We start from the raw sequence: 55,705 nt of genomic DNA on the forward strand, positions 1-55,705 counted from the left end.
TCGGTGACGGTGGCGTCCAGTCGCATGGCCTCGCGCATGGCGGCCAGGCTGATGTCGGGGAAGAAGCCATCATTGGTCACGTCGCGGGCAGCGGCGCTGGCGGGCGGGCTGCTGACGGGGATGTCCTTGAGGATCTGCATTGTGGGCTCAGCGGTCTCTGTGGTTTCAGTGGGGGGCGGTGGCCGGGAGCGCGGCGCGGCACGTGGCCGGACTTGCTCCCGGGCCGCCCCGGCGCCGTGGGGTGCTCCTTACTGCGGCGGGGCAAGCTTGGATAGCCGTCGCTCCAGCCGTTCGATGTCCTTCTTGACGCCAGCGCCGGCGTGCAGCGCCGTGGCGCGGGTAAGGTGCTGCAGGGCCGCGCGCGCCTGCTCGGCGGTGGCCGCGCTGATGACCTCCGGCTCCACGCGGTTGACCAGCTCCAGCTGCGCCAGTCCGGCGGCCTTGTGAAGCTTGGCGCGGGCCTGGTCGGGAGTGTCCGCGTCGGCGGTCATCTCCAGCACCTGCTGCAGCAATGCGAGGGCACGTTCGGGCTGGTCGCGCAGCTTGCCGGTGAGGCAGGCGGCGGCTACTTCGTCCTGCAGCAGCGTGGGCAGCGTGCGCTGGTAGCGGTCCGGCAAGGCGAAGCGGTACCGGAGCGCATAGGCGGCAATCTGCAGGCCGCGCTCGATCTCGCCCACGTCGATGTGCCAGACCAGCAGCGTCACCAGCACTTCATCGTAGGCACCGCGCCCGCCGGTGAGCACGCCATCAATCCAGGCCTGATAGGCGGGCAGCAGCGTGGCCTTCATCTCGATCTTGCGTTCTACCGACTGGATGGCCGAGAGCGTGCGGCGGTCTTCGTGCAACTGCACCAGCATCAGCTCGTAGGCGCTGCCGGTGGTGACGCCGCCGGGCTCGCCGCTGCTGGCGGCGCGCTGGCCGAGCACGCGGGCGCGGTGGCGGGCGGCGGGGGATTGGGTGCTCATGGCTTGTCCCGGGCGGCATCGCCCTGCAGGACCACGTTTTCGATCAGGGTGGCCAGGCCTTCGTCCTCGATCACGTAGGCGTCGTTGGAAGACTCGTAGTTCTCGATGCGGTCGAACTTCGGTTCGTCGACCACGCGCCGGCGGCGACCGCCGTTCTGGTAGTAGATCGAGAGATTGTCCAGCCGCGTGATGAACATGGCATTGGCCGGGAAGGACGGCACGCGCAGCGCGGGCAGACCGCCGATGCGCTTCTGGCTGATGATGACGTCCGCCGCCAGCGTCTCGGTCGGCGCGTGGGTCTGGTTCACCAGCGGGAAATACTTGTCGTGCAGGAGCTGGCGGCCGACGATGACCACCAGGCCGGTGTCCTCCTGATACCAGGGATCGAGGTTGGTGATGGCGTCATAGACGGCGGCGTCGAGGTTGGCATAGTCGGCACCCTCGCCGCTGCCGATGATGACGCGGCCGGGCAGATCCTCGCCGACCAGGCCCATGACGCGTTCGGGTGCCTGCTCGCGCAGGTGCTGCAGCCAGCCCTTGTTGACGTCCTGCAGCAGGGGGAATTGCTCCAGGTTCGTGTCATCCGCCACCTTCAGGCCGTTGAAGCCGATCATGATGCGGTCCAGCGCCTGGCGCTTGAGGATGGCATTGGCCAGCCGCGTCTGGAAGTCGGGGAACTTGGCCCAGGCATCCAGCCGCGCATAGGTGACGTGGGTGTCGAAGTTGGTTTTCTCGCAGCGGTAGCGGCGGTCGGCCAGCGTGGCGACATCGCGGGTGCGGCGCTGCTTGTCGTGGCGCGTGTCAGTGCGGCTGGCGATGGGGCCGGAGACGCCCAGGCCGATCTTCTCGCCTTCGAGTTCGTCGACGCCGTGCAGGTTGATGCGGTTCAGGAAATCGGACGATTCCTGCATCTTGTCTTCCAGCTTCTGCTGCACGCTGGGCGCCACCGAGAAGGTGGCATGGACGCCGCCGCCGGCCACGCCGTTCAGATCGGCCAGGCGGGCGGTATAGGCGTTGTAGGCGGCGCGGGTGGTGTTCTTCATGCGGTAACTCCAGGGTCTTCGGAAGGGAGCGCGCTGGCGCTCAGAAATCAGTCTGCGCGGCGCCCTTGCCGCCGGTGGCGGGCGGGCGCTGGCTGCTGGTGCGATCGGTCAGGTCCAGCCGCTGGCGTAGCTGCGCGGCGCTGGCGGCTTCGGTGTCCACGCGCTGCTCCAGCGCGGCGAGCCGGGTAAGCGCGCTTGCCACGTCATCGCGCGCCTGGCTGGCGGTCTGGGCGAAGCTGCCGACCTGTTCAGCCACGGCCTGCATGGCGGCGGCGACATCGGCCTGCTGGTGCTCGGCCTTCTTCTCGGTACCGGCCAGCCGCGCGAAGAGCTGGCGCACGGTGTCGGCCAGGCTGGGGCCGTCTTCCTCGAATTCCAGATTGACCTCGATGGCTTCGGAGAACAGGTTCTCGGGCTTGTGCTTGCGCGGCGTGAAAGGCGAGGCCTGCGGATGGCTGGCCGAGAACTGCAGGATCTCGGTACCGAGACTGGCCGGGCTGTCGGTGACGGCCAGGCCGACCAGGTAGGCGCTGCCGGTGTCGGCGAACTTGTCGGCCAGCTCGATGCTGGTGTAGATCTTCTGGCGCGCCTTGTTCATGGCGATCAGGGCGGGCGTGGGTTCGATCTGGGCGAACAGCGCCAGGCGTTTGCCTTGCTCGGTCTGCACCTCTTCGGCCTTGAGGGCGATGACGTCGCCATAGGCCTTGAAGGGGCCATCGGGCAGCAGGCTGCGCAGATGTTCCACCCAGACGCGGGCGCCGTAGGTGCGCACGTTGTAGGTGTCGGCCATCTGGCGGATCTGCTCGCGGGTGATGCTGCGGCCGTCGGTGGTGGCGCCTTCGGTGGCCACGCGGAAGAACTTGCTTTTGGTTGCCATGGGATGTGTCGCTATCGGGTGGATCGGATAGCGCCATCTTCTGTCGCGCGGCGACGGGCTTCAATGCGGGGCGGGTTGCTATGGGCGATAGCGACGCCGGGGCGTCCCCGCTGGAGAGGCGCGCCGCCTACGCTGGCGGCATGGCAGAGCTTGTTGAGGATATCGAACTACGTATCGAGGCCGCGGCGGATCCGCGCCAGGTGGCTCGTCGTCTGTATTTTGCGGGGTGGCGGGTATCGTCCATTGCGCGGCATCTGGGCATCAAGCGCAGCACGGTCAACAGCTGGAAGCAGCGCGACGCCTGGGAGAAGGTCTCGCGCTTGGAGCGCGTGGAGATCGCCCTTGAAGCGCGCATAGTGCAACTGATCGCCAAGGAAGTAAAGGGTAATGGCGAGTACAAGGAGCTCGATGCCCTCATGCGCCAGCTGGTGCAGGCCGCGCGTGTGCGCCGCTATGAGCAGCCGGGCGGCAACGAGACCGATCTCAATCCCAACATCGCCCGGCGCAATGCGGGACCGAAGCGGCGGCCGGAGAAGAACGCCTTCAGCGAAAAGGCCCAGGCGCGCATCGTGGAGGCCTTCCAGGATTCGCTCTTCGATTACCAGAAGGTCTGGTACCGCAACGGCCACCAGCGCACGCGGGCCATCCTCAAGTCGCGCCAGATCGGCGCGACCTGGTACTTCGCCCGCGAGGCGCTGATCGATGCGATCCAGACCGGGCGCAATCAGATTTTTCTGTCGGCCTCGAAGTCGCAGGCGCATGTCTTCAAGCAGTACATCGTGCAGTTCGCGCGCGAGGCCTGCGGCGTGGAACTCACGGGCGATCCCATCGTGCTGCCCAATGGCGCGCACCTGTATTTTCTCGGTACCAATGCGCGCACGGCGCAGGGCTACCACGGCAATTTCTATTTCGATGAATTCTTCTGGACGCAGAATTTCACCGAGCTGAACAAGGTGGCCTCGGGCATGGCGCTGCACAAGCGCTGGCGCAAGACGTATTTCTCCACGCCCTCGGCGATGACGCACCAGGCCTATCCCTTCTGGACCGGCGAGGCCTTCAATCGCCGGCGGGCGGCCAGCGACCAGGTGCGCATCGATGTGAGCCATCAGCGTCTGTCGTCCGGCTTCACCGGCGAAGACAAGATCTGGCGGCAGATCGTCACCATCATGGATGCTGCTGCCGGCGGCTGCGATCTGTTCGATATCGACGAGCTGCGCGACTTCGAGTATTCGCCCGACCAGTTCGACAACCTGCTGATGTGCAATTTCATCGACGATTCTGCGTCGGTGTTTCCGCTGGCGGACATGCAGCGCGGCATGGTCGATTCGTGGGTGGACTGGGATGACTACAAGCCCTTCACGGCGCGGCCCTTCGGCCATCGGCCAGTGTGGATCGGCTATGACCCATCGCTGACCGGCGACAGTGCCGGCTGCTCGGTGATTGCGCCGCCGCTGGTGCCGGGCGGTAACTTCCGCATCCTGGAGCGGCACCAGTGGCGCGGCAAGGATTTTGCGGAGCAGGCCGAGTTGATCCGGGAGATGACCGTGCGCTTCAACGTGCAGTACATCGGCATCGATACCACCGGCATGGGCGTGGGGGTGTATCCGCTGGTGAAGCAGTTTTTCCCGGCGGTGACGGCCATCAGCTACTCGCCGGAGGTCAAGACGCGCATGGTGCTGAAGGCCCAGCACATCATCCGCGCCGGGCGGCTGCAGTTCGATGCCGGGTGGACGGATATTGCGCAGTCCTTCATGGCCATCCGCAAGATTCTCACGCCCAGCGGGCGGGCCGTGACCTATGACGCCGGCCGTTCGCAGGAGACTGGCCATGCCGACCTGGCCTGGTCGATCATGCACGCGCTGGACTATGAGCCCTTCGAGGGCAGCACGGCCAGCAATACTTCATTCATGGAGATCACCTGATGAAACATCAATCGCGCCGCCGCCGGGTGGCATCCGAGTTTTCGGAAACTTCTTCACCTGCCCTGCCGGAAGGGTCGCCCGGGGCCGCATCCGGGGTCGAAGTGTTCACGTTTGGCGATCCCACGCCGGTGCTGGAAGGGCGCGACATGCTCAGCGATATCGAGTGCTACCGCAATGGCGACTGGTACGAGCCGCCCTTGAGCATGAGCGGCCTGGCGCGCTCGCTCAATGCGAGCGTGCATCACGCCAGTGCCATCTGGTGCAAGGTCAACATCCTGGCATCGACCTTCGAGCCTTCGGCGCTGCTGTCGCGGGCGGACTTCACGCGGCTGGCGCTGGATTTTCTGTTGTTCGGGAATTGCTATGCGGAGCGGCGGGAGAGCGTCACCGGCAAGCTGCTGGCGATCAAGCCGGCGTTGGCCAAGTATGTGCGCGTGGGTGTGGTGCCGGGGCAGTATTACTTCGTGGACGGCTGGCGCGCGCCGCATGCGTTTGCGCCGGACTCGGTGTGGCACCTGCAGGCACCGGACATCAACCAGGAGATCTACGGCGTGCCGCAATACGTGAGCGCGCTGCAGTCGGCCTGGCTCAATGAGTCGGCCACGCTGTTTCGCCGGCGGTATTACCTCAATGGATCGCATGCGGGGTTCATCCTGTACATGACGGATACGGTGAGCAACGTGGCCGACGTGGACAAGCTGCGCGAGGCCATGCGCAACAGCAAGGGGCCGGGGAATTTTCGGAATCTGTTTCTCTATGCGCCCGGGGGGAAGAAGGACGGGGTGCAGATCCTGCCGGTGGCGGAGATTGCGGCCAAGGATGAATTCTTCAATATCAAGAACTGCACGCGGGATGATGTGCTGGCCGCGCATAGGGTGCCGCCGCAGTTGCTGGGGACTATGCCCAATAACACCGGAGGGTTCGGGGATGTGACGAAGGCGGCTGCTGTGTTTGGCTGCAATGAGATTGAGCCGTTGCAGGGGCAGTTTGGTTGTTTGAATGAGTGGATCGGTAGCGAAGTGGTCCGCTTCAGATCTTACCAATTGGCCGGGCGGGATTTGTCCGTTGTCTAGCCTTCAGCATCGCCTAAGTCATTAAGGGTTAAACTGGCAGGGCCATGCAGTTATCAAGGCTGCAGAGACCAATGCTGCCGCGTCACCATGACGCTTCGTTGGATTGTCTGCAAGATATTTTTGCACAATGTCTGCCAACTGCCCGGAGGTAACATTTTCTGGAACGCAAAAGAATTGATAAGGATAGGTGCCTTTCCATGTGTTTTTCGCCAACATGGAAGCGGCTGTCAGCAACCGGCTGTGATCCTGGGCATCAGAAACTGCCGACACATAACCAAGTGCTGCACTCCTTTCTGCCCCGTTACTGTTTAGCATTCTGTAGAGGTCGTTGCCCGTGTAGAAGCCTGCGCTTGCCGTGCAGAATGTCGTCATCAATAGTGCCAGCAAGATTACTTTCTTCATTTTTTCTTCTCGTTGTAACTCTGAGCAGTCATCTAATTGCCCCAAGCGCGACTAGCGGAATATAGAGAAAGGTTTCAATATTAACCGGAAGCGGACACCATCGGAAGGGGAGATGGGTGTGGTGGGCCGATAAACGGCTATGCCGCGAATTAAGTGGCTCCGCCGACAGTTGCCTGCATCTCATGCTCCGCCGCCATCGCCAGAAACGCTGACCGCGACATCCTCCGCGCCTGCGCCACGGCATCAATACGCGCCACCAATCCCTGCGGCAAGCTCACATTGAGCCGCACGGCCTTGGCATTGACGCGCGACAGATCGATCTCCACCAGCATCCAGTAGCCTCCCTGGAATTGCTCATCGCCCGCCCAGTCCTCGGGAACGCTCGGATGCGGAATCGGCTCGGTCTCGCCATGGAAGTGCGCTTCCACGGCCTCCTGCGCAGCGGCAGGCAGATCCTGCAGTTTGTCCGCGCCAGCAAAGCAGCCGGGGAAATCGGGAAAGGCCGCGCCGTAGGCGCTGTCTGGATCCTTGTGGACGTAGATGGGATAGAGCATGAGTTCTCCTGGTGGCCTCACTTCAGGCCGGCTTGCTTGAGAATGCTGTTCTGCGTGGGCAGCGGCAGATCCTTCTTGGGATGCGGCACCGTCACCTTGCCGGGCTTGCTCGGGTGCTTGAACTGGTGGTGTGAGCCGACCGTATGCACCAGCTCCCAGCCGTCGGCCTTGAGTCGTTTGATGAGGGTTGCGCTGTCCATGCAGTGCATTCTAGATTATACACACGATTACACAAATTTGGCTTTGGTGCAGGGTCAGTGCTGGGTTCCCCCGGTGTTCTTGAAAAACCTCTCCCGCGAAGTCTCCAGCAACGGCGTCCCAGCCTGCACGCACAGCCAGGCCTGCGCGAACTCCACCAGCCCGCGCTCGGTCTGGCGTCGCTCGATCCCCTTGATGACCATGCGCGAGGCCTTGATGGCATCCACCTGGACATCCACCAGCTCCATGATGACCTCGCCGCTGTCACGCTGCAGCCGGGCTCCTTTGGTCAGCCGGCGGCGATCTCCATCCTCGAAGACACCCACCCGCAGCTCCCCGATATTGCGCGCCTCATCGCCCAGCAGCTCGCGGGCAATCTCCACGCCGTTGCGGCGCATCTGATAAACGATCACTTGCATGCTCACCTCACGCGCGGCAGCGCCTTCCAGTCGGTTGTGTAATGCGGCGTCACGTGCTCGAAGCGCGCCGCCCAGCGGTGCGGGCCGGCGGCGCTGGCCAGGCGTACGGTGTCGCGTCCGAAACGCTGGTTGATGTTGTCGAAGGCGGCCATCAGCGGCGCCGACGACATTGCCGACACGCCGCTGCCAAAGAGCGTGCCCTGCCGCGCCTGGCCCTCGGCCAGGTCCATCAGCATGATGCCGGCCTTCTTGTAGAGGAACTCGGCCGGTAGATCCGGCGCAGACCCCACATCGCCGCCTTGACGATCACCCGCAGATCGTCGGTCGGCTCGGGCAGGGGCACGGTGCGGCCGTTGTTGTATTGCGGTTCGTCCAGCTTGAAGCGATCGGTCTCCACGAAGACATGCACGGCACCGCAGGTGGAGCCCTGCGCGCGCAGCTTCTCGGCGGCGCGGGCGGCGTAGGTGCTGACGGACTCCTCGATCTCGCGCAGGCCCGACACGCGCTCGCCATAGGAGCGCGACGAGACGATCTGCTGGCGCGGCGGTGCGACGTCCTCCAAGGCGAGGCAGGAGACACCGCGCAGCTCGGTGCAGGTGCGCTCCATCACCACGCCGAAGTGCTGGCGGATGGCCTTCAGGGGCGCATTGCGCAGCTCCTGCGCGGTGCGGATGCGCAGGCGAGCAAGCTGCTCGGTGATGCGTCGGCCCACGCCCCAGACATCGCCCACTTCAATCTTCGCCAGCAACTGGTCGACCTCGGCCGGCGGCAGGCTGGACAGGTCGCACACGCCGGCGAACTGCGGCTGCTTCTTCGCGATGTGGTTGGCCAGCTTGGCCAGCGTCTTGGTGGCACCGATGCCGACGCAGACGGGCACGCCGACCCAGCTCAGGACCTGGTGGCGGACGGCCTGGCCCATGTCGCTCATGCTCGGCCAGAGGCCGGCCAGACCGTCCAGGGCGAGGAAGCTCTCATCGATGGAGTAGACCTCCAGGCGCGGGCTGTACTGGCGCAGCACGTCGGTGACACGATTGCTCATGTCCGCATAGAGGGTGTAGTTGGAGGACAGGGCCACGATGCCGTGCTGGCGGGCCAGGTCCTGCATCATGAACCAGGGCGCGGCCATCTTGATGCCCAGCGCCTTGGCCTCGTTCGAGCGCGCCACGGCGCAGCCGTCGTTGTTGGACAGTACCACCACCGGCCGCGCGCGCAGCTTGGGATCGAAGACCCGCTCGCAGGAGACGTAGAAGTTATTGACGTCGACCAGGGCGAAACCGGCCGGGCCGGGCGACTGGGTGCTCACAGCATCTTCCTGGCCACGCCCACCACCACGCCGAAGACCTCCAGCAGCTCGCCATCGCCGAAGCGGATCGGGCGGAAATCCGGGTTCTCGGGGTGGAGCTCGTAGGCGCCGTTGACCAGGCGCAGGCGCTTGATGGTGAATTCGCCATTGACGATGGCCACCACGACGTGGCCAGGCTGGGGCGAAATGGAACGGTCCACCACCACCTTGTCGCCCTCGACGATGTGCGCACCGCTCATGCTCCAGCCGGCCACATCGAAGAGGAAGGTGCAGGCGACGCGATCTACGAGGTATTGATTCAGGTCCAGCGGATCGGCGGTGTAGTCGGCAGCGGGGCTGGGGAAGCCGGCGTGGAGCTTATGCGTGATGTGCAGGGCCAGCGGGCCGCCGGCGAACTGGGTCGCCGGCACGGGCTGAACGGGGCTCCCTGGCGGGATCGGCGCGGGATAGGTGAGGCGTGACATATTGACAACCAGGGATGGTGTTTTTTCAATAATACTGTATATGAATACAGTATAAATCACTTTCCCGGCCCTGCGCGCGCGGTTGCCCCCACCCCGCGCCTGGCCGCTACATAGGGCGGTTTTGATTCAAATTTGCATCAGGCGCCGCAGCTCGCCCTGCCTGGTCCAGGGACCCATCCGGTGGGCGTCAAATCTGACGCATTTCGACGCACTAAGCGCCGGTTTTAAGGCAGGCAGTTAGGTTCTCGCCAAGTCCGGTTTCCTGTATTTAAACCGACAGAGAAATGTTATCCCAGTTAATTAAAGTCGAGCCCGGAACCGGTTGAAAGTCTTCGTTGTTCCCGAAGGGTTGATGGCTAACAGGCAGCTGCGCCTTTACAGAACATAAAAGACGCATATTTAGCGGAGCGTCAGCATTGACGCGACAAACTGACACCTTTACGAGATCGCCATTCGCTGACAAAGCAACATTAAGATCGTTGACATAATATTTGGGACAGTACCCAACGAAAATTGCTGGCGCGCCGGTCCGCAACGCTAGCGCAAGAGAGTCATTTTCATTTTGACAGTCCCGCATCAAGTACAGCTGGCTGCCCTCTTCCAGCTTCTGAATTTGATCAATGGTACCTTTGTCCAGATAAGGCAGACCGCGCACGAAGAAATCGACTCGGTATTGCTTTGCCCCTGTTACGTCTGGCAAAGGGAATAATTCAATTGCATCAGTCCCGCGAATACCCCCAGTCAAAGCAAGAATTGTCATGGGATCATCAGGTAGGGATTCGAGTCCCAGCCATTTTAAATAGTCTTCGTACTCAGGACGCGAGCGGCTCAAGAGCCTGTTGGAAAAAAGTGGAAACAGCTTGTCGGACTCGTAGACAGATTCAATCTTGTCCATCTTACCGAATGGCTCGAATTCCCGCGCTCTCAATACCCCTCGGGTATACGAGAAGCGAAAAATATTGTCGATCCTATCGAGACGGGCGACGGGAATCCATTCCCTAGATTTTGGTTGCTGCCAAGCAACAAATAATGATTTCATTTATAAAGATGCTGCTAAAAGTCTTCTGCGATTTAATTGTAGCAATTTGGTTGTGAATTTCTTAGCAGTATCAGATATATAGTCATCCGGAATCAAATCTACGACGTCCTCGATATGCTGGTCGGATACATTTTCCAAGCGGCCCAGCCAGGCTTTACCTGCGACAAGACGCTGCCTATATGCAAAAAGAAACGCTTCCATCGTCGAAAGCGATTTTCGGCCATCAGATTCGGCAGGAAATAATGCAGAGCGGGCTTTCTCAACATATCGCTCTAAGCTGGCGCCGCGATCCTTGGTGGTCATCATATTAAACCGACGAGCATCACTCTCGTTTCTTGCGAGACTTGACCCGTGATCGTAAGATGGGCAAAGGAACAAATCATTCTCCTGTGTTCGAATGATTGCCCAATTCTCGGAGTGACGATCCTGATTTGCAATCCAAGCGTCAAACATTAAATATCCTGTAAAGACATCTAATGCATTGGTGATTCTATCGTCGCACTGAAATCCTTCTGGAGGGAGGATCATTCCAGCGCTGCTAGCAGCCCGCAAGAAACCGACCACGCTAGCTGCGGTGTGACTTCTCTGCTCATAGTAGCGCAAATTATCATCATCCCCCGTTCTAATCCGAGCAAGCAATTCGTTACCGTGGATCAACCGCTCATTCTTTCGCACGAGCGACGGGGACACTACACCTTCTCGATCTCGCCATCTGGCCAACTCATAGTAAGCGTGCGGCAGTCCAATTAACTGCGCAAGTTCGCACGCAAGTTTTTCAGCCCAATTTTCGCCAGTGCCTGGACGCCCCTCTTTAAATAGTGAGTGCGCTAATAACCTATCGTCATACCAGAACTTGAACTTTGTGCCCATTTGCTCCGGCATTTCTGCGGCGTCAAAAGGTACCTCAATGATAGGGAACATACGGTCCTTACATACATGCAACGATAATTTTGTTTTTATTACAACCAATCCTCAGATTATAGATAATCCGTATATTGTCCGGCCTGGGGCTACAAACTTCTACATCGGCTACGCCCTGGCATTTTCAAAATCAAACGGGGTGGAAAATTGCTCTCGCAAATCAAAAGCAGATGTTTGCTAATTGAATTGATTGGAAAACGCCCGCAATGCGGGCGCTTCTAATTTTTGGCAGCCAATTCAAATCAGTCGCTACATGGTTGAGAAATGTCTAATTTGGAAAAATCTACCGGTCTGTGCAGGTGCTTCCGTGCGAAAAAAGTAACTGGGCCTACTCAGGGTTGCGAGTCGGTCCTAAAACAACAGCCGACTTATATCGCCGGCTGCATTTAGTCCGCCTCTGTGATCACTGCCAGATTTAGGCAAGGTAAATGTATAGCGATCGTCTCCGTTATAGACCAGCTTGTAATGCTTACCTGCGTCGGAAATCGCGAAACCCATTGCTTCAAGTTCCTTTTTTGTCTTAGAGTCCATGCTTCTATAGCCGCGCAATAATTCTTTCATCCGCTCACGATTTCCTGTCCGCTCATCATTAACAGTATTAGCAGTCACGAGTGCTTGAAGAATATGCTGGCGGCGGCTATTGCTAGTGACTTGTTGAATTCCGTTTTCAAGCGTGTCATAAACTATGCCAAAGATTTCCCCTTCATAAAAATCACTTAGCTCACCCAGCTGTAGATTTACCCCATGTACAGATGATTCATTAGATTCGTACATACGAACAACCGCTTTCAACCGCAAAATTTCCTGCTCAGCATCGGCCAGCTCTTTCGCCTTAGCTTCAATTTCGCTTTCGAACGCATCAATATATTTAGCCACTTCGGCAGAACCAGCATCTTTCAACAAATTGATTTGTCGACGTGATTTCAGCTCCTTAACTGAATTCACCGTACACCTAATTAAAGGCCGCCGATTATTCAACGATTGCCGAATCTCCTCGGCGATGCGAACTAACATATCTTGCGGAGTGGACGACGAATTTGCGAAAAAAGAGCGTCTTCCGCCACCCTCGGGCCAATACACAGCAATACTGCCGCCATAGATATTTCGGCGCTGAGTTAAGTGCATAAGATCATGAGAAAATCTCCTATCGGGCTCCACAACAACATGGGCCATGCCTAGTAGCTGCTTAGCAAGATCACCCGGAACAACAGAATAGCGTCCGTCAAAATGCGTGCTTACGTAGACTATTGGCAAATAAGAATTGGTCTCGTTATTTACAATTCTCATTGCCACATCAATTTCAGAGGCAGTCAAAACGACCGGCAAAGGGGCGATTTGAAACTCTCCATCAACACCTCGTCCTAGTTTATCGATCAGTACTTTAATAACGGCCGGCTTCTTGGCATCGGGAACTCTCGCCGTTGGTAAAACTGTCGTCGACTCGACCCTAACACTGACCCAGTTTGATCCTGGCTGTCCCGAATACACAATGGTACTCGTCCATATCAAGCCCGCATCGGTTTTCCGATATACCACTGCTACTGAGTCACTGTCGTCGGTAATTTCCACAAGCGCTTCAACTACCTCGTTTTCAACCATCACCTCCCAATTTTCGGTCACTCCAAGCGGCTTAAACATTTCTGGCTTGAACAGCGTGAAGCGTGATCCACATATCCAGGCCGTCACCGCATCATAAAAACTGCTCGGAGTAACGTCATCTGGAACTGGAAATTCCGCAGTAAAGGAAAGCATTTAACCCCTCTAATTAGTGAAACCGCGTACCGCGGATTGCATATCGGGGAGGCAAAGCATGAGATCGATAGCTCGAATGTAAAAGATCAAGCGGCTGCGCGATTAAGTGTTTTCTCATAACGCAAAAACAGATGGCGCCCCCCCCAGTGGCAGCCTCTAAAGTCAACTTTATCAGGAATGAGAAAGACATTCGCATTCAGCAACAAAAATTCCGCTCCGCAATTCCAAAACGAGCCGCCTCCTATTTGGCCTTGCCGGCCGCCATTTTTCCGAATTGCGGAGCAAAATATCAACTAACTCATTGATTTTTATGAATTTCCCCGCAGATTCGTAATCAGTAGGTCGACGGTTCGATTCCGCCCATCAGCACCAGAACAGAAGCGGCTTGCAGCGATGCAGGCCGCTTTTTTTTGCTCCGCAATTCTGGCTTTGCTCCGCAATTTTTTCACCTATGGAATGCGAGCCTGTCGAGACCACGCGCTGGCGGCCCAGCGGGCCGGTGTTGTTGATGGCGGTACCGTTGTCGCTATCGCCGGCCAGCGTGCCGCCCGCGATACTCCCTGTAGGACAGTTAAATCACTGGCACTAACATCCCTTACAAAAAGGGTATTCCTGGCTGAAAGATTGCACTAGTTTTTTATAATCTTTCTCGATAGTTTGTGCTCAATTTTTCACGCCCGTTGGGCTATTTTTTTTACGGGATGCGACGATTTTGTCATCGAACCCGGTAACGCATCGCTCGTGCTTGGGAATCAGCAAAGGCTCGAAACTGCCGCTACGGCCGCGTGGCACGTCAGGCTTTTGTCAGACAGCATCTTGTGCGCCGCGTCATAATATCCCCATGGAAAAAATCATTGTCTACATCATTCCCGTCTTCCTGCTGTTGATCGCCGTGGAATTCGCCCATGGCTACGTTCGCGGCCGCAACACCTATCGTCTGTCCGACGTCATGGCCAGCCTGTCGCAGGGGATGATCAGCCAGTTGGTGGCGCTGCTCAGTCAGTTGTTCCAGGTCGGGCTGTATTCGCTGGCTTACCGTGCACTGGCCATCTTCCCGGCGGCACGCTTCTGGCAAGGTGCGCTGGGCTGGGTCGCGGCCATCTTGCTATTCGATTTCTTCGACTACTGGTTGCACCGGTTCGGCCACGAGAACGCATTGGGCTGGGCGGCTCACTCGGTGCATCACCAGAGCCAGGACTTCAATTTCTCCACGGCCTTGCGTCAAGAAAGTACCGTGGCACTGCTCGGCTGGGTGTTCTACCTGCCCATGGCGATCCTGGGCGTGGAGCCCGAACAGTTCGCTATCGCCGGACTGGTGGTGCTGGCCTATCAATTCTGGATCCACACCGAACACATCGGCAAGCTGGGTTGGTTTGATCGCGTGTTTTCCTCACCCTCCAATCACCGGGTTCATCATGCAGTCAACGAGCAGTACCTCGACAAGAACTACGGTGGCATGCTGGTGATCTGGGACCGCATATTCGGTACCTTCGCCGAAGAAAAAGAGCAGGCGGTCTACGGCACGCGTACGCCCCTCAATAGCTGGGATCCGATCTGGGCAATCGTGTCCGGCTACTGGCAGATACTCCACAGTGCGGCAAAGATGCCACGCTGGCAGGACAAGCTGAAAATATGGTTCAAAGCCCCTGGCTGGCAGCCGCCAGGGATGGAAGCACATCGCCCATTCGACCTTGAACTCGCGCGCCGTCGCTATGATGTGCAGCTGCCGCGCGTGAGGCAGTGGTTGTCAGTACTACAGTTCCTGGCACTACTGGCAGCTGCCTCGACTCTGCTGTGGAGGGCAGAGGAACAGTCCTACCTGCACCTGCTGGTGATCAGCACCGCCTTGCTCGCCTGTTTCTGGACGCTCGGTGCGTACATGCAGCGTCGCCTGGGCCTGGCCTTGGTGCTTGCCATTGATGTGACGGCGGCAGTGACAGCCTACGCCTTGCTCTGACGCGACGCCTCAGGCCGTCCTTCTCTGCCTTCCTGTTCTCGCCAGGCGCCTTGTCAACGCCGTCTGCTCACAAGTTCGGCCAGTGCGCATGACTGACCGAACGACATCAATTGATGGTGTCCAGAAGACTTCAATTGCGCTCCTCTCGCAAACAAAGCCTCAACTTTCGCCAAGGCCTTGTGTCAATCGAGATATCTCATTGGCTGACATCTTTACGTCACGGCTTTTTCCATATGTACATGTAAGCGTAATTTGCCTTGACCAACCTACCCTTTTTATCTCCGAGGGTAAGGCTCAACAACTGCCACACGGGAATCGTCCGCTCAGGAATATCCTCAACGACCATATATCCCCCAGATCTCAGTGCTTTGCTGGCAAAGTGAAAGGTATTGATATTGGCCTCGGTAGAATGAAGCCCATCGTCAATCACCAGATCAAGCTCGGGGCGTCCAAAAGCTTCCCACATCTTCTCAAAGCTGCTGGGATCCGTCTGATCCACCCGGAATGTTTTGATTCGATCTTCCGAGAAGAGGATCTTGTCGTCGAGGTCTGCGCCATACACGGAAGCATTGGGCAGATAATCCCTGAAAGCACGAACAGAGGCTCCCGGCTTTCCGGCAGCCGTCATCGAAGAAATGAAGTCTGGATCATTGGTACCGAGACCAATCTCAAGGATCGATAAAGCCGAGTCTTCGCCCATTTCATGCAGCAGGTAGGCATAGACCTTCGTATAGTCGTGCTTGTATTTATCAGATCCGTATTGATCCAGCAGGACACCAAGCTCTTCATCGTCCACTCCCTGACCAAACTCTGGAGCACCAATCGGCTCCTGAACAGCTTCTGCCAAAATGGTTGACGACAGCGCCAACATCTGCGACGGAAGTCCGTTTGCGGCGCTATAGGTCAAATCAGGGTAAGACCAATAATTCCAGGAAGATGGATAAAAAACAGAAAAAGCCTTGTCAAGAAACTCTCTCTGTTTCCCACCAGGCGTCTCCACTACGCGCCTGCTGTCTATAAAGTAACCAACTCGCGCTTTAATCGATGCTATTGGATTCATACTCACCCTTTCTTGTAAATTTTTGTGAGTATATGGCAATTTTTCGGGTCAGCGAGATTTTCTGATATTGGCGATTTCCTGATTTATTTACGCCAGCCAGTCGCTGTCGATACCTCAGGCAGCCTCTCGCAATCCCCGGTCAGTGATACTTGCCTCCAGCGCGAGGATTTCTCTCAGCGTCGCCTGCTCGTCAGACGGTGCAATCAAGATTGGCTGCTGACCTGGAACCCCGGGAAAAATCATGATGACCGTCGAGGTGGCGCTCAATCTTGTGAACCTCATTACGATTCTCTTCGAGATCGTTGTATCGCCATACGATATGGAGAGATGAGGAGACTACCGGTCAGCCTCATCCGCGATTTTCTGCGCAAGCTTGGACAAGCATCCATTGACGGCCGACTTGAAGCTCGGATCGTTGGCAACCATTACGCCGACAGGAGAGAGTTTGTAAGTCTCGCCTTCGGCAGTCTCAATCAAATGCGTGCCAAGCTTCCCGGAGAAAATGCACTGAATGCTGTCATCGTTCGTCGGAACCCGAACCGACAAGGCGATCCCTATTCCGAAAAATGCGCCCGCCATTGCCTGGCCCTTTCTGATGGGGAAAATGTCAATGACACGGAATTGATCAACTTGGAGAGTAAACGACCCCGGCTTCAGTCTCACCTCCAGAAGTGCGGCCAACTGCTTCAACGGCGGCGTAGAGAAACTGTCATCACCAAGATACCTGACCGCCTTTGCCCAGTCGGATGACTTGTAGACCTTGGTGTCAGCCGGACGATTATCGATCACATCGACCTTGGCAACTCTTGCAGAATCAATGGGGGCCAATTCGATATTGGTAGCGCATCCAACCAATAGACTGCCGAACAGGCACACAACGAACAGGCGAAACGCGAGGGATCTCATTTTTGATTTAGATTTCGAAGAGCAATTCAAGAAAAGGCTGGGCACTTACGCTGCCAGACCATATGCAATACATCGCAGTCACGAGAAACGCTGACGTCTCAAGCACTGGGGAGTGATTCCTCACCTCATTACTTCGTCCCCACGACTGCAGGCAGAGGCGCCTGGTAATGCGTTTTGGCGATCTCTTCTTGCCCGATACTGTTCGCGATTTCAGAAATCTGCCAGCTGTATTGCGTTCGCATCGTTGGCGTTGGCGAAAAATCCGTCAGGCGACTGTTGGCCTGCGAACGAAGGATCACGTATTTCGTCTGGCCGGCCTTGACATCGACGGTCACCGTTACGGGCTTGCCTGTGACGACGTCAGTGGTATAGAACTTCTTGCCCCAGGTATGCACAAACACATGAGCCCCCGGGGTAAGATCAAGCACGGAATAGCCGTTGTTATCCAGTTCGAAAGTCGGCGTACCATCCACACTGATCAGCGCCCGTACCACTCCCATGGCCCATAGATCCGGACGGTAGACATACACTCTGCCTTTGTCCACCGGGACGGGACCCGCGTCGCTGAACAAAGGGCCGGTAGCGGAACAAGAAGCCAGACATTGCAAACAGAAAAACCCGATCACCAGACGGCGCAATGTGGCAAACAAGGTATTGAAACTGGCGACATTTCTTATCATTTTCTTCCCCCTATCTCCTTTGCGGAGATGTATTGATTTCTTATTTGTCCGCATCTTGCCGATCGCGGACGTCGCAAACTATATCAGCAAAGACTGCGGCGGTCATAACAACCGCAACCCCGTCCGCCGCACAAAGGCCGCATAATCCATCGGCGCTCCCACCTCGGTATCAGCGCGGTTGGCCTGCACATACGCCCAGGACCTGCCGTTGCTGGCGTCATACACCAGCTTGAAGAGCCGCGCGGGCACGGCAACGTGACCTCGCCCTATCGTGCTTGGCGCGGCATCGAACAGCGGTCCTGTGAAGACGAACACATCCCCGCGCGCGCGCATGGCGTACTTGCGCGTATCCCTTTCGATCTTCGACCAGGGGCCGGAATTGTGCTTCTGATTCTGCGGGACCATATTGGCCAATGAAAAACTCTGCGCCATCGACTCCGGCGTCGCCATGTCCCCGGCAGGCGCCATATGTCCGCGCGCGTAGCCCGATCCCCGGTAATCCTCCAGCTCCGCCCGCTCTGCGCGCGGCAGCCGTGACTCCGGATAGAACCGGTCCGTACGATGTTGCTCCCGGGCATGCACCAGGACTGAGCGATTCAGGCGCTCCACTACGACCAAGGGCGTCTTGGTCTGCGTGTCGTAGAGCACGGCAAAGGCGCTGAAACACAATTCCCGCAAGTGCGCGCCCGCAGGCAATTGCACGGGATGCGCGCCAGGGAAGAACTGCGGACATTGCGCAAAGCGAGTGACCGTGCGCCCCGATTCGGCCTGACGCGCAGGCGCAGGCGCGTCCTCGCGCGGCAGGTCGAGATGAGGCAGGCTCAATCGCTCCCGCCAGCCCTCGGTCAGCTGCGTATTGATGACGCAACTGGCAATGCCGAAGACAACGAGCGTCGTACTGGTGAAGGAAATCAGAAAACGGCGGATGGATCCTGTGCGTTTCTGCTTGCTGTTTCTGGAGGTGGCGCGCTTGCGCGGGGCTGCCTTTTTCTGTCGTGTTGCCATAGCGGCCGAATGGTAACGCGCATCCACCATCCCTGCCAGCCCATCAGGAAATCTCCGATGGTTGTCTTTCTCCCGCCCCATACACTACGGCCTGAAGAGGTCATCTCCATTCAACCAGAAAAATGACCCTCCCGCTTGCGCCGAGATGGCGCTAGCCAAAGATCAACCCTTATTCAGCTTCCTGCTATGGCTCTTCTTGATTCGCTCTCGTTCTTCTCTCGTTACAGAAGAAAAAAAGCAGACATGCTGGGACAACTCGCCGCAATTGACAAAGCGGTGGCCGTCATCGAGTTCACGCTCGACGGCAAGATCATCAAGGCCAACAAGAACTTCCTCGATCTCATGGGCTATTCGCTGGCCGAAATCAAAGGCCAGCATCATCGCATCTTCGTCGACGAGCAAGAGCGCAATGCACCGGCCTATGCACAGTTCTGGCAGAAGCTCGGACGCGGCCAATTCGATCAGCGCCTCTATCGCCGCATCACGAAATCAGGTGCCGAGGTGTGGATTCAGGCAACCTACAACCCGATCATGGATGCCTGGGGACGTCCCTTCAAGATCGTCAAATATGCCCGCGATGTTACGCAGCAGCAAATGCAGCTAGCGGATTTCTCGGGGCAGATCACGGCAATCAACAAGGTACGCGCCGTCATCCAATTTGATGTGGAGGGCAATATCCTCCATGCCAACGACAACTTCCTGCGCGCCGTAGGCTATTCACTTGCAGAGATCCAGGGCAAGCATCACGCCATCTTCGTCGAACCTTCCGAGCGCGCCTCGCCGCAGTACAAGCAATTCTGGCAGCGGCTGGGCATGGGCGAATATGACGCGGGACTGTATCGGCGGGTCAAGAAAAATGGCGATGCCTTGTGGTTGCAGGCAAACTACAACCCCATCTTCGACATGAACGGACGGGTCTTCAAGGTCGTCAAATATGCCACCGACGTGACCGTCCAGACTCAAGCCACGCAGACCCTGCAGGCAGCGGTGAAGGGCCTGTCCGAAGCATTGAGCGCAGGATCGGCCAGCGCGCAGCAGGCCAATCAGCTGGTCAAGTCCACCTCGACCGTCGTCGTGCAGGGCGGAGAAGTCATGAATGAGGTGGTACACAAGATGGCCGCGATCAATACCAGTGCGGTCAAGATTACCGAGATCATCGCCGTGATCGACGAAATCACCTTCCGCACCAACCTGCTGGCCCTCAATGCGGCCGTGGAAGCAGCCCGCGCGGGCGAGCACGGACGCGGATTTGCGGTGGTCGCCGGTGAAGTACGCAGCCTGGCGCAACGCACGGCGACCTCGGCCAGCGAAATCAAGACCCTCATCGGCGGCTCGGTCAATGAGGCCCGACAGGGCGCGGATCTGGTCAAGAACGCCGGCAAGACCATGAGCACCATGGTCGAGTCCATCAACAACATCAGCGAGATCATCGAGACCATCAGCACTTCCGCGCACAATCAGACCAACGAGATCGAGCACGTCAATGAAGCGGTGGGCCAGCTCCAGCTCTTGATGAAATGAACCTAAACCGGGACCAAAAAACAATCCGTGCGCTTGTATGGATCTTGTCTGCTGGACCCTGACGCACTGCCTTGGTTAGAATGCACACGTCACCGTTACGGAAACGGTGACTCACCTCTGCTACTTTCGGATTCGCAAAGCTGGCACCGGATTTTTCTTCCAGCGAATCGAATGGTCGACATCATGGATTGGGTTCCAATCGTCTTCATCATCTTCAAGCTTGCCGTGCTCGGCATTGGCATGTTCTACGCCATCAAATGGCACTACGATCAGGGCAAGAAGGGCAAGCAAGCCGAGCGCAACGCGGTCCTGCGCGCCAGCGGCAAGGTGGCGGCGCTGTTCGTGGTCTCGCTGGTGGTCCTGGGCGTGGCCACGTTTGTCGTCTCCAGGATGCTTGGCCTGGAACTGAGCTTCTCCTAGGGTCGCCTGGCCAGCGCCAGCAAGGTGCCGAAGAAGACCATCATCGCGCCGCTGATGCGGTTCATCCAGCGCAGGCCACGCGCATTCTGCAGCAGCCCCTTGAGCCGCGTTCCCGCGTAGGCATAGGCCGCAATGGCTACCAGTTCCAGCACCAGGAAGATCGCGCCCAGAGTGAGAAAACTGGATAAATAATTTTCAGGGACCACGAACTGCGGGAAGAACGCCGTAAACACCAGGATGGCCTTGGGGTTGCCGATGGCCACCAGGAATTCCTTGCGGGCATGGCCGGCGATACTGCGCTGCAGCGCCTGAGTTCCCTGCCCGCCTACCTCGACCCGGGCGAAAATGAGCTTGCAACCCAGCCAGATCAGATAAGCCGCCCCCAGCAGCTTGACTACCGTAAAGGCCATCTGCGAGGCCATCAGCAGAGCGCCCATCCCCACGGCGGCCACGCCGATCATCAGTGCAAATGCCACCAGGCGACCCGCTGCCGCCAGCAGTGCATGTCGCAGGCCATGGTGCGCGCCAATGGTGATGGACAGCAGATTGTTGGGGCCAAAGGCCATGTTCAGCGCGAAGCAGGAAGGAAGGAACAGCAACAGGCTTTCCGGAGACATCATGGGTCCTTGGCAGATGAGGGTGACACCGGGAGAACGCATCCCTATGGGTGAAACGCGTTCCAGCCACCGAGACGTTCATTCTAGCGGGCCGCACAACGACGCGCAGGTGAAGCGCATATTCTTACACCGCTGTCAGCGAATCTTTCCCATGAAACAGGAATTGACTGATGCAGGTATTTCCATTTCGGTCACATAATCGCGATGCCGTTCGTTCTGATCTCAGGACGTAGCCAATCCACCCGGAGATCGCTTCATGAATCCGAGCAGTCGCGCTCGTACCCTGCTGATCGTTGAGGACAACAAGGATGTCAGAACCATTTTTGCGGAGGTCTTCCAGGGCGCAGGCTATCAGGTGCTGGAAGCCGGTAACGGCGAGGATGCGCTGGCGCTCATGGCCAGTACGGGAGCCCCGGTCGATGTGGTGCTGACCGACTTGCGCATGCCGGTGATGGATGGTTTCGAACTGGCGAGCCGGATCAAGGCCGATGTACGGTTCTCGACCATTCCGGTGGTATTGCTCAGCGCCACTCCCATGAGCAACTCCTGGCAGGCGTTGGGGGTGTTTGCTGCCCTGCTCACCAAACCCTGCTCATTCGAGCAACTACTCACGACCATCGAGGCGGTGCAATGACAGCGGCACTTGCGCACCGCGCCCATGAACCTCACGAGATATCACACTGCGCCTGGTCCGTTCTGGCAGGCGTAGGCCGCATGGCCGGCTTGCGCTTGAGTACTCGCCACAGGAACAGGCCCGACAAGGCCATGCCGACCACGACGTATGCCGCGTAGAACGCAGCGAGATAGCTGCCGTAGTGGAGAAGAAAATCAATCATGGCCATGTCCGCCTGCATTGGAAAGGTTGATGCGATGGCGTGATCTTATGTTTTATATAAATTCGGGAATATCAGGAAATTTCCTATCTGTATCGCACACAGGTCATTGCTGAGCTATTGGATAGTCAACGATTTATTTTGGCCGGGAGATCACTGAGGCAACAGGGGGCGCCGACACATGTCTGAAGAGCACCGATGAGGCCGTGGCCCGACCAGCCTGGCGTGATTATCCTGACCATTGCCGAGGTGAGAGACGACGACCGGGAGCGATTGTGCGGCCAGGCAAGCGCGCTGGTTCAGCGGATCTTGATTTCCACGAAGCGGTTGCGCGGCTCGGCCACGCCGCGTTTTTGCGGGACCCGGGGATCGCGGGCTCCCTTGCCGATGACCTCGATGCTCAGGGCCTTGACCTCTGCCCGCTGCAGCTCGCGCTCGATGAGGCGCGCGCGGCGCAGCGACAAGGCATCGTTGGTGGCATCACTGCCGATATTGTCGGCGTGACCGGTGAGAACAAATTCACCGGCCGGGAATTCCTTGATCTCGGCGATGGCCTTCTTGAGCAATTCCTGGGAGGGTGGCGTGAGGCGGTCCGTTCCCAGTTCGAACAACAAGTCGTAGCTGCGCGGGCGTGCCGGCAGGCTGCGCATGACCTCGGCGTAACGGCGCTCCACTTCAGCCGCCGACAGTGTCTGCACAGGCTCGGGCTTGCCTGCGCGCGTCTGGACAGCAGCGTAGGGAGAGGTCAGCGCGGTCTCACCGCTGGCAGTCTTGACCACGATGCTGCTGGCCGAACCATCGGGCTGCGGCAGCAGAACAAAACGCTCGCCGGGTCCGGCACAGGCTGCGAGCAGGACGACCAGCGCCATCAGGGCGCAGTTCGTCGACAAGGGGAGCAGTAGCTTATTCACCGGGCACCTCCACGATGAAATCGGTTCCACGAATGCCGATGGTAGCCGTCGGCGTGCTCAGCAACTGATTCTCCGGAGTACGCTTGCCGATCAGTCCGGAGACGTAGCGCAGTGTACCCTTGGTGAGCCGCACGGCGATGTTTCCTTCGTCGGTCTTGTCGCTGTAGGCGAATCGTTCCAGCAGGAACTGGCTGTTGGGGCCGAGCGAGATGAGCGTGTCGTCACGCAGGGTGAAGCCGACCGAGCTGGCCGCAGCAGTCACGACGCGGTCTCCCGCATAGAGACGCTCACCAATGGCCAGTGGCCGGCTCTTGCCACTACGCTCGGCGTGTACATCCCCTTGCAGTACCTTGACGATGCCGGCCTGGCTGGCTGTGCTCTCCTGTGCCGACGCATCGGCCTGACCCAGCAGCCAGATGCCGGCAAGCAGCACCCCACGCCATCTGCACAGCAGGCCCGCCTTCCCTGTGTTCGCCATCCCCATGCCATGTTCCCCCGAAATCGTGATGATGATCCGTCGGCCAGCACGACCAAACGAAGCGAGCTGGCGACGATGCCACTGCGCAATTTCACAGAAAATCATCCCTCCGGTCAACTTTTCTTTAGAACCGATTTCATCAACAGGCGTGAGTGCGAGCGGGTCCCGTTTGGGATGAAGTGCAAGGCGCGAGTGGGTCAAGACCGGGCGTCTTGACCCAAATTCGTCACGCGGCAATTCGCCCAAACGGGGCGCTCCCTCCGGGTTCTGGACCGAACGCATCTCACGCCTGTTGATGAAATGGGGTCTGGTTGACGTACATGCTGGAGTCTCAAGGAAGCAGCCTGCGATGCACTACCCCGGTGCCATCGCCATGGCACCGGGGTAGCGCATCGCAGGACGAAAAAAAACCGGTCAGGCAAATGACCGGTCTTTCAAGGGTGAGCACAACACCCGCCAAAGCGATGCAACTGCTCAGGCCGCCTTCTTGGCTTCCAGCATCGATTCTTCCAGAGCGATCAGGGATTCGATGGCGGCGATGAGCATGCCGATGCGATGACGGCGGTAGATCAGGCGTTTTCTTGCACGATTGTTCATGTTTTCTCCAGCAGCCGGCGCGGTGCCGGCAGGTTGACGGGTTGGACCGCCCTCCCCGCACCACGAACTTCACATGGCTTGCCAGTGAGCATCCAGCGGGGCGGGCCAGCGGCCAAGGCCCGACATTATAGCCGAGTGCCCGCCATCGCCCGCTGCCGTACGGCCAGGGCCAGCACGACGCGCAACACCGGCAGGCCGCAGAGCCATTGTCTTGGCGGTTTTTATATCCGATAATCGCGCCCATGAACGATACCGCACAACGCCCCGCCCTCCCCGATCGACTCAGCATCGATCCCCGCAGCCCGCATTACGATGCCGCCCTCTTCGAGCACGACATCGGCATCAAGCTCAACGACAAGGAATTGAACAACGTCAGCGAGTACTGCATCAGCGAAGGCTGGATCAAGATCCCCGCCGGTCGCGCCCTCGATCGCAAGGGCAATCCCATGCTGACCAAGCTCAAGGGCCGGGTCGAAGCTTTCTACCGCTGATCCTTCCCTGATCTGCCGGCAGCGCTCACGCGCGGCCATTTCCTCCCCGCATGCAGAAAGGCCCGCAGCATCACGCTGCGGGCCTTTGCTGTTGCCGCCCCGGCAAAGTCGCTTCAGGCCCTCAGCGCCATGCGTCCCACCCGGAAAACGGCCACCGCCTGCACCAGCTCGCGGGCCTGGTCCGACAGGCTGATGGCTGCTGCGGCACTTTCTTCCACCAGTGCCGCATTCTGCTGCGTGGTGTTGTCCATCTGGGTGACGGCCTGGCCCACCTGGGCAATGCCGGTATTCTGCTCGGCCGTGGCGGCGTTGATGCCGACCATGATGTCGCTGACGCGGCGAATCGAGGTCACGATCTCCTCCATGGTCTTGCCGGCCTGGTCGGCCAGTTGCGTGCCCTGTCCCACCTGGTCGACGCTGGCAGTAATCAACTCCTTGATCTCGCGCGCCGCCGTGGCCGAACGCTGGGCCAGGCTGCGGACCTCGGTGGCGACCACCGCGAAGCCGCGTCCCTGCTCGCCGGCACGGGCCGCCTCCACCGCGGCGTTGAGCGCCAGGATGTTGGTCTGGAAGGCGATGCCATCAATTACACCGATGATGTCGCTGATGCGATCCGAGCTGGCATGGATGCCCTGCATGGTCTGCACCACCTGCTGCACCACCGCGCCACCCTGGCTGGCGACCTCGGCGGCATCGCGCGCCAGCTGGCCGGCCTGGCGCGCGCCCTCGGCATTCTGCTGCACCGTCGAGCCCAGTTCTTCCATCGAGGCGGCCGTCTGCTGCAAGGCGCTGGCCTGTTCCTCGGTACGCTTGCTCAGGTCCGCATTGCCTTGGGCAATCTGGGCGCTGGCCGTGGCCACGCTTTCGGAATTGCTGCGCACGCTGCCCACCACCTTGCTCAGCTGCGCGATCATGGTCTGCATGGCCAAGAGCAGACGGGCCACCTCGTCACTGCCCGTGACCTCGACGTGCTGGGTCAGATCGCCGGACGAGACGGCTTCGGTCAGGCGTACCGCTTCAGAGAGCGCACCGGTAGTGGCGCGCGTGATGGCCACCATCACCCACAGTGCCGCCAGCGCCAGTGCCGCCAGCGACGCGCACAGCACAATGAGCTCATTGCGCAGGCGCGGGATCTTGGCCTGCAGCCCGTCGCGCATCATGTCAAAGGAAGCGTTGACCAGCGCGAATTGCGTATCGATGATGCGCGTCATGGTGGAAACCCATTGCGGTGCCGGCATGGTCAGCGGGTCGGCCTGGACGATGGCGCTGTCGGCCAGCTTGATGGCTTCGTCGGCGGCGGTCACGGCAGCCGCACGGGTACTTTCCACATCGGCGGGCAAGGCGTGGCTCCCGGCTGCGAGCGTCAGTGATCCACGTGCGCTGTCGTAGCTGCGGCGGGCACGGTCGACAAGATTCTCCAACCGGGCGCGCTCTTCAGCATTCGCCTGCCCGCGTCCCAGGATCACGGCGCCAAGTGCACGTGCCTGGCCCAGTGCCTCAGTCAGTTGCGGCAGTTCGGACATCACCGCGCGCTGCACATAGAACAGGGCGGGCTCCGCTTCCAGCGCCAGGCCGGAGCTGTTGGCCAGGTCATTCAAAAGATCAAGCTCGCGCTTGATCAGTTGCCCATGCTGCTGGTTGCTCTGTGCACCGCTGATGGACTTGGCCGCGATATTTTGCGTCAGCGTACGCCAGTCGGCATTCAGGCTGTCCAGTGCTGCGCTCAGGGTCTTGTCCTGCAAGGGCAGCAGACCGCTGCGCACACGTTCGAAGCTTGCATCGACCTCCTTCTGGCGCTCCGCGCGACCGGCCGCTGCACCATCGCCATCGGCCAGAGACAGGGCCGACAGTCCGCGATGCTGCTGCATTTGCTTGAGCAGCAACAGCAGGTCTCGTCCGGGCGCAATGGCCAGACCTTCGCGCTGGGCGGTGGCCAGGTCATTGAGGTTGGCGCGCACCAGGATGGTGGTGGGCACGATGAACAGCAAGAAAGCGAGTGCGCCGATCAGGACGAACTTGCGTGAGTAATTGAGATGATTGATCCAGGCGCGCATGATGTTGTTGATGTTGGAGTGGAGGAAGGGCCATCATTGGCCACCTGCGCTGTCGCGCGAGACGCTCCGTTGCGCCGTCAAGTCGCTGCATTGCGACTTTTTTCAGTCGAGGGATGTTACTGAGGTCGGCTGGTTTTCTCCATGGATTCCAAGCTTGGCGACCCGCTCTGTTGTGCATTTCCGACTGTCTCGTTTCGTCCCGCTGTTCCCGAAACAAATACGAGCCACTCCTAGACCAAGGCAGAGCCGGGAGAGTTCCTGAAAGAAAGATAAATCTGCCGGCCAGGCCTCATGTGTCACCGGAAGTCACAGCTACTCACCATAAGTCACGCGTGAGGCGCACGCCGGATGGAGAAAGGAAGATGAAAAGCGAGAACGACGCACCGCACCTCACCTGGCGCGGTCACCATCGGCGGGATTGGCGGTGTCGATGCGCAAATCGGTTTCGAAGCTCTGCAGTACGGCGCGCAGTTCACCGCGCTTCTGCATGGCTTCCAGCTGGGCGTTGATGCGGGGCAGCAGCTTCACGCAGGGGCTGGCGCGGCTCATGGCGATGTAATTGTCGCTCTCGCTGACGAAGGGGCGCAGGGGCATGAAGCGATCGGTCTGGCCGGTCTGGTTCAGGTAGATCATGCCGTTGTAGTAACCGGTAATGAGATAGTCGATCCGCCCTGAATCGAGCTTGGTGAAATTCATGTAAAACTTTTGCGCCGTCTCGATGGTGAGATGGTCGCGCAGGAATTCATCGAAGCCGCCACCAAACTGGTTGCCCAGCGTGATGGCGCCACGTTTGCCGACCAGGTCCTTCCAGCCCGCATAGGCGAAGTGCTTGTCGCGCGCCACGAATACCGCAATCGGATTGACAAACAGCGGCACCGAGGCAAAGGCCAGATATTGCTGGCGCTCCGGCGTGTTCTTGAGCGAGGACACCATGGCCACTTCGCCGCTCTCGGCTTCCTTGAGTACCCGATGGAAGGGGCCGACGTAGCGCACCTCGTAGGGGATGTTGAGCGCACTCAAGGCACGGGTGGCGATCTCGATGCTGGCCCCGGTCAGCCGCTTGCCGTCATACCAGTGCAAGGGCGCGTAATCGGAATCAGCCGAGATGACGACCTTGCTGCAATCGGCCGCCTGCACCGTCAGCGGCGCGGTCAGCGCCGTGAGCGCAGTGAGCACCGTAAAGACGGCCAGTGCCGTGGCGCAGGATGGTGTGTGCATGGTCCCCCCCTTTTCTTCTGCTTCATCACGCGGCCCTGAACAGGCGGTGCGAGCAAATCATGTCCGCTTCAGCATAACCCCGGTTGCGCCCCACGCCAAAACGCATTTCGCGCGTGGCGAGAGAGCAGCGCATTTTTGCCACAGCGATCTGGCCGTCACCTGTCGCAGATCAAGCGGCATGGTTGCCCACAGAACAAAGCCCCGATCCGATCATCTCGGCGGCAGCACACCTTCAGCGCGCCTTCAGCACATCCTCACACAAGCTCGCGCAGCAGCGCCGCCGTGCTGCCCCGGAGATGCGCGGCAATGACGCAACGATACGTCTTGTAACGAAACCGGGGGCGCGTGTCAGCTGGCCCGCTGACAGGCACTGCGAAGGCAAGGACCTGGTCTGCTCGCATCCGAATGGAGCCTGAATTATTCAATGATGCGGCGCATTCACTGATGAGGTGAACTACATTCACTTTTGCATCCATCCGGAAACCGGCATGTTTTGCCTGTGCCGCTCCAGCCCCGCTGTCAGAGGCGCGCGAATCGTCCGACAAGAACATGCTGGCCTTTCCGACTGCCGCGCTGCATCGGGATTCCTATGATGAAGCCAAGTTTTCACGCAATGCAGGCGACCCGCCAAGCTGCCGCGCCTGCTTCCAGGAAACGAAGGCCCCCCTGCGGATGCAAGCAAGCCCCGATCCGCCACTGAAGTCCCGACTGCATTCGGCAGCATCGAATGCGCAACCAAGGATAAAGGAGAACAGCCATGACCAAGACCTTCCTCACCGCCGCCGTGCTGGCCGCTGCCACCTTCGCCACGGGTGCCTATGCCCAGTCCTATGATCAGGACGGCAGTTCCATGCAGGCCAGCCCGCAGCAGCAATATGACTCGACGTCGTCGCAGTCGCAGTACTACAACTACCAGGGCGACCAGACCAGCTCGCCGGCCGCCATGCAGGAAAGCGGCCAGAACGGCCAGTACATCGACCGCAAGAGCTATGAAGTGCCCAATGGTCGTCCCAACAACTATGCGCGTGAACTGAAGGATGGCCCGATGGGCACCTCTCCGGGGGCATGATCCTCGCTTCTCGCCTCGCCCCCGAAGCCCCGGCCCCGACCGGGGCTTTCTGCATGGACGCCACCGACCGGCCCGGCATGCCGTAGAATCGCGCTTTTGCCGGCGCCTCTTCCTTGCGCCGGACACACCCGGTCCCGTGATGAATCCTCAACTTGTCGGCCGCGGCATCGGCTTGTCCGTGCTGGCCTCTTCCCTGTTCGCCTTTCTCTCCGGCTATACCCGTCTGCTGGCGCCACTGGATGGCACGGACATCTTTGCCTGGCGCATCCTCATTACCCTGCTGTGCGTGCTCGGCCTGCTGGCCTGGCGCGGAGAACTGCCGCGCCTGCGCGCGGCCATGGCCGAACTGTTGGCCAGTCCCTCGCGCGTGCTCCTGCTGCTGCTCATGGCGGCCTTGCTGGGCTTGCAGCAATGGCTCTTCCTGTGGGGCTCGGTCAATGGCCGGGCGCTGGAAGTCTCGCTGGGCTATTTCATGCTGCCCCTGTCGATGGTGCTGGTGGGCCGCTTCCACTATGGCGAGAAGATGGACCTGCTGCAGCGCCTGGCGGTGCTGTGCGCCTGCATCGGCGTGGCGCATGAACTATGGATGACGCGCGCCTTCTCCTGGCCGACGCTGGCGGTGGCGCTGGGCTATCCGCCCTACTTCATCCTGCGTCGGCGCATCCGTCTGGATTCGATGCTCATCTTCGCGGTGGAACTGATGGTGCTGGCGCTGCCGTCGCTGGTCGCCCTCATCATGAGCCCGGCCTCGCTGCCCACCCTGCACACGCCGGCCATGTGGCTGCTGCTGCCCGGTCTGGGGATCCTGAGCATGATCGCCCTGACCAGCTACCTGCGTGCCGGCAAGCTGTTGCCCATGGGCCTGTTCGGCATCCTGGGCTACGTGGAACCGGTACTGCTGGTGCTGGTGGCCATGGCGGTGCTGGGCGAAAGCCTGCGACTGACGCAGCTGGGTACCTATGTGCCGATCTGGCTGTCGGTGGTACTGACGGCCCTGCACAGCGTCAGGCTGATGCGCCGACCTGCGGTGCAGAGCATGAATTGAGGGCTTTTTCGTGGACTGATCGGGGCCAGTACGGCTGAGCCAGACCTTATACTGGCAGCCACGGTCGTCCTTGGGGAGGGCGCAGACCGGCAGGAGGGGGAGACATTACATGCGGCCAATGCTGGCAAAGGCAGGGCGGGTAGCGCGCCATTCGGTAGCGCGGCGGGCGCGGCTGTTCGTCGTGCTGATCTGCCTGGCCATCGCTGCCGGTCACATCTGGCAAAGCCTGGCCGCACGCATGGTACAGCTGGACAACACCCGCATCTATTCGGGCAACATCGCCCGCACCCTGGCGCGCCATGCCTATGACGTGTTCCAGGCCACCCATGGCGCCCTGATCAACATCAGCGACCGCATCGACGAGACCGGTACCAACCACGCGCAGCTGCATGCCATGAGCCCCATCCTGCGCCGGCTGGCCAGCGAAATGCCGCAGCTCGACGGGCTCTACATCTTCGATGAGCACGGCAACCGGGTCGCCAGTTCCTCGCCGCCACGCGCGGCCGATGCCAACAATGCCGACCGCGAGTACTTCATCTATCAGCGCGATCACGACGATCCCGAACCGCACATCCATCCGACCTTGCTCAGCCGCAGTACCGACCAGTGGATCATCCCCATGTCGCGCCGCCTGAATCATCCCGATGGCCGCTTTGCCGGACTGCTGCTGGCGACCTTGCGGCTGGATCACTTCAATGCGCTCTACCAGACGGTGGAGATCGGGCGCGACAGCGCCATCCTGCTGCTGCTGCGTCCCGGCAAGGTACTCACGCGCCAGCCCTTCAATCCGGCCTTCGTCGACGTTGACCTGAGCCGCGATCCGGCCATCGGCCCGGTGCTGGCCAGTACCGGCAGCGGCCACGCACTGGTGCATTCACCGCTGGATGATATCGATCGCTACGTGTCCTGGCAGCCGGTGCAGGGTTTCCCGCTACTGGTGACGGTGACCTCCACCCGTGATGAAGTCCTGGCCCCGTGGCGCCAGCAGACCATCGTCTATGGCGTGGCGGTATTGCTGCTGCTGATCATCATCGCCGTGTTCGGCTGGCGCCTGATCGGCCAGATCGAACTGCGCCTGGTCGCCGAAGACCGCGCGCTGCAAGTCATGGGCGAACTGCACCAGGCCAACCAGCGCCTGGAGCAGCTGGCGCACCAGGATGGCCTGACCGGCCTGGCCAACCGACGCCATCTCGATACCACGCTGGCAGCGGAGTTCCGGCGCGCGGCGCGCAGCGGATCGGCGCTGTCGCTGATCATGATCGATGTGGATTTCTTCAAGCAGTACAACGACCTCTATGGCCACCAGGCTGGTGATGAATGCCTGCGCCGCATCGCGGAGGTTCTCAAGCAGCGCCAGCGCCGTCCGGGCGACCTGGCCGCGCGCTACGGCGGCGAGGAAATGGTCATGCTGCTGCCCGAGACCGATGCCGCCGGCGCCATGCAGGTGGCCGAGAAGATCCGCGCCGAGATCCAGGCGCTGGACCTGCCCCATCGCGGCAATCCAACCGGCGTGGTGACGGCCAGCGCCGGGGTCTGCGCCATGGAATTGCTGCGGCCTGATGAACGTACGGCGCAAGACCTGCTGGGCCGCGCCGATGCCGCGCTCTATGACGCCAAGCATGGCGGACGCAACCAGGTCAGGCTGGCCAGAACATAGACGGAGCCGCCGGCAGAAAAAATGCCGCCCGGCATATACCGGGCGGCATGGTTTGCACATGATTTGCGCATGGTCTGCAACGCGCGCACCACGCGCCGCAGACTTACTCCTTGTGATACGAGGTCACGCGCTCGACTTCATTCTTCGACCCCAGGAACACGGCCACACGCTGGTGCAGCTTTTCCGGCTGGATGTCCATGATGCGCTGCTGGCCGTCGGTGGCGGCGCCACCGGCCTGCTCGACGATGAAGGCCATCGGGTTGGCTTCGTACATCAGGCGCAGCTTGCCCGGCTTGCCCGGCTCACGCGCATCGGCCGGGTACATGAAGATGCCGCCGCGGTTCAGGATGCGATGCACGTCGGCCACCATGGAGGCGATCCAGCGCATGTTGAAATCCTTGCCGCGCACACCGGTGGAACCGGCCAGCATTTCATCCACGTAGCGGGTGACCGGCGGGAACCAGTGACGCTGGTTGGAGGCGTTGATGGCGAATTCCTTGGTGTCTTCGGGAATCTTGATGTCCTTCTGGGTCAGCACCCAGGCGCCCATTTCACGGTCCAGCGTGAAGCAGTGCACGCCGTCGCCGGTGGTCAGCACCAGCACGGTCTGCGGGCCATAGACGGCATAGCCGGCGGCGACCTGCTTGGTGCCGGGCTGCATGAAGTCCTGCTCGGTCGGCTCGGTCATGCCTTCCGGGGCCTTCAGCACCGAGAAGATGGTACCGATGGAGACGTTGACGTCGATGTTGGAGGAGCCGTCCAGCGGATCGAACATCAGCAGGTATTCGCCCTTGGGGTAGCGGTTGGGGATGCGGTGGATGGTCTCCATTTCTTCCGAGGCCATGGCCGCCAGGTGACCGCCCCATTCATTGGCTTCCAGCAGGATCTCGTTGGAGATCACGTCCAGCTTCTTCTGCACTTCACCCTGTACGTTTTCGCTGCCGGCGCTGCCCAGCACTTCGCCCAGCGCGCCCTTGCCAACCGCATGCGAGATCGACTTGCAGGCACGGCCGACGACTTCGATCAAGAGGCGCAGCTCGGACGGGATCTTGTTGTGCAGGCGCTGCTGCTCGATCAGGTGTTGCGTGAGGCTGATGCGTTTCATGGTGGTCTTCCTTGCAGTGGTTTTTATTTAATGAATCGGATGAATGAGTGAGGGATCATTTATCTGTCTGACAGATCAATCGGCCAGGGCCTTGGTGATGACTTCGGCCACGTCGCGCGAGAGTTTGGGCGTGGCTGCAACCTGTTGCAGGGCCAGGCGCATCTTTTCCTGCAGCGCCGGAGTGTACTTGCGCCAGCGGTCCAGGCTGCGCGCCAGGCGAGCGGCCACTTGCGGGTTGCTGGCGTTCAAGGCGATCACCTGCTCGGCCCAGAAGGCATAGCCATTGCCGTCCAGCGCATGGAAGGCCGAGGGGTTGCCGTTGCAGAAGCTGAAGATCAGGCTGCGGGCGCGATTGGGGTTCTTCAACGTGAAGGCCGGATGCTCGGTCAATGTCCGCACGGTGTTCACATCGGCATTGCGGGCCGTGGCCTGCAGGGTGAACCACTTGTCGATGACCAGGGCTTCCTGTTCGAACTCGGCATAGAAGCGCTGCAGCGCTTCGCTCTTGCCGGGCGCGGCGCTGTTCAAGACCGCCGACAGCGCGGCCAGGCGGTCGGTCATGTTGTTGGCGTCCTGGTCCTGCTGCTGGGCCAGGGCCATGGCTTCTTCATCATCGAGCTCGGCCAGGTAGGACAGGGCCACGTTCTTCAAGGCACGGTGGCCGGCCGATGCGGCGTCGGGGCTGTAGGCGCCCGGGGTCTGGTGGGCGCGATACACCGCCAGCAGATCCTCACGCAGTTCGCGCGCCAGCGAGCGGCGCAGGAACTGGCGCGCCACGTGGATGGCGTGCGGGTCGATGACTTCCATCTGTTCGGCGATCATGGTTTCCGACGGCAGGGTCAGCACCAGTTCGCGGAAGGCCGGGTCCAGCGACTCGTCCTTGAGGGTGGCACGCAGGGCTTCAGCCAGGGCACCATCGTGCTCGATGTTGTTGAGCACGGTGTCGACCGCCACCACGTGGCCGGACTGGCGCGCGGCCTGCACGGCCACCGTCAGATTCAACAGGCGACGCGTGGCCAGGCGCTGGCCGGCTTCCCAACGATTGAAGGCATCGCTGTCATGCGCCATCAGGAAGGCCAGTTCGGCATCGCTGTAATCGTATTGCAGGACCACCGGGGCGGAGAAACCACGCAGCAGCGAGGGCACCGGTTTTGCCTCGACGTTGATGAAGGTGAAGCTCTGTTTGGCCTTGGTCAGTTCCAGCACGCGGGTGGTGGCACCGGCCTTCTTCTCGCCTTGCAGCGTCAGCGCCAGGTCACGGCCTTGCGCATCCAGCAGGCCCACGGCCACCGGGATGTGGAAGGGCTGTTTCTTCTTCTGGCCGGGCGTGGCCGGGCAGCTTTGTTCCAGCGTCAGGGTCAGGGTCTTGCGCTTGGCATCGTAGTCGACCGCGGCTTGTACCAGGGGCGTGCCGGCCTGGCTGTACCAGCGTTCGAACTGCGACAGGTCGCGGCCATTGGCGTCGGCCATGGCGGCGCGGAAATCGTCGCAGGTCACGGCCTGGCCATCGTGGCGCTTGAAGTACAGGTCCATGCCCTTGCGGAAGCCATCGCGGCCCAGCAGGGTCTGGTACATGCGCACCACTTCAGCGCCCTTTTCATAGACGGTGACGGTGTAGAAATTGTTGATTTCGACGAATGAGTCAGGACGCACCGGGTGTGCCATCGGACCGGCATCTTCCGGGAACTGGGCCTGGCGCAGCACGCGCACATCATCGATGCGCTTGACGGCACGGCCGCTGTCGCTGCCGATCATGTCGGCCGAGAATTCCTGGTCGCGGAAAACGGTCAGGCCTTCCTTCAGTGACAGCTGGAACCAGTCGCGGCAGGTGACGCGGTTGCCGGTCCAGTTGTGGAAATACTCGTGGCCGACCACCGCTTCGATGTTGGCGAAGTCGACATCGGTGGCGATGCGCGGATTGGCCAGCACGTACTTGGTGTTGAAGATGTTCAAGCCCTTGTTTTCCATGGCGCCCATGTTGAAGTCGCCCACCGCCACGATCATGAAGCGGTCCAGGTCGAGATCCAGGCCGAAGCGCTCCACGTCCCAGGTGATGCTGTTCTTGAGCGAATCCATGGCGTGCTGGGTCTTGTCGAGGTTGCCCTCTTCCACCCACACCTGCAGCAGCGCATCACGGCCCGAATGCAGGCGCACGGTTTCTTCCTGGCAGACCAACTGGCCGGCCACCAGGGCGAACAGGTAAGAGGGCTTCTTGAACGGATCTTCCCACTTGGCATAGTGGCGGCCATCGGGCAGGTCGCCCTGCTCGATCAGGTTGCCGTTGGACAGCAGCACCGGATAGCGGGCCTTGTCGGCGCGCAGCATGACGGTGAATTTGGCCATCACGTCCGGACGGTCCGGGAAGTAGGTGATCTTGCGGAAACCTTCGGCTTCGCACTGGGTGAAGAAATTGCCGTTGGACACATACAGGCCCATCAACGAAGTATTGCGGTCCGGATGGACCAGGGTCTCGATCTCCAGCGTCACCTTGGCCGGGGCGGCGGGGATGGTCAGCACGCCACCGGCGATGCGGAAATCGCCCTTGGCCTGCGAGAGCGTCTTGCCGTTCAGGCGCAGGGCCACCAGTTCCAGCTCTTCGCCGAAGAGCACCAGGTCGCGGCCGCGGGCGGCCGGGTTGCGGGTCAGGGTAATGCGGGTGGCGACACGGGTGTCGGCGGGATCAAGGTCGAAACCCATCTCGACGGTGTCGGCCAGGTAGTTGGGAGCGGCGTAGTCTTTACGGTAGATCGTCTGGGGCGTATCGGTGCGCATGGAGGCCTGTCCGGGAAGGGAAATGGAGGTCAAAAATGATGACTAAGGTGAAGGCTAAGACAGCAGAAAGCCAATTCAGGTGCAGCAAAAACCCGATTTTACCAATCATCCCGCACTGCGCGAATGGAATCGGCCTGAATTGCTGCGCCGCCCTCCCTCAGGGACCATCGGCGGGAAACATGGTTCATATCGCCCTCTGGCCAGTACAATGACCAAACCGGCACTTGCCCCGCATCGGAATGCGCCGGGCAGGCGCCATGCGGCTTTGCGGCGAGCACTCGCCGCCCGGGATCAAAATGGCCTCGCGCAGAGTCTGACCAGGCCCGGCTTTCTGCCTTTTGCTTCATATCGCCGCGCAAGCGCCCTGCCCATGGCATCCTGGCCTTGCACTCGATGCCGGACCTTTTTCTGATGGAGTTCGTTCATGAAACGCTGGCTTTACCCCCTTCTTGCAGCGGCCAGCTTGCTGCTCTCCGGTTGCGCCTCGGTCATCGAGAGCAACGTCACCGCTTTCCACGCCTGGTCGCCCGGCGACAACCAGAAGGACTATGCCTTCGCCCCGGCCAAGGACCAGGAAAACGACCTGCAATATCAGAACTATGCCGGCCTGATCCGCCAGGAGCTGCAGTTCCTGGGATTTACCGAGGCACGTGATCTGAAGTCGGCGCAATTGCAGGTCAGCTTCAGCTACGGCATGAATACCGGGCAGGTGGTGGTGAGCCAGCCGGCCTACGATCCCTTCTTCTATGGTCCGGGTCCGGGCTGGGGGCGCTTCGGACCACGTCCGTTCGGCTTCTACGGGCCTTATGGTCCCTTCTACGATCCCTTCTGGTATGGCGCACCGATGCAGACGACCAGCTATCCGGTCTTCCTGCGGCGGCTGCAGATCGGCATCAGCCAGGCCAGCGACGGCAAGAAGCTGTTCGATGTGGTGGTGGACAGCGAAGGCCAGCGCGCTGGATTGGCGGAGGCCATGCCGGCCATGGTACGCGCCGCCTTTGATGACTTCCCCGGCCCCAGCGGGGTGACGCGGCACATCCGCATCAAGGTCGACAAGAACGGCCAGCCGGAGGACTGATCGTCCTCAGCCATGCGGCGGCCGTCCCAGCCGCTTGCCCAGTCCCCAGATGCTCAACAGCAGCAGCGCGCCGCCCAGCCACTGGCTGGGGCTCAGGGTCTGCCCCAGCAGCAGGGCCGCCAGCAGCACGGCGGTGAGCGGCTCGATGAGCGTGGCCACGGTCAGCGCCGTAGGGGTCAGGCGCGCGGCGCCCCAGCTGAACACCAGCAGCGCCAGGGCCGCCGTGACCACGCCCAAGTAGAGATACCAGGCCTGCGGCGGCAGGCCGCTGGGCCAGTGCAGCGGCCGGGCCAGGCTGGCCAGGCCCATCACCAGGGCCGCCACCACGGTCAGGCAGGTGGCCGATGGCCCTGCCCCCAGGGCCGCGGAGAGCCGTCCGCTGACCAGCGTGAAGCCGGTATAGAGCAGCGCCGAGGCCACCGAACAGAGCAGGCCGATCATCAGATCCATCTGGCCCGACCCCGCCGTATCGGCGCTCTGGTGCCGCGCCACGATCAGCACGGTGCCGCCCAGGGCAGCGATCAGCACGGTCGCCAGCGTCCAGTCCAGCCTGTCCTGTCCGCGCAGCAGCGCGATCAAGGTGGAGAACACCGGCGGCAGGCACAGAGCGATGAGGGTGGGAATAGCCGCGCCGATGCGCTCTATCCCGAGGAACCAGCACAGCACGTAACCCGCCATGGTGGTACCGGCCAGCAGCACGGGCAGCAGCAGCGTACGCAGGGTCGGCAGATGGATGCGGGTGCCGAACACCAGGCACAGGAAGACGGCACCCACCGCAAAGCGCCAGAAGGAGATGTCGCCGGGAGCAAAACCGTATTGCGCGATCAGGATGTTGACCACCAGGGCACCGGTGCCCCACAGGAAGCCGGCGCTGCAGGCGGCCATCAGCGCCACCCCCGAGTAATGGGGCGCAGCCAGGGAAGGAGAACGGGAGCCGGTCACGGTAAGTCCTTGCAATGAAGGTGGCGGGGGCGTCCGACCGGTCGCCGGGCGCAGCGCCACAGTGTAGCCCAACACCGACCCGGCCTGCTGGCCCGCCGCGCTGCCCCTCAATTGATGAAGCGCCCGCCCGTGCCGATGGCGGTCAGGTCGACGAAATCCGAACCGCTGTGATCGGTGCGGCTGAAATGCAGACTGAAACCGCCACCATCGTAGTTGGCCGGGGTGATGCTCTCCAGCGCCCGGATCAGACCGGCGCGCGTGAGATGGGGACCGGCGCGGCGCAGGCCCTCCACCAGCACGCGGGCAGCGATGTAGCCCTCCAGACCGATGAAGTTGCAGCCCGCACGCGAGGCGCTGCTGTCCATGGCTTTCTGATACTCATAGACGATGGGCAGTCTGGCCTTGTTGGGGAACGGCACCACCTGGGTAATCTCGGTGCCGACACCGGCCTGCTGCAGGCGCGCGGCCAGCGACTGGCTGCCGACGAAGGAGTAATTGGAAAAACCTCCCAGATAGCCCGCTGCGCGCATGTGCGTGATGAGCGCGGCCGCCGGTCGATACGACACCGCCTGGATCACCACATCGGGGCGCATCTGCATGAATTTTTCTGCCGCGGCCGAAACCTCATCGCTGTTGCGCTCGATGGACCGGCTGCCCACCAGGATCAGGCCGTAGACGCTCACGCGCTGGCGCAGGTTCTCCAGCAGGCTCTTGCCCAGCTCGTCGTTCTGGTAGAACACCGCCACCCTCACCCGTCCATTGCCTTGCAACTGGCGCAGGAGGAAGTCGGTTTCCTGCGCGTAGCTGGCGCGTACGTGGAAGATCAGGCGATGGAAAGGCTCGCGCAGGGCGACCGCGCCCGTGTGCGGCGCAATCAGCGGGATACCGGCCTCGCGGATGGCCGGCAATGCCGCCAGGACCGTAGGCGTGCCGGAAAAGCCGAACAGCGCGAAGACCTTGTCGCGCCAGATCAGTTGCTGGGTATTGGCCAGGGTGCGTTCAGGATCGTAGCCGTCATCCAGACTCAACAGCCGCACGCGTCGGCCATGGACGCCGCCGCGGGCATTGACCTGGGCAAAATAGCTGCGCGCCCCTTCCTGAAAATCCCGGCCGACCTCGGCGGCCGGCCCGGTAAAGGGCGAGGACTGGCCCAGGACGATCTCTTGCGCAGTGACCCCGTTCTCGGCTGCCGCCATCCCGTGCAGGCCGCATGCCCACGCCAATGCCAAGGCCAGTCGGCCACACCGGACGACGACCGTACGCCAGCTCCTTCCCATCTCCCTCTCCCGCCAAAAATGTTCTCCCTGGAGGCGCTCGGGTGAAGAAACTCACCCAAACGTCAAAGGCTGCATTTGACGATCAAGACGGAGAAAAATGCGCGATCTGCGCATAGTCGTGAGCAAAAACCGATAACTTGCGAGATCCATGCCGAATAATTTCGATATTCGGTAAAAAACTAGGAGAAATAGGCTTCGCTGGCAAAGGTGATGAAGACGATCATGAGCACCGCGCAGATCAGCACGACCAACAGCCGCCCGAACTTGGGCGAGCCGTCGTTGCCTGTGGCCTGCTCGGGGGGATGCCCCATGGGGTTGTCGAGGCCGGGCTCGCGCGGTGGCTGGTCCATGAGGCTTCCTCTTGTGGCTGGCGTCAGTCGGGATGAATCAGGCGGCCATCAGGGGATCAGGATGGTCGAACCGGTGGTCTTGCGCGCTTCCAGGTCGGCATGCGCCTGGCCTACATCCTTCAAGGCATAGCGCTGGTTGATCTCGATGCTGATCTTGCCGCTCTCGACCATGTCGAACAGGTCACCGGCGGTGGCGTCGAGTTCGGCGCGGGTGGCGATGTAGTTGCCCAGCGAAGGCCGGGTCAGGAACAAGGAGCCGCGGGAAGCCAGTTCGGACACGCCGAACGGCGCCACCGGACCGGAGGCATTGCCGAAGCTGACCATCATGCCGCGCGGGCGCAGGCAATCCAGCGAGCCGGTGAAGGTGTCCTTGCCGATGGAGTCGTAGACCACCGGGACGCCCTTGCCGCCGGTAATTTCCTTGACGCGGTCGACGAAGTTTTCGGTCTTGTAGTTGATCACGTGGGCAGCGCCATGTTCTTTGGCCAGCGCAGCCTTCTCGTCGCTGCTGACGGTGCCGATCAGGTTCACACCCAGCGCGCGTGCCCACTGGCAGGCTATCAAGCCGATACCGCCGGCCGCGGCGTGGAACAGGATGGTCTCGCCGGGCTGCACGACATAGGTCTGGCGCAGCAGGTATTGCACGGTCATGCCCTGCAGCATCATGGCGGCGGCGGTATCGAAGCTGATGGCATCGGGCAGCTTGACCAGGATGTCAGCGGGCATCACCCGCGCTTCGCAGTAGGCTCCATTGGGGCGGCCCGCGTAGGCCACGCGGTCGCCGACCTGGAAACCGGCCACGCCCGGCCCCACCGCTTCGATGGTGCCGGCGCCTTCCTGCCCCAGTCCGGCGGGCAGCGGCTGGGGATAGAGACCGGAGCGGAAGTAGCAATCGATGAAGTTCAGGCCGACGGCAGCGTGGCGGATGCGGACTTCACCGGGGCCTGGCTCGCCCACTTCCACGTCCACGTATTCCATCACTTCGGGGCCGCCGGTCTTGCTCATGCGGATTGCTTTTGCCATCTGGGTCTCCTGGTTGGTGGTTGGTGCTCGGTTTCGCGCCTGAAAATTCACTTTTGTGAGGCAGTATAAAACGCCTCAGCGCTTCTTGCGCGACAGCAGCCACATGCCGGCCAGCACCAGGGCGGTGCCGGCCAGCTGGATGCCGGTGATGGGCTCATCCAGCAAGACCGCGCCCATGAACAGCGTCGACACCGGCCCCACCAGCCCGGCCTGGGCGGCAGTGGGCGCGCCGATGCGAGAGACCGCCACCATGGTCAGGAACACCGGCAGCACGGTGCAGAACACGGCGTTGAACAAGGACAGCTGGTACACCGCCGCCACCTGCGTGACCAGATCAGAGGGAGCGCGCAACACGAAGAACTGGATCACGCAGGCCACGCTGGAGACGCACATGGCATAGGCCACCAGCCGCACCGCCCCGACCCGCCTGACCAGCTCGCCGGAAGCAATCAGATAGATCGAATAGCTCAAGGCCGAGCCCAGCACCAGGGCACTGCCGAGGAGGACGTTGCTGCCGCCGGTGTGCAGGTCATGCTGCAGCACCAGCACGGTGCCGAAGTAGGACACCAGCAGCGCGACCCATTCGATCGCACCGACCTTGCGCTTGAAGAAGAAAAAAGCGATCAGCATCACGAAGGAAGGGGTGAGGAACAGGATCAGCCGTTCCAGCCCGGCGGAGATGTATTGCAGCCCGAGGAAATCGAGGAAGCTCGACAGGTAATAGCCCATCAAGCCCAGCACCACGATGCGCAGGACGTCGGCGCGCGCCAGCGGCGGCTGGGTGCGGGCCTTCCACAGTGCCACGGCGGCAAACATGGGGAAGGAAAACACCATGCGCAAGGTGATCACCATGACCGCATCGACCTGATAGCGGTACATCAGCTTGGCCACGATGGCCTTGGCGGAAAAGAAAATGGCGCCGACGATGGCCAGCAGCAAGCCGCCCAGGAAGGCCTGGCGCGGGGTGGAATGGACGGGGGAGGGAGCGGCAGTCATGGCCGCGATTGTAAACCCTGGGCTGCCCGCGCGCCGTACGGATGTCCGGACAGCGCGGGCGGTGGCGGATCAGCGTTTCTTCATCAGGGTGCCGAGCACGCCGCGAATGAGTTCACGGCCAACCTGCGAACCGATGCTGCGCGCGGCCGACTTGACCATGGCCTGCAAGGGCGAATCGCTGCGGCGGCTGCCACTGCCGCTACCGAAGATGCCGCCGGCGGCATCCTTGAGCAGATCCCCCAGGCCGCCGCTCTGGCCTTGTGACGGTGCCGGCGATGGTTGCGGCCCGGGTGGCGGCATGCGCGTACCGCCGCCGGGACGCGAAGTGCTGGCCGGGGCCGGTGCAGTGCGGCCGGCCGAAGCGCCCCAGGCGTTGTCATCCACCGGGGCCGGGGCTTCTTGCGGGACCGGGGCCGGGGCGGACTGCGGTTGCTGCACGGCACGGCCTTTCAGGCGTTCATAGGCCGATTCGCGGTCAATGGCCTGTTCGTAGACACCGGCCACCAGCGAGGACGCGATCAGGGCACGCCGCTCCGGGTCGCTGAGCGGACCGATCTGCGAGGCCGGTGTCAGCACGTAGCCGCGTTCGACCATGTTGGGCCGGCCCTTCTCGTCCAGGAAGGACACCAGGGCCTCGCCCACCCCCAGTTCGGTGATGGCCTGGGCGGTGTTGACCATGGGATTGGGACGGAAGGTCTCGGCGGCGGCCTGCACCGCCTTCTGGTCGCGCGGTGTGTAGGCGCGCAGGGCGTGCTGTACGCGGTTGCCCAACTGGCCCAGTACGGTGTCGGGGATGTCCAGCGGATTCTGGGTCACGAAATAGATGCCCACGCCCTTGGAGCGGATCAGGCGCACCACCTGCTCGATCTTCTGCAGGAGCGGCTTGGGGGCTTCATCGAAGAGCAGGTGCGCCTCGTCGAAGAAGAAGGCCATCTTGGGCTGGTCCAGGTCACCCACCTCGGGCAGGTGCTCGAAGAGCTCCGAGAGCATCCACAGCAGGAAGGTGGAATACAGGCGCGGCGCGTTCATGAGCTTGTCGGCGGCGAGGATGTTGATGACGCCGCGACCTTGCGCATCGGTCTGCATCCAGTCCTCGATGTTCAACATCGGTTCGCCGAAGAAGCGGTCGCCACCCTGTTCATCGATGGCGATCAGGCCGCGCTGGATGGCGCCCACGCTGGCGGCCGAAATGTTGCCGTATTCGGTCTTGAACTGCGCCGCGTTCTCGCCCACATGCTGCAGCATGGCGCGCAGGTCCTTGGTATCGAGCAGCAAGAGGCCGTGATCATCGGCAATCTTGAAGACCAGTTGCAGCACGCCCTGCTGGGTGTCGTTCAGGTTGAGCATGCGGGCCAGCATCAGCGGTCCCATGTCGGAAACGGTGGCGCGCACCGGATGACCCTGCTCGCCATAGACGTCCCAGAAGGCTACCGGCGCGGCGGCCCAGGCGGGCTCGGGCAGGCCCAGCTGGGCCAGGCGCGCGCTGGTCTTGGGCGAGTTGCTGCCGGCCTTGCCCAGACCGGAGAGGTCACCCTTGACGTCCGCCATGAAGACTGGCACGCCGATGTCGGACAAGGCCTGGGCCAGCACCTGCAGGGTGACGGTCTTGCCGGTGCCGGTGGCGCCGGTGATGCAGCCGTGGCGGTTGGCCAGTTGCGGCAGCAGGCACAGCTGCACCCCTGAATGGGTGGCGATCGGAAGCGGATTAATCATGTCGGCTCGGCCTCGAAGGCAAAAATGATGGGGTGGCGATATGGTAAAATGCCCGCCCGATTATAGTCAGAACATGGCGCCAGGAAATGTATTATCGGTCCTGCCTGCGCCGGTCCCCTTCTGCAGCGATGCGTCACCTGCGCCCCACGGTCTTGCCGAGGCGCCCCGGAGCGCGGTCTGGGCAGGCGGGGCGGTTCTGGCCTCACTCTCTCGCAGGAAAGATTGAACATGGCTGGACACAGCAAATGGGCCAATATTCAGCATCGTAAAGGCCGTCAGGACGAAAAGCGCGGTCGCGTCTGGACCCGTCTGATCAAGGAAATCACCGTCGCCGCCCGCATGGGCGGAGGCGATCCGGACACCAACCCGCGCCTGCGCCTGGCCGTGGACCGTGCCTCCGACGCCAACATGCCCAAGGACAACGTCACCCGCGCCATCCAGCGCGGCACCGGCGCCCTGGATGGCGTGAACTATGAAGAAGTGCGCTATGAAGGTTATGGCATCAACGGTGCGGCCATCATCGTCGACTGCATGACCGACAACCGCGTCCGTACCGTGGCCGAAGTGCGTCACGCCTTCTCCAAGTTCGGCGGTAACATGGGGACCGAAGGTTCGGTGGCCTTTCTCTTCAAGCACTGCGGCCAGCTGATGTATGCGCCCGGCACCGATGAGAATGCGGTCATGGAAGCGGCGCTGGAAGCCGGTGCCGAAGACGTCATCACCGACGACGAAGGCGGCATCGAAGTGCTGACCGCCCCCAACGACTTCGCAGCCGTCAAGTCCGCCATGGAGGCGGCCGGCTTCAAGGCCGAAGTCGCCGAGATCACCATGAAGCCCTCCACCGAAACCGTGTTCGCCGGCGAGGATGGCGTCAGGATGCAGAAACTGCTGGATGCGCTGGAGAACCTGGACGATACCCAGGAGCTCTATACCAATGCCGTGATCGAAGAATAATTCACCTGAATTGAACCGATTCGGACAACACGCCCCTTTCCGCCCCATTCGCCACTTTTATCTTCCTATCCCATGAAAATCCTAGTTGTTGGCTCCGGTGGCCGTGAACATGCGCTGGCCTGGGCCATTGCCAAGTCGCCGCGCATCCAGACGGTCTATGTTGCTCCCGGCAATGGCGGCACTGCGCTCGACGAGCGCCTGCAGAACATCGCCATCACCGATCCCGTGGCCCTGGCCGACTTCGTCGAGCAGGAGCACGTGGCACTGACCGTAGTCGGTCCGGAAGGCCCGCTGGCTGCCGGTATCGTCAACGTCTTCCGTGCCCGCGGCCTGAAGATCTTCGGCCCCACCAAGGAAGCGGCCCAGCTGGAAAGCTCCAAGGACTTCGCCAAGTCCTTCATGCAGCGCCATGCGATCCCTACCGCCGAATACCAGACCTTCTCGGACGTTGCCGCCGCGCATGACTACATCGCCCAAAAGGGCGCGCCCATCGTCATCAAGGCCGACGGCCTGGCCGCCGGCAAGGGCGTGGTGGTTGCCATGACGCTGGAAGAAGCGCATACGGCCGTGGACATGATGCTCTCCGACAACAAGCTGGGCGACGCCGGTGCGCGCGTGGTGATCGAGCAATTCCTGGCCGGTGAAGAAGCTTCCTTCATCGTCATGGTCGACGGCAAGAACATCCTGCCGCTGGCCACCAGCCAGGACCACAAGCGCCTGCAGGATCATGACCAGGGTCCCAACACCGGCGGCATGGGTGCCTATTCGCCCGCGCCCATCGTCACCCCGGCGCTGCATGCGCGCGTGATGCGCGAAATCATCGTACCCACCGTGCAGGGCATGGCCAAGGATGGCATCCCCTTCTCAGGCTTCCTGTATGCGGGCCTGATGATCGATGCCGACGGCAATCCCAAGACGCTGGAATTCAATTGCCGCATGGGCGATCCGGAAACCCAGCCCATCATGGCGCGCCTGAAGACCGATCTGCTGACCGTGTTTGAACACGCCGTCACCGGCACGCTGGACAAGGTCGAACTGGAATGGGACCGCCGCACCGCACTGGGCGTGGTCATGGCCGCGCACGGCTATCCGGAAGAACCGCGCCGTGGTGATCTGATCACCGATATCCCGGCCGAAACGCCCGATTGCGTGACCTTCCACGCCGGCACGGTCCTCAACGATGACAAGCTGACCACCAACGGCGGTCGCGTGCTGTGCGTCGTGGGTCTGGGCGACAGCGTCAAGGTCGCGCAGAAGCACGCCTATGACGCTGCCGACCTGATCCACTTCGCCGGTTCGCAGATGCGCCGCGACATCGGCTGGCGCGCCTTGAAGCGCTAAGCCGGGCCGCATGCGGTCCCCATCCCCCGCAACGCCCTGCGTGTTGCGGGGGATTTCATTTGGCAGGCGTGCGCAGCGCTGCAACAAAAATGGCGTCCGCACAGCCCAAGCCTGACGGGCGTTTGCGGGCAGCATGCCGCCGCCACAACCCGCATTCCGAGAAAAAAAGGACATATCGATGCCAGACCATCTGCTCAATGTTGACACTTTGATCAACCTCTACCTGGTTCCCTTCGGGCTCAAGGTGATCGCCGCCATCGTCATCTGGATCGTCGGCGGCCTGTTCATCAACACCTTGTCCAAGGTCGTGCGCCGCGTGCTGACGGCACGCCAGTTCGAGACCACCCTGATCAACTACGCCAGCTCGGCCATGCACGTGATCCTGCGCGTGCTGCTGGTGATGGGCATCCTGGAGGTGTGCGGCATCCCCACCACTTCCTTTGCCGCCATGATCGGCGCGGTCGGCGTGGCGCTGGGTGTGGCCTGGTCGGGCCTGCTGTCGAACTTCGCGGCCGGCATCTTCCTGGTGGTGCTGCGGCCCTTCAAGGTGGGCGACTACATCACCGCCGCCGGTCAGACCGGCACGGTCTCCGACATCGGTCTGGTGACCACCATCATCACCACCGACAACAACCTGCGCGTGATCATCGGCAACAACAAGCTGTTCTCGGAAAACATCATCAACTACAACGTCAACGCCACCCGTCGTACCGACCTGCGTTGCCAGATTGCCTACGGGGTCGATCCGCAGGAGGCCATCGCCAAACTCTCAGAGCGCATCAAGGCCATCCCCAACGTATTGCAGACGCCGGCGCCGGGAATCATGATCCAGGAATTCAATGCCACCGGTACCCTGATCGCTCTGCGCGTGCACGCGCCCACCCCCAACTTCGGCCAGGTCTACAATGACGTGCAGAACGCCATCGCCGAGGTCTGCCTGAAGGAAGGCTGGCCGGCACCAGCGACCTATCAGGTCAACATCGCGCCGACACAGCCGCCGCAAAACTGAGGCCAATGCCCCACAAGGCCGCCCCGACAAGGCGCACGGAGCGGCTTTTGGCGCCCCAGCCAGGGGCGCTCAAGGTACAATGGCGGGTTGGAACGCATTTCCGTCCAGTAACCGTGCATCAGAGCGACCCGCCGTGACCCACCATTCCAACGCTTCCACCAACACTGCCGCCGTCAAGGCTTATCTGCAGGACCTGCAACAGCGCATCGTCGCGGCCCTGGAAGCCGCCGATGGCAAGACCTTCCTGTCGGATTCGTGGGAACGCCCCGAAGGTGGCGGCGGCACCTCGCGCCTGCTGGAAGAAGGAAACCTGCTCGAACGCGGCGGCGTGGGCTTCTCGCACGTGATGGGCAAGAACCTGCCGCCTTCGGCGGCGGCCAACCGCCCGCAACTGGCGGGCCGGGCCTGGGAGGCGATGGGCGTGTCGCTGGTGCTGCATCCGCGCAATCCCTACGTGCCGACGGTGCACATGAATGTACGTTTCTTCACCACCCATGCGGAAGGCGAAGAAGCAGTCTGGTGGTTCGGCGGCGGCATGGACCTCACGCCCTACTACGGTGTGAAGGAAGATGCAGTCCACTTCCACCGCACCTGCCGCGCTGCGCTGCAGCCCTATGGCGAGGACCTGTATCCGCGCTTCAAGAAGTGGTGCGATGACTATTTCTACCTGAAGCACCGCAAGGAGCCGCGCGGTGTCGGTGGCATTTTCTTCGATGACTTCAACGCCCTGCCCTTCGAGCAAGCCTTTGCCCTGCAGCGCAGCGTCGGTGATGCCTTCCTGGACGCCTACTTGCCCATCGTAGCGGCGCGCCGCGATACGCCCTATGGTGAACGTGAGCGCGACTTCCAGGCCTATCGCCGGGGACGCTATGTGGAATTCAACCTGGTCTTCGACCGGGGCACGCTGTTCGGGCTGCAATCCGGTGGCCGGACCGAATCCATCCTGATGTCGATGCCGCCGCTGGTAAAGTGGCGCTATGACTGGCATCCCGAGCCGGGCAGTGCGGAAGCGGCGCTGTATGCCGACTTCCTGGTGCACAAGGAATGGCTGTAATGGCGCTGCCTGCGGCGCAGCGCTGCATCGCCGTGCTCGGCGGCAGCTTCGATCCGGTGCACAATGGCCATGTCCTGCTGGCCGAGCATTTCGTGCAGTTGCTGCAGCCCGACGAGCTGCGCGTCATCCCCACCGGCAATCCGTGGCAGAAGCACGGCTTGCAGGCCGCCGCGGCCGATCGGGTGGAAATGGTGCGGCGGGCCTTCGATCGCCAGCAGGTACCGGTCGTCATCGATGAGCAGGAAATCCGTCGCGCCAGCGCGACCTATACCATCGATACCCTGCGCGCCCTGCGGGCCGAACTGGGACCGGAGGTGTCCATCGTGTTCCTGATGGGCGCGGATCAGCTCCAGCATCTGGACACCTGGCAGCACTGGCAGGAACTGTTTGACCTGGCGCACCTGTGCGCCGCCTCGCGGCCTGGCTTCGCGCTGGCCGACACGCACGTGCCGCCGGCCGTGAGAGAAGAATTCAAGCGACGCAACGCTGCGCCGCAAGAGATCCGCAGCACCCCGCACGGATACGGCTACCTGGCCCTCGGGCTGGCGGTCGATATCTCGTCGACTGAAATCCGTGCCCAGCTGCAACGCGGCACCCGACCCGATTCGCTGATTCCGGGCAGGGTGCTAGACTATATCGAACAACAACATCTGTACCGAACTCAATAATGGACATCAAAAAACTGCAAACCCTGGTCGTGGACGCCCTGGAAGACGTCAAGGCCCAAGAAATCCGCATCTTCGACACCTCGCACCTGACCAGCCTGTTCGACCGCGTGGCCATTGCCTCCGGTACCTCGAACCGTCAGACCAAGGCGCTGGCCGCCTCGGTGCGCGACAAGGTCAAGGCCAAGGGCGGCAACGTCGTCAGCGTTGAAGGCGAGGACACCGGTGAATGGGTGCTGGTCGACCTGGGTGACATGATCGTGCACATCATGCAGCCGGCCATCCGCACCTACTACCGTCTGGAAGAAATCTGGGGCGACAAGGAAGTCAAGCTGGGCGCGGCCAAGCGCACCGGCACCTCGGCCGCCGCCAAGCGCGCCGCCGAAGATACCCCGGCCCCCAAGACCCGTCGTACCCGCGCCCAGGCCGAAGCGGTCGAAGCCAGCCAGGCCCTGGACGACGACGAGGACGCACCGAAGAAGCCGGCGCGCAAGCCCCGTACCACCTCGGCCACCACCGGCACCCGCGCCGCTGCCGGCACGGCCCGCACCACCGGCACCAAGACCACGGCGGCCAAGACCACCACGACCCGTGGCACCGCGGCCGGCAGCAAGACCACCACGAGCAAGGCCGCCAGCCCTCGCAAGGCGGCAGCGCCCAAGACCCCGACCGGCAAGACCGTGCGTGTGGCACCGGCCAAGAGCGAGACCGCCAAGAAGCCGGCCGCCAAGCGTTCCAGCAAGGCTTGATGCAGCTGGTCATCGCGGCCGTCGGCCACAAGATGCCGGCGTGGATAGAAACCGGCTTCCAGGAGTATGCCAAGCGCATGCCACCGGAATGCCGGATCATCCTCAAGGAAATCAAACCCGTCGAACGTTCCGGCAGCCGCACGGCGGAAACCGTGATGGCGCAGGAGCGCGAGAAGATCGAAGCGGCGCTGCCCAAGGGCGCGCGCGTGATTGCGCTGGACGAGCGCGGGCGCGACTGGACCTCGGTGCAGTTGTCGCAGCAGCTGGTGCAGTGGCAGCAGGACGGGCGCGACGTGGCCTTCGTCATCGGCGGGGCTGACGGGCTCGATCCCGGCTTCAAGGCCGGCGCCGACACGCTCATCCGCATCTCCAGCATGACCTTGCCGCATGGCATGGTGCGGGTGATGCTGGCCGAGCAGTTGTACCGCGCCTGGTCGATCACCCAGAACCATCCGTATCACCGCGCCTGACGGCGTCCACCGCCGGCTTCCGGCCTTCCGGTACCGGCTCTTGACATCCCTGGCTCAATGAAACAAGCGGACCACAAAATCTACCTCGCCTCAAAAAGCCCGCGCCGTCGCGAACTGCTGCGCCAGATCGGCATCGATTTCGAACTGCTGCTCTCGGACAAGGAAGTCGACGAGAGTGTCCTGCCCGGCGAAGCCCCGCTGGACTATGTCGCCCGCGTTACCCGCGCCAAGCTCGACAGCGCCCAGCAGACCATGATCCTGCGCCAGTTGCCGCACCGCCCGCTGCTCTCGGCCGATACCACCGTGGTGGTCGATGACATGATCCTGGGCAAGCCGGCCGATCACGATGAAGCCGTGCGCATGATCACCCTGCTCTCCGGCCGCACGCATCAGGTCTTGACCAGCGTGGCCGTGGGCGTGACGCACGGGCTGGACACCGACGTCTGGCAGATCGTGCAGCAATCCGACGTCAGCTTCGCGCCGCTCACCGAGCAGGCCATCGCTGCCTACTGCAATACGGTGGAACCCTACGACAAGGCCGGCGCCTATGGCATCCAGGGCCTGGCCTCGGTGTTCATCAGTCATATCGTGGGCAGTCATTCCGGTATCATGGGACTGCCGCTCTTCGAGACGGCTCAACTATTACAACAAGCGGGCGTGCGCATCCTATGAGCGAAGACATCCTCATCAACATCACGCCGCAGGAGACGCGCGTGGCGCTGATCCTGCAAGGCGCCGTGCAGGAACTGCACATCGAACGTACCCTCTCGCGCGGCCTGGCCGGCAACATCTACCTGGGCAAGGTGGTACGGGTGCTGCCGGGCATGCAGTCGGCCTTCATCGATATCGGCCTGGAGCGTGCGGCGTTCCTGCATGTGGCCGACATCTGGGAGGCCCGTCCGCACGATGGTCAGAATGCGCCGGCCATTCCCATCGAGAAACTGCTGCACGATGGCCAGACCATCACGGTGCAGGTCATCAAGGACCCCATCGGCACCAAGGGGGCACGGCTGTCGACGCAGATCTCCATTGCCGGGCGCATGCTGGTCTATCTGCCGCAGGACAAGCACATCGGCATCTCCCAGCGCATCGAGAACGAAGCCGAGCGCGAACTCCTGCGCAGCAAGGTGCAGGCGCTGTTGCCGCCGGAAGAAAAAGGCGGCTTCATCATCCGCACCATGGCCGAGGATGCGTCCGACTCCGACCTGCAGATGGATGTGGAATACCTGCGCACCACCTGGGCCACCATCATCAAACAGGCCAAGACCAAACCGGCACCGACGCTGCTGCATCAGGACCTGTCGCTGGCGCAGCGGGTGCTGCGCGACTTCGTTTCCGACCAGACCGCTACCATCCAGGTCGATTCGCGCGAGAACTTCCACATGCTGCAGGAGTTCGGCGCCATCTACACGCCCTCGGTGCTGCCCAAGCTGATGCACTATCGCGGCGAGCGGCCGCTGTTCGACCTGTACGGCGTGGAAGAGGAAATCGAGCGAGCCCTGGGTCGCCGGGTGGACCTGAAGTCGGGCGGCTACCTGATCGTTGACCAGACCGAAGCGATGACCACCATCGACGTGAACACGGGCAGCTTCGTCAACGGTCGCAACTTCGATGACACCATCTTCAAGACCAATCTCGAAGCGGCGCATGCCATTGCCCGCCAGCTGCGGCTGCGCAACCTGGGGGGCATCATCATCCTGGACTTCATCGACATGGAGAGCGCCGAGCACCGCCAGGCCGTGCTGGCCGAACTGGGCAAGGCGCTGCAGCGCGACCGCACCAAGATCTCGGTATCGGGCTTTTCCACCCTGGGGCTGGTGGAAATGACTCGCAAGCGCACCCGCGAATCGCTGGCCCATATCCTCTGCGAGACCTGCCCGGCCTGCAAGGGGCGCGGCCAGGTCAAGACGCCGCGCACGGTGTGCTACGAGATCCTGCGCGAGGTCATGCGTGAGGCCAAGCAGTTCAATCCGCGCGAATTCCGCATCCTGGCCTCGCAGGTGGTGGTGGACATGTTCCTGGAAGAGGAATCGCAGCACCTGGCCATGCTGGGGGACTTCATCGGCAAGCCGGTGTCGTTGCAGGTGCAGAGTGATTATCAGCAGGAGCAGTACGACATCATCCTGATGTAAAGCCCGGGTGGCACGGCAATACCCCCGCGCACTGCCGTGACACCGACTCTCCGGCCCCCACCGGCCCCTGCAAATCGATGACAAGAGTGCCTGCCAGCCCAACGAACACGGCATAATCTCTCTTTTTCGTCTCTGCACGACCTGCAAGCAAGGATTCCCCCGATGCTGTCCAACAACATGAAACGCCTGGCTGCCCTGCACTGGCCCTACAAGAAGCGGCTGGCGATCGCCTTCATTGCCATGATCGTCACGGCGGCCACCGAGCCGGTGGTGCCCTATATCTTCCAGGTGCTGCTGGACAAGGGCTTCGTGGGCAAGCCGGCCTTTTCGCTGTGGCTGGTGCCGGCGGCGGTGATCGGCATCTTCTTCATCCGCGGTATCGCCACCTTTACCAGCTCTTACATGATGACCTGGGTCTCCACCCGCATCCTCAATGAACTGCGGCGCCAGATGTTCGCCCGCATGCTGGACCTGCCGGTGCAGTTCTATGCCACCAATACGGTGGGCAAGGTCATCAATTCCATGATGTTCGAGGTGCAGCAGATCATCGACATGGTGACCAAGGTGTTTACCTCCATCCTGCGCTCGGCCCTGACGGTACTGGGTCTGCTGGCCTGGCTGCTGTACCTGAACTGGGTACTGACCATCGTCACCCTGGTACTGCTGCCGCTGGTGACCATCGTGGTGCGTACCACCGGCAAGCGCCTGAAAAAACTCAATCGCGACTCGCTGGCGGTCAATGCCGAGATGACCCAGGTGATCGAGGAAACCACGCGCGCCCAGCAAGTCATCAAGATCTTCGGCGGCCAGGACTACGAGAAGGAACGCTTCAACCGCCGCGCCGAGAACCTGCGCAGCTATACCATGCGCATGACGGCCGCGTTTTCCTCGACGGTGCCGATCACCCAGCTCATGACCGCCACCGCAGTGGCCGTGGTCATCGTCATGGCACTGATCCAGTCCGGCAATGGCCAGATCACCGTGGGCGGGTTCGTGTCCTTCATCACGGCCATGTTGATGCTGCTCACCCCCTTGAAGCAGCTGGCCGAGATCAATGGCCCCCTGCAACGCGGCATGGCCGCTGCCGAAGAGGTCTACAAGCTCATCGACAAGACCACCGAACGCACCACCGGCCAAGCCCTCAGCGGACGTGCCACCGGCCGGCTGGACTTCGTCGAGGTCGGTTTCGCCTATCCCGGCCACGAACAACTGGCGCTCAAGAACATCAACCTGCACGTCGAGGCCGGTGAAACCATCGCCTTCGTGGGCATGTCCGGGGGCGGCAAGTCCACCCTGGTGAGCCTGGTACCTGGCTTTTACTCGGCTACCTCCGGCGAGATCCTGCTCGATGGCCGCCCCATCGAAACCATCTCCCTGCTCAGCCTGCGCCAGCAGATCGCCATGGTGAACCAGAACACGGTGCTCTTCGACGACACCCTCGCGGCCAACATCGCCTATGGTGATCCCCAGCCGGACCCGGCGCGCGTAGAGGCAGCCGTGGAAGCCGCGCACCTGACCGACGTGGTGGCGGGCCTGGCTGACGGGCTGCAGACCCGCATCGGCGACAATGGCTCGCGCCTGTCCGGCGGGCAGCGCCAGCGCGTAGCCATTGCCCGTGCCATCTACAAGGATGCGCCCATCCTGATCCTGGACGAGGCCACCTCGGCCCTGGATACCGAATCCGAACGCGCGGTACAGGCCGCACTGGACCGGCTCATGCAGGGCCGCACCACCTTCGTCATCGCCCACCGTCTGTCCACCATCGAACGCGCCGACCGCATCGTGGTGCTCTCGCATGGACAGATCGCCGAGATTGGCAACCATCAGGAGCTGCTGCAAAAGGAAGGCGTATATGCCAACCTGTACCGCCTGCAGTTCTCCCAGCAACAGGAAGCCTCCGCCTGACCATGCACCAACACGACACCCTGATCCCGGCAGAACTGCTGCAGAAGTCGGACAAGATCCTTTTCATCGCCCACCTGGCCCTGGGAGATTTCACTTACCTGCAGAACTTCTTCAAGGGCTTTGCCGCGCAGAACCCGCATATGAAGATCCATCTGTGGGTGGACGAAGTAAGGCGCACGGCCGATGCAAACCAGTGGCCGCACCTGAAGAAATACGCCCTGTACGACTGGACCGCCGCCTGCCCCTTCTTCGCCAAGGTCTATACCCGCACCTACAGCCCTGAGCTCTATCGCGAATCCATCGCCGAGGCGCGCCGCGAGGACTATCCCATCGTGGTCTCGCTGGCCACCCTGCGTCCGCACCTGTATGCAGCACTGGCGCGCGAGATCAGCCCTGAAGGCTGGGTGGTGGGCATGAAGAAATCAGTCAAGCTGTTCCAGCCGCATCATCTGCTGGCGTATCGCAAGCTCGATGCCGCCATGCCCCCCTATCGCAGTACCACGCCGGAGCATCACATCAGCGATGTCTATGCGCACTGGTTCCAGCAGCTCAGTGGCTTGGACGTCAGCGGCGCGGCACGCTTCCCCTTTGTCGATATCCCGGCGCAGTGGCACCAGTACGCGCAAGACCAGCTGGAGGCGTGGCAGTTCGCGCCGCGCAAGGGCAAGCTGGTCTTCATCAATCCCTATGCCAAGACCAGGAAACGCTGCTGGCCGCTGGAACATGTAGCCGCATTGATCCAGGCCATGCAGGCGCGCGCCGGCTGGGAAGATGCCTGCTTCATCGTCAACGCCGTACCGCAGGAACTGGCCCATGCGCGCGAGGTGATCGGCCGTTACGGCCTGCAGCGCACCCAGCTCTTCAGTGCCGAAGAAAACTTCTTCCAGCTGCCGGCCATGCTCGCCTGTTGCGATCTGATCATCTCGGTGGAGACGGCGGTGATGCACCTGGCCAATGCGGTACGGGTACCGGTCATCGCCCTGATGCGCCAGAAGAATCCGGAGTGGGTGCCGGTCGACCGCGACCATAGCACCGTCATCACCGCGCCCGGCCGCCGCGACTGGGTCAAGGCGGTGACTGTCGAACAAGTCATGAAAGCCATCTGATGAACGTCCCCACCCAACAAGAGATCATGGCGGTACCGGAGAATGGCAAGCCGTCCTTCCATATCGCCTTTTGCGTCGACAACAATTATTTCCGCGCCATGGGCGGCACCATCGCCTCCATCGTGGCCAATAATCCGGACCAGCATTTCACCTTCCACGTGCTGGCCTTCGAGGTATCGGAAGACCATCAGCGGCGCCTGAAGCAACTGGAATCGATGTATCGGGTCAAGACCGAGTTGCACCTGCTGAACCTGGAAGACTTCACCCAGTTCTCGCATTTCCTCGGCCATTCCCACTATTCACTGTCGATCTTCACGCGCCTGGTCATTCCCACGGTACTGGCCAAGGTGACCGACCGGGTGCTCTACCTGGATGCCGACATCCTCTGCTTCAATCGCCTCGATGAACTGGTGGACATGGATATCTCGCAGGAGATCGCCGTGGTGGTACCGGATGCACCGGTCACGCTGCAGCGCCGGGTGGCGGCGCTGGGGCTGGCGCACAACGAGTATTTCAACGGCGGCGTGATCTTCATCAATATTCCCAGATGGCTGGCCGAGGAGATTACGCCCAAGACGCTCGATGCCCTGCTCAACAGCAAGACCGACATGCGCTTCAACGATCAGGATGCGCTCAACATCGTCCTCAATGGCCATGCCCGTCATGTTTCACCGAAGTGGAACTACCTGTACGACCTGATCCACGACCTGAACGTGAACAAGTTCGCCCTCAAGCCGGTGGGCAAGGCCATCTTCGTGCACTTCGCCGGAGCCGTGAAGCCATGGGCGGCATGGAGCCGGCACGAGGCCTGCACCCTGTTCCGCCGCTATCTGGATATCTCACCCTGGGCCGACATGGCGTTGGACCAGGCGCCGCGCAATACCAAGGAGCTACGCATGCACTCGCGCTTCATGTACCGCCAGGGACGCCCGCTGGAAAGCCTGAAGTGGTATCTGCGCTACCTGGGCAAGCGCGCTGCCAAGTAAGACGCAGGCCTGTGCACGCAACCCGGTGAACCATGAACTCTTCCGAAACCATGCTCCAGAATCAAGCGCATCGCACCTCCTCCCGCAACGATGAGGTGTGGCACGTCGCCTTCTGCGTCGACAATCATTACTTCCGCGCGATGGGGGCCATGCTGGCCTCGCTGGTGGCCAACAATCCGTCGCGTCGCTTCGTCTTCCACGTCTTCGCCTTTGCCATCTCGGAAGACAATGCGCGCCGGATGCGCAACATCGAAGCCAACCCCGACATCAAGGTCGTGCCGCATCTGGTAGCGCCGGAGACCTTCGCGGAGTTCGCCGAGATGATCGCCAAGTCTTACTATTCGCTCTCCACCTTCACCCGCCTGATCGTACCCGCCACGCTCAAGGACCAGACCGACCGCGTGCTCTACCTGGATGCCGACATGCTCTGCGTGGGCGACCTGGAAGAACTGATGACGATGGATCTGGAGGACAGTACGGCGCTGGTGGTCGATGACGTAGGCTGGGAAACGGCCAACGGACGGGACGGCCGCTATTCAGTGCTGGGCCTGAAGCATCCGCGTTACTTCAATGCCGGCATGCTCTACATCAACATCCCCGCCTGGGAGAAGAACAAGGTCAGCGAGC

The 55,705-nt window shown here is 61.5% G+C and carries 58 protein-coding genes (2 of these 58 only partly in view); 24 read left to right on the forward strand and 34 right to left on the reverse strand.

Annotation, left to right across the window (positions count from 1 at the left end):
- The 4 genes from ACODSZ_RS15710 to ACODSZ_RS15725 form a co-directional block, all read right to left on the reverse strand.
- A protein-coding gene (locus ACODSZ_RS15710; protein WP_488927999.1) for a head completion/stabilization protein crosses the window boundary here: on the reverse strand, positions 1-140 show its 5' portion. It extends 349 nt beyond the left edge of the window; only the first 140 of its 489 coding nucleotides appear in the window; it begins with the start codon at positions 138-140; the stop codon falls past the left edge of the window.
- 108 nt (positions 141-248) lie between these two features.
- Positions 249-965, reverse strand: a complete 717-nt coding sequence (gene gpM, locus ACODSZ_RS15715) for a phage terminase small subunit (RefSeq protein ID WP_488928000.1) — start codon at positions 963-965, stop codon at positions 249-251.
- Positions 962-2,008, reverse strand: a complete 1,047-nt coding sequence (locus ACODSZ_RS15720) for a phage major capsid protein, P2 family (protein WP_488928001.1) — start codon at positions 2,006-2,008, stop codon at positions 962-964. The genes gpM and ACODSZ_RS15720 overlap by 4 nt, the downstream gene beginning before the upstream one ends.
- 40 nt (positions 2,009-2,048) lie before the next feature.
- Positions 2,049-2,885: a GPO family capsid scaffolding protein gene (locus tag ACODSZ_RS15725; protein ID WP_488928002.1), complete on the reverse strand. Its 837-nt coding sequence runs from the start codon at positions 2,883-2,885 to the stop codon at positions 2,049-2,051.
- A gap of 140 nt (positions 2,886-3,025) precedes the next feature.
- On the opposite strand from ACODSZ_RS15725, the gene ACODSZ_RS15730 reads away from it, so the two are divergent.
- Entirely contained in the window at positions 3,026-4,807 is a 1,782-nt protein-coding gene (locus ACODSZ_RS15730) for a terminase ATPase subunit family protein (protein ID WP_488928003.1), read from the forward strand.
- Positions 4,807-5,880 carry a phage portal protein gene (locus tag ACODSZ_RS15735; RefSeq protein ID WP_488928004.1) on the forward strand — a complete coding sequence of 358 codons (1,074 nt, stop codon included), beginning with the start codon at positions 4,807-4,809 and terminating at the stop codon, positions 5,878-5,880. The genes ACODSZ_RS15730 and ACODSZ_RS15735 overlap by 1 nt, the downstream gene beginning before the upstream one ends.
- Positions 5,881-5,901: 21 nt before the next feature.
- Here the strand turns inward: ACODSZ_RS15735 and ACODSZ_RS15740 are convergent, their stop codons facing one another.
- The 10 genes from ACODSZ_RS15740 to ACODSZ_RS15785 all read right to left on the reverse strand — a co-directional run bounded on the left by ACODSZ_RS15740 (position 5,902) and on the right by ACODSZ_RS15785 (position 12,932).
- Positions 5,902-6,282, reverse strand: coding sequence for a Rap1a/Tai family immunity protein (locus tag ACODSZ_RS15740; protein ID WP_488928005.1), 381 nt, complete (start codon positions 6,280-6,282; stop codon positions 5,902-5,904).
- A gap of 149 nt (positions 6,283-6,431) precedes the next feature.
- The gene (locus ACODSZ_RS15745) at positions 6,432-6,836 is read right to left on the reverse strand and encodes a type II toxin-antitoxin system HicB family antitoxin (RefSeq protein WP_488928006.1); all 405 of its coding nucleotides are present in this window, start codon (positions 6,834-6,836) and stop codon (positions 6,432-6,434) included.
- Between the two features lie 17 nt (positions 6,837-6,853).
- Positions 6,854-7,036 carry a type II toxin-antitoxin system HicA family toxin gene (locus ACODSZ_RS15750; RefSeq protein ID WP_488928007.1) on the reverse strand — a complete coding sequence of 61 codons (183 nt, stop codon included), beginning with the start codon at positions 7,034-7,036 and terminating at the stop codon, positions 6,854-6,856.
- Between the two features lie 54 nt (positions 7,037-7,090).
- The gene (locus tag ACODSZ_RS15755) at positions 7,091-7,453 is read right to left on the reverse strand and encodes a hypothetical protein (RefSeq protein WP_488928008.1); all 363 of its coding nucleotides are present in this window, start codon (positions 7,451-7,453) and stop codon (positions 7,091-7,093) included.
- 2 nt (positions 7,454-7,455) lie between these two features.
- Positions 7,456-7,689 carry a DUF4113 domain-containing protein gene (locus ACODSZ_RS15760; RefSeq protein WP_488928009.1) on the reverse strand — a complete coding sequence of 78 codons (234 nt, stop codon included), beginning with the start codon at positions 7,687-7,689 and terminating at the stop codon, positions 7,456-7,458.
- Positions 7,683-8,756: a Y-family DNA polymerase gene (locus tag ACODSZ_RS15765; protein ID WP_488928010.1), complete on the reverse strand. Its 1,074-nt coding sequence runs from the start codon at positions 8,754-8,756 to the stop codon at positions 7,683-7,685. The genes ACODSZ_RS15760 and ACODSZ_RS15765 overlap by 7 nt, the downstream gene beginning before the upstream one ends.
- On the reverse strand, positions 8,753-9,220 hold the full coding sequence (locus tag ACODSZ_RS15770) for a LexA family protein (protein ID WP_488928011.1): 468 nt from the start codon (positions 9,218-9,220) through the stop codon (positions 8,753-8,755). Before ACODSZ_RS15770 ends, ACODSZ_RS15765 begins: the two co-directional genes overlap by 4 nt.
- Before the next feature lie 268 nt (positions 9,221-9,488).
- Entirely contained in the window at positions 9,489-10,259 is a 771-nt protein-coding gene (locus ACODSZ_RS15775) for an HIRAN domain-containing protein (RefSeq protein WP_488928012.1), read from the reverse strand.
- Positions 10,260-11,180 (reverse strand): HipA domain-containing protein, encoded by a 921-nt coding sequence (locus ACODSZ_RS15780; protein WP_488928013.1) that lies wholly within the window; start codon positions 11,178-11,180, stop codon positions 10,260-10,262. It abuts the gene before it with no gap.
- Positions 11,181-11,531: 351 nt separating this feature from the next.
- Positions 11,532-12,932, reverse strand: a complete 1,401-nt coding sequence (locus ACODSZ_RS15785) for a hypothetical protein (RefSeq protein ID WP_488928014.1) — start codon at positions 12,930-12,932, stop codon at positions 11,532-11,534.
- Between the two features lie 841 nt (positions 12,933-13,773).
- Between ACODSZ_RS15785 and ACODSZ_RS15790 the strand changes: the two genes are divergently transcribed.
- The gene (locus ACODSZ_RS15790) at positions 13,774-14,889 is read left to right on the forward strand and encodes a sterol desaturase family protein (protein ID WP_488928015.1); all 1,116 of its coding nucleotides are present in this window, start codon (positions 13,774-13,776) and stop codon (positions 14,887-14,889) included.
- Between the two features lie 217 nt (positions 14,890-15,106).
- Here ACODSZ_RS15790 and ACODSZ_RS15795 read toward each other — a convergent pair whose 3' ends face one another.
- The 4 genes from ACODSZ_RS15795 to ACODSZ_RS15810 form a co-directional block, all read right to left on the reverse strand.
- On the reverse strand, positions 15,107-15,949 hold the full coding sequence (locus ACODSZ_RS15795; RefSeq protein ID WP_488928016.1) for a class I SAM-dependent methyltransferase: 843 nt from the start codon (positions 15,947-15,949) through the stop codon (positions 15,107-15,109).
- Positions 15,950-16,285: 336 nt separating this feature from the next.
- Entirely contained in the window at positions 16,286-16,855 is a 570-nt protein-coding gene (locus ACODSZ_RS15800; RefSeq protein WP_488928017.1) for a hypothetical protein, read from the reverse strand.
- Positions 16,856-16,983: 128 nt separating this feature from the next.
- Complete coding sequence (locus ACODSZ_RS15805; RefSeq protein ID WP_175343995.1) at positions 16,984-17,535, reverse strand: DUF2846 domain-containing protein; 552 nt, start codon at positions 17,533-17,535, stop codon at positions 16,984-16,986.
- Positions 17,536-17,637: 102 nt separating this feature from the next.
- On the reverse strand, positions 17,638-18,540 hold the full coding sequence (locus ACODSZ_RS15810; RefSeq protein ID WP_488928018.1) for a DNA/RNA non-specific endonuclease: 903 nt from the start codon (positions 18,538-18,540) through the stop codon (positions 17,638-17,640).
- 243 nt (positions 18,541-18,783) lie between these two features.
- Between ACODSZ_RS15810 and ACODSZ_RS15815 the strand changes: the two genes are divergently transcribed.
- Positions 18,784-20,061 (forward strand): methyl-accepting chemotaxis protein, encoded by a 1,278-nt coding sequence (locus ACODSZ_RS15815; protein ID WP_283817498.1) that lies wholly within the window; start codon positions 18,784-18,786, stop codon positions 20,059-20,061.
- Between the two features lie 183 nt (positions 20,062-20,244).
- Entirely contained in the window at positions 20,245-20,481 is a 237-nt protein-coding gene (locus ACODSZ_RS15820) for a hypothetical protein (protein WP_488928019.1), read from the forward strand.
- Here ACODSZ_RS15820 and ACODSZ_RS15825 read toward each other — a convergent pair.
- Entirely contained in the window at positions 20,478-21,098 is a 621-nt protein-coding gene (locus ACODSZ_RS15825) for a LysE family translocator (protein WP_488928020.1), read from the reverse strand. The genes ACODSZ_RS15820 and ACODSZ_RS15825 overlap by 4 nt on opposite strands.
- Before the next feature lie 256 nt (positions 21,099-21,354).
- Here ACODSZ_RS15825 and ACODSZ_RS15830 point away from each other — a divergent pair, with 256 nt between their 5' ends.
- Positions 21,355-21,732: a response regulator gene (locus tag ACODSZ_RS15830; RefSeq protein WP_008331232.1), complete on the forward strand. Its 378-nt coding sequence runs from the start codon at positions 21,355-21,357 to the stop codon at positions 21,730-21,732.
- A gap of 31 nt (positions 21,733-21,763) precedes the next feature.
- On the opposite strand, the gene ACODSZ_RS15835 is transcribed toward ACODSZ_RS15830, so the two are convergent.
- From ACODSZ_RS15835 to ACODSZ_RS15850, 4 genes are all read right to left on the reverse strand, one after another.
- A complete protein-coding gene (locus ACODSZ_RS15835; protein WP_175343998.1) occupies positions 21,764-21,934 on the reverse strand; it encodes a hypothetical protein in 171 nt (56 codons plus the stop codon).
- Between the two features lie 296 nt (positions 21,935-22,230).
- Positions 22,231-22,842 (reverse strand): OmpA family protein, encoded by a 612-nt coding sequence (locus ACODSZ_RS15840; RefSeq protein ID WP_241820836.1) that lies wholly within the window; start codon positions 22,840-22,842, stop codon positions 22,231-22,233.
- Positions 22,835-23,320 carry a FecR family protein gene (locus ACODSZ_RS15845; protein WP_237713574.1) on the reverse strand — a complete coding sequence of 162 codons (486 nt, stop codon included), beginning with the start codon at positions 23,318-23,320 and terminating at the stop codon, positions 22,835-22,837. Before ACODSZ_RS15845 ends, ACODSZ_RS15840 begins: the two co-directional genes overlap by 8 nt.
- Positions 23,321-23,794: 474 nt before the next feature.
- Complete coding sequence (locus ACODSZ_RS15850) at positions 23,795-23,917, reverse strand: hypothetical protein (RefSeq protein ID WP_008331242.1); 123 nt, start codon at positions 23,915-23,917, stop codon at positions 23,795-23,797.
- Positions 23,918-24,159: 242 nt separating this feature from the next.
- On the opposite strand from ACODSZ_RS15850, the gene ACODSZ_RS15855 reads away from it, so the two are divergent.
- Positions 24,160-24,408, forward strand: coding sequence for a DUF3297 family protein (locus ACODSZ_RS15855; protein ID WP_008331244.1), 249 nt, complete (start codon positions 24,160-24,162; stop codon positions 24,406-24,408).
- Between the two features lie 113 nt (positions 24,409-24,521).
- Here the strand turns inward: ACODSZ_RS15855 and ACODSZ_RS15860 are convergent, their stop codons facing one another.
- From ACODSZ_RS15860 to ACODSZ_RS15870, 3 genes are all read right to left on the reverse strand, one after another.
- Positions 24,522-26,462 (reverse strand): methyl-accepting chemotaxis protein, encoded by a 1,941-nt coding sequence (locus ACODSZ_RS15860; protein WP_488928021.1) that lies wholly within the window; start codon positions 26,460-26,462, stop codon positions 24,522-24,524.
- A 390-nt stretch (positions 26,463-26,852) separates the two neighbouring features.
- On the reverse strand, positions 26,853-27,680 hold the full coding sequence (locus ACODSZ_RS15865) for a substrate-binding periplasmic protein (protein ID WP_175344000.1): 828 nt from the start codon (positions 27,678-27,680) through the stop codon (positions 26,853-26,855).
- 254 nt (positions 27,681-27,934) lie between these two features.
- Positions 27,935-28,231: a hypothetical protein gene (locus ACODSZ_RS15870; protein ID WP_175344001.1), complete on the reverse strand. Its 297-nt coding sequence runs from the start codon at positions 28,229-28,231 to the stop codon at positions 27,935-27,937.
- A 206-nt stretch (positions 28,232-28,437) separates the two neighbouring features.
- Here ACODSZ_RS15870 and ACODSZ_RS15875 point away from each other — a divergent pair, with 206 nt between their 5' ends.
- The 3 genes from ACODSZ_RS15875 to ACODSZ_RS15885 all read left to right on the forward strand — a co-directional run bounded on the left by ACODSZ_RS15875 (position 28,438) and on the right by ACODSZ_RS15885 (position 31,451).
- On the forward strand, positions 28,438-28,749 hold the full coding sequence (locus ACODSZ_RS15875; RefSeq protein ID WP_488928022.1) for a hypothetical protein: 312 nt from the start codon (positions 28,438-28,440) through the stop codon (positions 28,747-28,749).
- Between the two features lie 139 nt (positions 28,750-28,888).
- Complete coding sequence (rarD, locus tag ACODSZ_RS15880) at positions 28,889-29,794, forward strand: EamA family transporter RarD (RefSeq protein ID WP_008331250.1); 906 nt, start codon at positions 28,889-28,891, stop codon at positions 29,792-29,794.
- Positions 29,795-29,903: 109 nt separating this feature from the next.
- The gene (locus ACODSZ_RS15885) at positions 29,904-31,451 is read left to right on the forward strand and encodes a sensor domain-containing diguanylate cyclase (RefSeq protein WP_034350850.1); all 1,548 of its coding nucleotides are present in this window, start codon (positions 29,904-29,906) and stop codon (positions 31,449-31,451) included.
- A gap of 103 nt (positions 31,452-31,554) precedes the next feature.
- On the opposite strand, the gene ACODSZ_RS15890 is transcribed toward ACODSZ_RS15885, so the two are convergent.
- Positions 31,555-32,556: a class 1 fructose-bisphosphatase gene (locus tag ACODSZ_RS15890; RefSeq protein ID WP_008331252.1), complete on the reverse strand. Its 1,002-nt coding sequence runs from the start codon at positions 32,554-32,556 to the stop codon at positions 31,555-31,557.
- A gap of 75 nt (positions 32,557-32,631) precedes the next feature.
- Positions 32,632-35,328: an aminopeptidase N gene (pepN, locus tag ACODSZ_RS15895; protein WP_488928023.1), complete on the reverse strand. Its 2,697-nt coding sequence runs from the start codon at positions 35,326-35,328 to the stop codon at positions 32,632-32,634.
- 424 nt (positions 35,329-35,752) lie between these two features.
- Here pepN and ACODSZ_RS15900 point away from each other — a divergent pair, with 424 nt between their 5' ends.
- Positions 35,753-36,406, forward strand: coding sequence for a DUF4136 domain-containing protein (locus tag ACODSZ_RS15900; RefSeq protein WP_008331254.1), 654 nt, complete (start codon positions 35,753-35,755; stop codon positions 36,404-36,406).
- A gap of 6 nt (positions 36,407-36,412) precedes the next feature.
- Here ACODSZ_RS15900 and ACODSZ_RS15905 read toward each other — a convergent pair whose 3' ends face one another.
- The 6 genes from ACODSZ_RS15905 to ACODSZ_RS15930 form a co-directional block, all read right to left on the reverse strand.
- Positions 36,413-37,348 carry a DMT family transporter gene (locus tag ACODSZ_RS15905; protein WP_175344005.1) on the reverse strand — a complete coding sequence of 312 codons (936 nt, stop codon included), beginning with the start codon at positions 37,346-37,348 and terminating at the stop codon, positions 36,413-36,415.
- A 107-nt stretch (positions 37,349-37,455) separates the two neighbouring features.
- A complete protein-coding gene (locus tag ACODSZ_RS15910; protein WP_175344006.1) occupies positions 37,456-38,544 on the reverse strand; it encodes an ABC transporter substrate-binding protein in 1,089 nt (362 codons plus the stop codon).
- A 260-nt stretch (positions 38,545-38,804) separates the two neighbouring features.
- Positions 38,805-38,975, reverse strand: a complete 171-nt coding sequence (locus ACODSZ_RS15915) for a hypothetical protein (protein ID WP_008331263.1) — start codon at positions 38,973-38,975, stop codon at positions 38,805-38,807.
- Between the two features lie 48 nt (positions 38,976-39,023).
- Positions 39,024-39,998 (reverse strand): quinone oxidoreductase family protein, encoded by a 975-nt coding sequence (locus ACODSZ_RS15920; protein WP_175344007.1) that lies wholly within the window; start codon positions 39,996-39,998, stop codon positions 39,024-39,026.
- Positions 39,999-40,073: 75 nt separating this feature from the next.
- The gene (locus ACODSZ_RS15925) at positions 40,074-40,994 is read right to left on the reverse strand and encodes a DMT family transporter (RefSeq protein ID WP_175344008.1); all 921 of its coding nucleotides are present in this window, start codon (positions 40,992-40,994) and stop codon (positions 40,074-40,076) included.
- 69 nt (positions 40,995-41,063) lie between these two features.
- Positions 41,064-42,707 carry a helicase HerA-like C-terminal domain-containing protein gene (locus tag ACODSZ_RS15930; RefSeq protein ID WP_175344009.1) on the reverse strand — a complete coding sequence of 548 codons (1,644 nt, stop codon included), beginning with the start codon at positions 42,705-42,707 and terminating at the stop codon, positions 41,064-41,066.
- A 228-nt stretch (positions 42,708-42,935) separates the two neighbouring features.
- On the opposite strand from ACODSZ_RS15930, the gene ACODSZ_RS15935 reads away from it, so the two are divergent.
- The 13 genes from ACODSZ_RS15935 to ACODSZ_RS15995 all read left to right on the forward strand — a co-directional run.
- Positions 42,936-43,661 (forward strand): YebC/PmpR family DNA-binding transcriptional regulator, encoded by a 726-nt coding sequence (locus ACODSZ_RS15935; RefSeq protein WP_008331277.1) that lies wholly within the window; start codon positions 42,936-42,938, stop codon positions 43,659-43,661.
- Between the two features lie 72 nt (positions 43,662-43,733).
- On the forward strand, positions 43,734-45,002 hold the full coding sequence (gene purD, locus ACODSZ_RS15940) for a phosphoribosylamine--glycine ligase (protein ID WP_488928024.1): 1,269 nt from the start codon (positions 43,734-43,736) through the stop codon (positions 45,000-45,002).
- 178 nt (positions 45,003-45,180) lie between these two features.
- The gene (locus tag ACODSZ_RS15945) at positions 45,181-46,011 is read left to right on the forward strand and encodes a mechanosensitive ion channel family protein (protein WP_488928025.1); all 831 of its coding nucleotides are present in this window, start codon (positions 45,181-45,183) and stop codon (positions 46,009-46,011) included.
- A gap of 133 nt (positions 46,012-46,144) precedes the next feature.
- On the forward strand, positions 46,145-47,065 hold the full coding sequence (gene hemF, locus ACODSZ_RS15950; RefSeq protein WP_175344012.1) for an oxygen-dependent coproporphyrinogen oxidase: 921 nt from the start codon (positions 46,145-46,147) through the stop codon (positions 47,063-47,065).
- The gene (locus ACODSZ_RS15955) at positions 47,065-47,733 is read left to right on the forward strand and encodes a nicotinate-nucleotide adenylyltransferase (protein ID WP_488928026.1); all 669 of its coding nucleotides are present in this window, start codon (positions 47,065-47,067) and stop codon (positions 47,731-47,733) included. The genes hemF and ACODSZ_RS15955 overlap by 1 nt, the downstream gene beginning before the upstream one ends.
- A complete protein-coding gene (gene rsfS / locus ACODSZ_RS15960; protein ID WP_488928027.1) occupies positions 47,733-48,479 on the forward strand; it encodes a ribosome silencing factor in 747 nt (248 codons plus the stop codon). Before ACODSZ_RS15955 ends, rsfS begins: the two co-directional genes overlap by 1 nt.
- Positions 48,479-48,949, forward strand: a complete 471-nt coding sequence (gene rlmH / locus ACODSZ_RS15965) for a 23S rRNA (pseudouridine(1915)-N(3))-methyltransferase RlmH (protein WP_006464668.1) — start codon at positions 48,479-48,481, stop codon at positions 48,947-48,949. The genes rsfS and rlmH overlap by 1 nt, the downstream gene beginning before the upstream one ends.
- A gap of 57 nt (positions 48,950-49,006) precedes the next feature.
- Positions 49,007-49,621 (forward strand): Maf family protein, encoded by a 615-nt coding sequence (locus tag ACODSZ_RS15970; protein WP_008331290.1) that lies wholly within the window; start codon positions 49,007-49,009, stop codon positions 49,619-49,621.
- On the forward strand, positions 49,618-51,081 hold the full coding sequence (rng, locus tag ACODSZ_RS15975; RefSeq protein ID WP_008331299.1) for a ribonuclease G: 1,464 nt from the start codon (positions 49,618-49,620) through the stop codon (positions 51,079-51,081). The genes ACODSZ_RS15970 and rng overlap by 4 nt, the downstream gene beginning before the upstream one ends.
- A gap of 162 nt (positions 51,082-51,243) precedes the next feature.
- Entirely contained in the window at positions 51,244-52,986 is a 1,743-nt protein-coding gene (gene msbA / locus ACODSZ_RS15980; protein ID WP_241820846.1) for a lipid A export permease/ATP-binding protein MsbA, read from the forward strand.
- Positions 52,987-52,988: 2 nt separating this feature from the next.
- A complete protein-coding gene (locus ACODSZ_RS15985; RefSeq protein ID WP_488928028.1) occupies positions 52,989-54,092 on the forward strand; it encodes a glycosyltransferase family 9 protein in 1,104 nt (367 codons plus the stop codon).
- A complete protein-coding gene (locus ACODSZ_RS15990; protein ID WP_488928029.1) occupies positions 54,092-55,078 on the forward strand; it encodes a glycosyltransferase family 8 protein in 987 nt (328 codons plus the stop codon). Before ACODSZ_RS15985 ends, ACODSZ_RS15990 begins: the two co-directional genes overlap by 1 nt.
- Before the next feature lie 32 nt (positions 55,079-55,110).
- Positions 55,111-55,705, forward strand: partial view of a glycosyltransferase family 8 protein gene (locus tag ACODSZ_RS15995; RefSeq protein ID WP_488928030.1) — the 5' portion only. Its footprint extends 425 nt past the window's final position; 595 of the gene's 1,020 nt are visible here — the first part of the coding sequence; it begins with the start codon at positions 55,111-55,113; its stop codon lies off the right edge, out of view.

The sequence above is a fragment of the Herbaspirillum sp. FG34 genome (assembly GCF_057809315.1).

Coding starts and splice junctions, on each gene's coding strand:
- gpM (WP_488928000.1), bottom strand. CDS start 965: ATGAGCACCCAATCCCCCGCCGCCCGCCACCGCGCCCGCGTGCTCGGC.
- ACODSZ_RS15720 (WP_488928001.1), bottom strand. CDS start 2,008: ATGAAGAACACCACCCGCGCCGCCTACAACGCCTATACCGCCCGCCTG.
- ACODSZ_RS15725 (WP_488928002.1), bottom strand. CDS start 2,885: ATGGCAACCAAAAGCAAGTTCTTCCGCGTGGCCACCGAAGGCGCCACC.
- ACODSZ_RS15730 (WP_488928003.1), top strand. CDS start 3,026: ATGGCAGAGCTTGTTGAGGATATCGAACTACGTATCGAGGCCGCGGCG.
- ACODSZ_RS15735 (WP_488928004.1), top strand. CDS start 4,807: ATGAAACATCAATCGCGCCGCCGCCGGGTGGCATCCGAGTTTTCGGAA.
- ACODSZ_RS15740 (WP_488928005.1), bottom strand. CDS start 6,282: ATGAAGAAAGTAATCTTGCTGGCACTATTGATGACGACATTCTGCACG.
- ACODSZ_RS15745 (WP_488928006.1), bottom strand. CDS start 6,836: ATGCTCTATCCCATCTACGTCCACAAGGATCCAGACAGCGCCTACGGC.
- ACODSZ_RS15750 (WP_488928007.1), bottom strand. CDS start 7,036: ATGGACAGCGCAACCCTCATCAAACGACTCAAGGCCGACGGCTGGGAG.
- ACODSZ_RS15755 (WP_488928008.1), bottom strand. CDS start 7,453: ATGCAAGTGATCGTTTATCAGATGCGCCGCAACGGCGTGGAGATTGCC.
- ACODSZ_RS15760 (WP_488928009.1), bottom strand. CDS start 7,689: ATGCTGATGGACCTGGCCGAGGGCCAGGCGCGGCAGGGCACGCTCTTT.
- ACODSZ_RS15770 (WP_488928011.1), bottom strand. CDS start 9,220: ATGTCACGCCTCACCTATCCCGCGCCGATCCCGCCAGGGAGCCCCGTT.
- ACODSZ_RS15775 (WP_488928012.1), bottom strand. CDS start 10,259: ATGAAATCATTATTTGTTGCTTGGCAGCAACCAAAATCTAGGGAATGG.
- ACODSZ_RS15780 (WP_488928013.1), bottom strand. CDS start 11,180: ATGTTCCCTATCATTGAGGTACCTTTTGACGCCGCAGAAATGCCGGAG.
- ACODSZ_RS15785 (WP_488928014.1), bottom strand. CDS start 12,932: ATGCTTTCCTTTACTGCGGAATTTCCAGTTCCAGATGACGTTACTCCG.
- ACODSZ_RS15790 (WP_488928015.1), top strand. CDS start 13,774: ATGGAAAAAATCATTGTCTACATCATTCCCGTCTTCCTGCTGTTGATC.
- ACODSZ_RS15795 (WP_488928016.1), bottom strand. CDS start 15,949: ATGAATCCAATAGCATCGATTAAAGCGCGAGTTGGTTACTTTATAGAC.
- ACODSZ_RS15800 (WP_488928017.1), bottom strand. CDS start 16,855: ATGAGATCCCTCGCGTTTCGCCTGTTCGTTGTGTGCCTGTTCGGCAGT.
- ACODSZ_RS15805 (WP_175343995.1), bottom strand. CDS start 17,535: ATGATAAGAAATGTCGCCAGTTTCAATACCTTGTTTGCCACATTGCGC.
- ACODSZ_RS15810 (WP_488928018.1), bottom strand. CDS start 18,540: ATGGCAACACGACAGAAAAAGGCAGCCCCGCGCAAGCGCGCCACCTCC.
- ACODSZ_RS15815 (WP_283817498.1), top strand. CDS start 18,784: ATGCTGGGACAACTCGCCGCAATTGACAAAGCGGTGGCCGTCATCGAG.
- ACODSZ_RS15820 (WP_488928019.1), top strand. CDS start 20,245: ATGGATTGGGTTCCAATCGTCTTCATCATCTTCAAGCTTGCCGTGCTC.
- ACODSZ_RS15825 (WP_488928020.1), bottom strand. CDS start 21,098: ATGTCTCCGGAAAGCCTGTTGCTGTTCCTTCCTTCCTGCTTCGCGCTG.
- ACODSZ_RS15830 (WP_008331232.1), top strand. CDS start 21,355: ATGAATCCGAGCAGTCGCGCTCGTACCCTGCTGATCGTTGAGGACAAC.
- ACODSZ_RS15835 (WP_175343998.1), bottom strand. CDS start 21,934: ATGATTGATTTTCTTCTCCACTACGGCAGCTATCTCGCTGCGTTCTAC.
- ACODSZ_RS15845 (WP_237713574.1), bottom strand. CDS start 23,320: ATGGCGAACACAGGGAAGGCGGGCCTGCTGTGCAGATGGCGTGGGGTG.
- ACODSZ_RS15850 (WP_008331242.1), bottom strand. CDS start 23,917: ATGAACAATCGTGCAAGAAAACGCCTGATCTACCGCCGTCATCGCATC.
- ACODSZ_RS15855 (WP_008331244.1), top strand. CDS start 24,160: ATGAACGATACCGCACAACGCCCCGCCCTCCCCGATCGACTCAGCATC.
- ACODSZ_RS15860 (WP_488928021.1), bottom strand. CDS start 26,462: ATGCGCGCCTGGATCAATCATCTCAATTACTCACGCAAGTTCGTCCTG.
- ACODSZ_RS15865 (WP_175344000.1), bottom strand. CDS start 27,680: ATGCACACACCATCCTGCGCCACGGCACTGGCCGTCTTTACGGTGCTC.
- ACODSZ_RS15870 (WP_175344001.1), bottom strand. CDS start 28,231: ATGTTCTTGTCGGACGATTCGCGCGCCTCTGACAGCGGGGCTGGAGCG.
- ACODSZ_RS15875 (WP_488928022.1), top strand. CDS start 28,438: ATGACCAAGACCTTCCTCACCGCCGCCGTGCTGGCCGCTGCCACCTTC.
- rarD (WP_008331250.1), top strand. CDS start 28,889: ATGAATCCTCAACTTGTCGGCCGCGGCATCGGCTTGTCCGTGCTGGCC.
- ACODSZ_RS15885 (WP_034350850.1), top strand. CDS start 29,904: ATGCGGCCAATGCTGGCAAAGGCAGGGCGGGTAGCGCGCCATTCGGTA.
- ACODSZ_RS15890 (WP_008331252.1), bottom strand. CDS start 32,556: ATGAAACGCATCAGCCTCACGCAACACCTGATCGAGCAGCAGCGCCTG.
- pepN (WP_488928023.1), bottom strand. CDS start 35,328: ATGCGCACCGATACGCCCCAGACGATCTACCGTAAAGACTACGCCGCT.
- ACODSZ_RS15900 (WP_008331254.1), top strand. CDS start 35,753: ATGAAACGCTGGCTTTACCCCCTTCTTGCAGCGGCCAGCTTGCTGCTC.
- ACODSZ_RS15910 (WP_175344006.1), bottom strand. CDS start 38,544: ATGGCGGCAGCCGAGAACGGGGTCACTGCGCAAGAGATCGTCCTGGGC.
- ACODSZ_RS15915 (WP_008331263.1), bottom strand. CDS start 38,975: ATGGACCAGCCACCGCGCGAGCCCGGCCTCGACAACCCCATGGGGCAT.
- ACODSZ_RS15920 (WP_175344007.1), bottom strand. CDS start 39,998: ATGGCAAAAGCAATCCGCATGAGCAAGACCGGCGGCCCCGAAGTGATG.
- ACODSZ_RS15925 (WP_175344008.1), bottom strand. CDS start 40,994: ATGACTGCCGCTCCCTCCCCCGTCCATTCCACCCCGCGCCAGGCCTTC.
- ACODSZ_RS15930 (WP_175344009.1), bottom strand. CDS start 42,707: ATGATTAATCCGCTTCCGATCGCCACCCATTCAGGGGTGCAGCTGTGC.
- ACODSZ_RS15935 (WP_008331277.1), top strand. CDS start 42,936: ATGGCTGGACACAGCAAATGGGCCAATATTCAGCATCGTAAAGGCCGT.
- purD (WP_488928024.1), top strand. CDS start 43,734: ATGAAAATCCTAGTTGTTGGCTCCGGTGGCCGTGAACATGCGCTGGCC.
- ACODSZ_RS15945 (WP_488928025.1), top strand. CDS start 45,181: ATGCCAGACCATCTGCTCAATGTTGACACTTTGATCAACCTCTACCTG.
- ACODSZ_RS15955 (WP_488928026.1), top strand. CDS start 47,065: ATGGCGCTGCCTGCGGCGCAGCGCTGCATCGCCGTGCTCGGCGGCAGC.
- rsfS (WP_488928027.1), top strand. CDS start 47,733: ATGGACATCAAAAAACTGCAAACCCTGGTCGTGGACGCCCTGGAAGAC.
- rlmH (WP_006464668.1), top strand. CDS start 48,479: ATGCAGCTGGTCATCGCGGCCGTCGGCCACAAGATGCCGGCGTGGATA.
- ACODSZ_RS15970 (WP_008331290.1), top strand. CDS start 49,007: ATGAAACAAGCGGACCACAAAATCTACCTCGCCTCAAAAAGCCCGCGC.
- rng (WP_008331299.1), top strand. CDS start 49,618: ATGAGCGAAGACATCCTCATCAACATCACGCCGCAGGAGACGCGCGTG.
- msbA (WP_241820846.1), top strand. CDS start 51,244: ATGCTGTCCAACAACATGAAACGCCTGGCTGCCCTGCACTGGCCCTAC.
- ACODSZ_RS15985 (WP_488928028.1), top strand. CDS start 52,989: ATGCACCAACACGACACCCTGATCCCGGCAGAACTGCTGCAGAAGTCG.
- ACODSZ_RS15990 (WP_488928029.1), top strand. CDS start 54,092: ATGAACGTCCCCACCCAACAAGAGATCATGGCGGTACCGGAGAATGGC.